At 69.5% G+C, this 55,599-nt stretch carries 56 protein-coding genes (1 of these 56 running past the window's edge); 20 read left to right on the forward strand and 36 right to left on the reverse strand.

Going from position 1 to position 55,599, the window contains the following annotated elements; translation table 11 throughout:
• The 11 genes from ACFOD9_RS02870 to ACFOD9_RS02920 form a co-directional block, all read right to left on the reverse strand.
• On the reverse strand, positions 1–378 hold a 378-nt coding region (locus tag ACFOD9_RS02870), incomplete at its 3' end, for a DUF4440 domain-containing protein (RefSeq protein ID WP_379508579.1).
• Positions 378–1,982: an MBL fold metallo-hydrolase gene (locus tag ACFOD9_RS02875; protein ID WP_379508580.1), complete on the reverse strand. Its 1,605-nt coding sequence runs from the start codon at positions 1,980–1,982 to the stop codon at positions 378–380. The genes ACFOD9_RS02870 and ACFOD9_RS02875, both read right to left, overlap by 1 nt.
• Positions 1,983–2,099: 117 nt before the next feature.
• Positions 2,100–4,253: a transglycosylase domain-containing protein gene (locus tag ACFOD9_RS02880; protein ID WP_379508581.1), complete on the reverse strand. Its 2,154-nt coding sequence runs from the start codon at positions 4,251–4,253 to the stop codon at positions 2,100–2,102.
• A gap of 112 nt (positions 4,254–4,365) precedes the next feature.
• On the reverse strand, positions 4,366–4,764 hold the full coding sequence (msrB, locus tag ACFOD9_RS02885) for a peptide-methionine (R)-S-oxide reductase MsrB (protein WP_379508582.1): 399 nt from the start codon (positions 4,762–4,764) through the stop codon (positions 4,366–4,368).
• A gap of 29 nt (positions 4,765–4,793) precedes the next feature.
• Positions 4,794–5,669 carry a dienelactone hydrolase family protein gene (locus ACFOD9_RS02890; RefSeq protein ID WP_379508583.1) on the reverse strand — a complete coding sequence of 292 codons (876 nt, stop codon included), beginning with the start codon at positions 5,667–5,669 and terminating at the stop codon, positions 4,794–4,796.
• 45 nt (positions 5,670–5,714) lie between these two features.
• A complete protein-coding gene (locus ACFOD9_RS02895) occupies positions 5,715–6,107 on the reverse strand; it encodes a VOC family protein (protein ID WP_379508584.1) in 393 nt (130 codons plus the stop codon).
• A 102-nt stretch (positions 6,108–6,209) separates the two neighbouring features.
• Complete coding sequence (locus ACFOD9_RS02900; protein ID WP_379508688.1) at positions 6,210–7,202, reverse strand: NAD(P)H-dependent flavin oxidoreductase; 993 nt, start codon at positions 7,200–7,202, stop codon at positions 6,210–6,212.
• Between the two features lie 327 nt (positions 7,203–7,529).
• Positions 7,530–7,694 (reverse strand): hypothetical protein, encoded by a 165-nt coding sequence (locus ACFOD9_RS02905; RefSeq protein WP_379508585.1) that lies wholly within the window; start codon positions 7,692–7,694, stop codon positions 7,530–7,532.
• Positions 7,695–7,854: 160 nt separating this feature from the next.
• Positions 7,855–8,868, reverse strand: coding sequence for an inorganic phosphate transporter (locus ACFOD9_RS02910; RefSeq protein WP_379508586.1), 1,014 nt, complete (start codon positions 8,866–8,868; stop codon positions 7,855–7,857).
• A gap of 10 nt (positions 8,869–8,878) precedes the next feature.
• Positions 8,879–9,985 carry a DUF47 family protein gene (locus ACFOD9_RS02915; protein ID WP_379508689.1) on the reverse strand — a complete coding sequence of 369 codons (1,107 nt, stop codon included), beginning with the start codon at positions 9,983–9,985 and terminating at the stop codon, positions 8,879–8,881.
• A 158-nt stretch (positions 9,986–10,143) separates the two neighbouring features.
• Complete coding sequence (locus ACFOD9_RS02920) at positions 10,144–11,400, reverse strand: aspartate kinase (RefSeq protein ID WP_449290020.1); 1,257 nt, start codon at positions 11,398–11,400, stop codon at positions 10,144–10,146.
• Positions 11,401–11,497: 97 nt separating this feature from the next.
• Here ACFOD9_RS02920 and ubiG point away from each other — a divergent pair, with 97 nt between their 5' ends.
• Entirely contained in the window at positions 11,498–12,238 is a 741-nt protein-coding gene (ubiG, locus tag ACFOD9_RS02925) for a bifunctional 2-polyprenyl-6-hydroxyphenol methylase/3-demethylubiquinol 3-O-methyltransferase UbiG (protein ID WP_379508587.1), read from the forward strand.
• Between the two features lie 47 nt (positions 12,239–12,285).
• Here ubiG and ACFOD9_RS02930 read toward each other — a convergent pair whose 3' ends face one another.
• Positions 12,286–12,621, reverse strand: coding sequence for an arsenate reductase (locus tag ACFOD9_RS02930; RefSeq protein WP_379508588.1), 336 nt, complete (start codon positions 12,619–12,621; stop codon positions 12,286–12,288).
• A 408-nt stretch (positions 12,622–13,029) separates the two neighbouring features.
• Here ACFOD9_RS02930 and ACFOD9_RS02935 point away from each other — a divergent pair, with 408 nt between their 5' ends.
• The 4 genes from ACFOD9_RS02935 to ahpF all read left to right on the forward strand — a co-directional run bounded on the left by ACFOD9_RS02935 (position 13,030) and on the right by ahpF (position 17,016).
• Positions 13,030–13,194, forward strand: coding sequence for a hypothetical protein (locus ACFOD9_RS02935; RefSeq protein ID WP_379508589.1), 165 nt, complete (start codon positions 13,030–13,032; stop codon positions 13,192–13,194).
• Between the two features lie 46 nt (positions 13,195–13,240).
• Positions 13,241–14,332 carry a chorismate synthase gene (aroC, locus tag ACFOD9_RS02940; protein ID WP_379508590.1) on the forward strand — a complete coding sequence of 364 codons (1,092 nt, stop codon included), beginning with the start codon at positions 13,241–13,243 and terminating at the stop codon, positions 14,330–14,332.
• A gap of 368 nt (positions 14,333–14,700) precedes the next feature.
• Complete coding sequence (gene ahpC / locus ACFOD9_RS02945; RefSeq protein WP_379508591.1) at positions 14,701–15,264, forward strand: alkyl hydroperoxide reductase subunit C; 564 nt, start codon at positions 14,701–14,703, stop codon at positions 15,262–15,264.
• Positions 15,265–15,429: 165 nt separating this feature from the next.
• On the forward strand, positions 15,430–17,016 hold the full coding sequence (ahpF, locus tag ACFOD9_RS02950) for an alkyl hydroperoxide reductase subunit F (RefSeq protein ID WP_379508592.1): 1,587 nt from the start codon (positions 15,430–15,432) through the stop codon (positions 17,014–17,016).
• Between the two features lie 54 nt (positions 17,017–17,070).
• On the opposite strand, the gene ACFOD9_RS02955 is transcribed toward ahpF, so the two are convergent.
• The 4 genes from ACFOD9_RS02955 to ACFOD9_RS02970 form a co-directional block, all read right to left on the reverse strand.
• Entirely contained in the window at positions 17,071–19,155 is a 2,085-nt protein-coding gene (locus ACFOD9_RS02955) for a TonB-dependent receptor (RefSeq protein ID WP_379508593.1), read from the reverse strand.
• Positions 19,156–19,379: 224 nt separating this feature from the next.
• Positions 19,380–19,964: a Smr/MutS family protein gene (locus ACFOD9_RS02960; protein ID WP_379508594.1), complete on the reverse strand. Its 585-nt coding sequence runs from the start codon at positions 19,962–19,964 to the stop codon at positions 19,380–19,382.
• Positions 19,961–21,196 carry a murein transglycosylase A gene (gene mltA / locus ACFOD9_RS02965; protein ID WP_379508595.1) on the reverse strand — a complete coding sequence of 412 codons (1,236 nt, stop codon included), beginning with the start codon at positions 21,194–21,196 and terminating at the stop codon, positions 19,961–19,963. Before mltA ends, ACFOD9_RS02960 begins: the two co-directional genes overlap by 4 nt.
• A gap of 67 nt (positions 21,197–21,263) precedes the next feature.
• Entirely contained in the window at positions 21,264–21,947 is a 684-nt protein-coding gene (locus ACFOD9_RS02970) for a Tim44/TimA family putative adaptor protein (protein ID WP_379508596.1), read from the reverse strand.
• Positions 21,948–22,235: 288 nt separating this feature from the next.
• Here ACFOD9_RS02970 and secB point away from each other — a divergent pair, with 288 nt between their 5' ends.
• The 6 genes from secB to ACFOD9_RS03000 all read left to right on the forward strand — a co-directional run bounded on the left by secB (position 22,236) and on the right by ACFOD9_RS03000 (position 28,433).
• Entirely contained in the window at positions 22,236–22,751 is a 516-nt protein-coding gene (gene secB, locus ACFOD9_RS02975; RefSeq protein WP_379508597.1) for a protein-export chaperone SecB, read from the forward strand.
• Positions 22,752–22,853: 102 nt separating this feature from the next.
• The gene (murJ, locus tag ACFOD9_RS02980) at positions 22,854–24,434 is read left to right on the forward strand and encodes a murein biosynthesis integral membrane protein MurJ (RefSeq protein WP_379508598.1); all 1,581 of its coding nucleotides are present in this window, start codon (positions 22,854–22,856) and stop codon (positions 24,432–24,434) included.
• A gap of 5 nt (positions 24,435–24,439) precedes the next feature.
• Positions 24,440–25,453, forward strand: coding sequence for a tryptophan--tRNA ligase (trpS, locus tag ACFOD9_RS02985; RefSeq protein WP_379508599.1), 1,014 nt, complete (start codon positions 24,440–24,442; stop codon positions 25,451–25,453).
• 81 nt (positions 25,454–25,534) lie between these two features.
• Complete coding sequence (locus ACFOD9_RS02990; protein WP_379508600.1) at positions 25,535–26,308, forward strand: hypothetical protein; 774 nt, start codon at positions 25,535–25,537, stop codon at positions 26,306–26,308.
• A gap of 142 nt (positions 26,309–26,450) precedes the next feature.
• Entirely contained in the window at positions 26,451–27,152 is a 702-nt protein-coding gene (locus tag ACFOD9_RS02995; RefSeq protein ID WP_379508601.1) for a DUF4136 domain-containing protein, read from the forward strand.
• Between the two features lie 111 nt (positions 27,153–27,263).
• On the forward strand, positions 27,264–28,433 hold the full coding sequence (locus tag ACFOD9_RS03000; RefSeq protein ID WP_379508602.1) for a L,D-transpeptidase family protein: 1,170 nt from the start codon (positions 27,264–27,266) through the stop codon (positions 28,431–28,433).
• Between the two features lie 42 nt (positions 28,434–28,475).
• Here the strand turns inward: ACFOD9_RS03000 and dut are convergent, their stop codons facing one another.
• From dut to ACFOD9_RS03030, 6 genes are all read right to left on the reverse strand, one after another.
• Entirely contained in the window at positions 28,476–28,961 is a 486-nt protein-coding gene (gene dut / locus ACFOD9_RS03005; protein WP_379508603.1) for a dUTP diphosphatase, read from the reverse strand.
• Complete coding sequence (locus ACFOD9_RS03010) at positions 28,948–30,600, reverse strand: bifunctional phosphopantothenoylcysteine decarboxylase/phosphopantothenate synthase (RefSeq protein WP_379508604.1); 1,653 nt, start codon at positions 30,598–30,600, stop codon at positions 28,948–28,950. Before ACFOD9_RS03010 ends, dut begins: the two co-directional genes overlap by 14 nt.
• A 4-nt stretch (positions 30,601–30,604) precedes the next feature.
• Positions 30,605–31,744 (reverse strand): hypothetical protein, encoded by a 1,140-nt coding sequence (locus ACFOD9_RS03015; protein ID WP_379508605.1) that lies wholly within the window; start codon positions 31,742–31,744, stop codon positions 30,605–30,607.
• Positions 31,737–32,906, reverse strand: coding sequence for a hypothetical protein (locus ACFOD9_RS03020; RefSeq protein WP_379508606.1), 1,170 nt, complete (start codon positions 32,904–32,906; stop codon positions 31,737–31,739). The genes ACFOD9_RS03015 and ACFOD9_RS03020 overlap by 8 nt, the downstream gene beginning before the upstream one ends.
• Entirely contained in the window at positions 32,873–34,453 is a 1,581-nt protein-coding gene (gene ubiB, locus ACFOD9_RS03025; protein WP_379508607.1) for a 2-polyprenylphenol 6-hydroxylase, read from the reverse strand. The genes ACFOD9_RS03020 and ubiB overlap by 34 nt, the downstream gene beginning before the upstream one ends.
• 175 nt (positions 34,454–34,628) lie before the next feature.
• Positions 34,629–35,375, reverse strand: a complete 747-nt coding sequence (locus tag ACFOD9_RS03030; protein ID WP_379508608.1) for a class I SAM-dependent methyltransferase — start codon at positions 35,373–35,375, stop codon at positions 34,629–34,631.
• 55 nt (positions 35,376–35,430) lie between these two features.
• On the opposite strand from ACFOD9_RS03030, the gene mutM reads away from it, so the two are divergent.
• Entirely contained in the window at positions 35,431–36,246 is an 816-nt protein-coding gene (gene mutM, locus ACFOD9_RS03035; protein WP_379508609.1) for a bifunctional DNA-formamidopyrimidine glycosylase/DNA-(apurinic or apyrimidinic site) lyase, read from the forward strand.
• 13 nt (positions 36,247–36,259) lie between these two features.
• Here the strand turns inward: mutM and ACFOD9_RS03040 are convergent, their stop codons facing one another.
• Positions 36,260–36,841 (reverse strand): hypothetical protein, encoded by a 582-nt coding sequence (locus ACFOD9_RS03040; RefSeq protein WP_379508610.1) that lies wholly within the window; start codon positions 36,839–36,841, stop codon positions 36,260–36,262.
• Between the two features lie 212 nt (positions 36,842–37,053).
• Between ACFOD9_RS03040 and rpsT the strand changes: the two genes are divergently transcribed.
• On the forward strand, positions 37,054–37,317 hold the full coding sequence (gene rpsT / locus ACFOD9_RS03045) for a 30S ribosomal protein S20 (protein WP_379508611.1): 264 nt from the start codon (positions 37,054–37,056) through the stop codon (positions 37,315–37,317).
• Between the two features lie 583 nt (positions 37,318–37,900).
• Positions 37,901–39,352 (forward strand): chromosomal replication initiator protein DnaA, encoded by a 1,452-nt coding sequence (gene dnaA / locus ACFOD9_RS03050; RefSeq protein WP_379508691.1) that lies wholly within the window; start codon positions 37,901–37,903, stop codon positions 39,350–39,352.
• An 87-nt stretch (positions 39,353–39,439) separates the two neighbouring features.
• On the opposite strand, the gene ACFOD9_RS03055 is transcribed toward dnaA, so the two are convergent.
• A complete protein-coding gene (locus ACFOD9_RS03055) occupies positions 39,440–40,942 on the reverse strand; it encodes a hypothetical protein (protein ID WP_379508612.1) in 1,503 nt (500 codons plus the stop codon).
• 85 nt (positions 40,943–41,027) lie between these two features.
• Between ACFOD9_RS03055 and ACFOD9_RS03060 the strand changes: the two genes are divergently transcribed.
• Entirely contained in the window at positions 41,028–41,798 is a 771-nt protein-coding gene (locus ACFOD9_RS03060; RefSeq protein WP_379508613.1) for a HesA/MoeB/ThiF family protein, read from the forward strand.
• 139 nt (positions 41,799–41,937) lie between these two features.
• Here the strand turns inward: ACFOD9_RS03060 and ACFOD9_RS03065 are convergent, their stop codons facing one another.
• Positions 41,938–42,636, reverse strand: a complete 699-nt coding sequence (locus ACFOD9_RS03065; protein WP_379508614.1) for an NAD-dependent deacylase — start codon at positions 42,634–42,636, stop codon at positions 41,938–41,940.
• 38 nt (positions 42,637–42,674) lie between these two features.
• Between ACFOD9_RS03065 and dapB the strand changes: the two genes are divergently transcribed.
• From dapB to ACFOD9_RS03080, 3 genes are read left to right on the forward strand one after another with little or no spacing between them, the layout of a single operon-like run.
• Complete coding sequence (gene dapB / locus ACFOD9_RS03070; RefSeq protein ID WP_379508615.1) at positions 42,675–43,412, forward strand: 4-hydroxy-tetrahydrodipicolinate reductase; 738 nt, start codon at positions 42,675–42,677, stop codon at positions 43,410–43,412.
• Positions 43,413–43,419: 7 nt separating this feature from the next.
• Complete coding sequence (gene nth / locus ACFOD9_RS03075) at positions 43,420–44,115, forward strand: endonuclease III (RefSeq protein ID WP_379508616.1); 696 nt, start codon at positions 43,420–43,422, stop codon at positions 44,113–44,115.
• A gap of 17 nt (positions 44,116–44,132) precedes the next feature.
• Positions 44,133–44,543 carry a hypothetical protein gene (locus ACFOD9_RS03080; protein WP_379508617.1) on the forward strand — a complete coding sequence of 137 codons (411 nt, stop codon included), beginning with the start codon at positions 44,133–44,135 and terminating at the stop codon, positions 44,541–44,543.
• Between the two features lie 7 nt (positions 44,544–44,550).
• On the opposite strand, the gene ACFOD9_RS03085 is transcribed toward ACFOD9_RS03080, so the two are convergent.
• Both ACFOD9_RS03085 and dapE read right to left on the reverse strand, forming a co-directional pair.
• Positions 44,551–45,861: a dicarboxylate/amino acid:cation symporter gene (locus ACFOD9_RS03085; protein ID WP_379508618.1), complete on the reverse strand. Its 1,311-nt coding sequence runs from the start codon at positions 45,859–45,861 to the stop codon at positions 44,551–44,553.
• Between the two features lie 119 nt (positions 45,862–45,980).
• Positions 45,981–47,153: a succinyl-diaminopimelate desuccinylase gene (gene dapE / locus ACFOD9_RS03090; RefSeq protein WP_379508619.1), complete on the reverse strand. Its 1,173-nt coding sequence runs from the start codon at positions 47,151–47,153 to the stop codon at positions 45,981–45,983.
• Positions 47,154–47,223: 70 nt separating this feature from the next.
• On the opposite strand from dapE, the gene ACFOD9_RS03095 reads away from it, so the two are divergent.
• Positions 47,224–47,688, forward strand: a complete 465-nt coding sequence (locus ACFOD9_RS03095; protein WP_379508620.1) for a cupin domain-containing protein — start codon at positions 47,224–47,226, stop codon at positions 47,686–47,688.
• Positions 47,689–47,691: 3 nt separating this feature from the next.
• On the opposite strand, the gene ACFOD9_RS03100 is transcribed toward ACFOD9_RS03095, so the two are convergent.
• The 8 genes from ACFOD9_RS03100 to ACFOD9_RS03135 all read right to left on the reverse strand — a co-directional run bounded on the left by ACFOD9_RS03100 (position 47,692) and on the right by ACFOD9_RS03135 (position 53,713).
• Positions 47,692–48,360, reverse strand: a complete 669-nt coding sequence (locus ACFOD9_RS03100; protein ID WP_379508621.1) for a glutathione S-transferase family protein — start codon at positions 48,358–48,360, stop codon at positions 47,692–47,694.
• Positions 48,361–48,395: 35 nt separating this feature from the next.
• The gene (locus tag ACFOD9_RS03105) at positions 48,396–49,544 is read right to left on the reverse strand and encodes an acyltransferase family protein (RefSeq protein WP_379508622.1); all 1,149 of its coding nucleotides are present in this window, start codon (positions 49,542–49,544) and stop codon (positions 48,396–48,398) included.
• Between the two features lie 84 nt (positions 49,545–49,628).
• Positions 49,629–50,282: a ribosome biogenesis GTP-binding protein YihA/YsxC gene (gene yihA / locus ACFOD9_RS03110; RefSeq protein WP_379508623.1), complete on the reverse strand. Its 654-nt coding sequence runs from the start codon at positions 50,280–50,282 to the stop codon at positions 49,629–49,631.
• Positions 50,279–52,042 (reverse strand): membrane protein insertase YidC, encoded by a 1,764-nt coding sequence (gene yidC, locus ACFOD9_RS03115; protein WP_379508624.1) that lies wholly within the window; start codon positions 52,040–52,042, stop codon positions 50,279–50,281. Before yidC ends, yihA begins: the two co-directional genes overlap by 4 nt.
• A gap of 41 nt (positions 52,043–52,083) precedes the next feature.
• Positions 52,084–52,293, reverse strand: a complete 210-nt coding sequence (gene yidD, locus ACFOD9_RS03120; protein ID WP_225008305.1) for a membrane protein insertion efficiency factor YidD — start codon at positions 52,291–52,293, stop codon at positions 52,084–52,086.
• A complete protein-coding gene (rnpA, locus tag ACFOD9_RS03125; RefSeq protein ID WP_379508692.1) occupies positions 52,290–52,724 on the reverse strand; it encodes a ribonuclease P protein component in 435 nt (144 codons plus the stop codon). The genes yidD and rnpA overlap by 4 nt, the downstream gene beginning before the upstream one ends.
• A complete protein-coding gene (gene rpmH / locus ACFOD9_RS03130) occupies positions 52,717–52,851 on the reverse strand; it encodes a 50S ribosomal protein L34 (protein ID WP_379508625.1) in 135 nt (44 codons plus the stop codon). The genes rnpA and rpmH overlap by 8 nt, the downstream gene beginning before the upstream one ends.
• Before the next feature lie 112 nt (positions 52,852–52,963).
• The gene (locus tag ACFOD9_RS03135; RefSeq protein ID WP_379508626.1) at positions 52,964–53,713 is read right to left on the reverse strand and encodes an alpha/beta hydrolase; all 750 of its coding nucleotides are present in this window, start codon (positions 53,711–53,713) and stop codon (positions 52,964–52,966) included.
• Positions 53,714–53,907: 194 nt separating this feature from the next.
• On the opposite strand from ACFOD9_RS03135, the gene ACFOD9_RS03140 reads away from it, so the two are divergent.
• On the forward strand, positions 53,908–55,416 hold the full coding sequence (locus ACFOD9_RS03140; RefSeq protein WP_379508627.1) for a YifB family Mg chelatase-like AAA ATPase: 1,509 nt from the start codon (positions 53,908–53,910) through the stop codon (positions 55,414–55,416).
• Positions 55,417–55,540: 124 nt separating this feature from the next.
• Here ACFOD9_RS03140 and ACFOD9_RS03145 read toward each other — a convergent pair whose 3' ends face one another.
• Positions 55,541–55,599 carry the final stretch of a hypothetical protein gene (locus ACFOD9_RS03145; protein ID WP_379508628.1) on the reverse strand. 232 nt of this gene lie beyond the right edge of the window, so only the last 59 of its 291 coding nucleotides appear in the window; its start codon lies off the right edge, out of view; the stop codon is at positions 55,541–55,543.

The raw sequence follows: 55,599 nt of genomic DNA on the forward strand, positions 1-55,599 counted from the left end.
CAGCGTCACGAAGATCTCAGCCTCGATCACCCAGTCCGCGCCTGCCTTGCGCCACTTGGCGGCATAGGTGCCGCTGGCCAGCAGCCTTCCCGACTGCGTCTCGCCTCGCCACTCGCCCTGTTCCATGGCAATCGGTTCGACCGGCGAGAGTTCGATGCGGCCGGGCCGGCGGGTGTAGACCGTCCGGTCGGCCGCCGCGAATTCCCGCTTCCACGCCAGAACCTGCGCCTTGCGGCCCGCGATCACCGCGCTGTCACTGCCCGTCACCAGCACGGCGGCGGGCGCCAGCAGCGGCCCGATCGCGGCAAGATCGGCCTCGGCCAGCGCCCGGTTGAACGCCGCCCGGCGCGCGCGGATCGCCAGTTCGGGCGAATCCATCAGGGGTGGCTCCCGTCCCGTTTCTTGCCCGCGCGAAACGCCGCATAGGAATCCAGCACCTTACGCATCTCGGCGATCGCCTTCTCGCGCGCCTCGTCGTCGCGGATCGCCTCCAGCCGGTGCTTGAGGCTGGAGGCCAGGTCGGCATAGGCGTTCTGCCAATCACGCGGGGCGGCCGCGCGCGCCAGTTCCGGCGGGCCGGTTCGCAGCCGCCGGGCCGGCGCGCCCGGCGCCAGTTCCCACAGCTCGCCCATTTCCGGGATCCGCACCACGGGCGCGCCCGGCCCCTTGCCGGCCAGCGCAGCCAGGGTGTCCATCGCCCCGCTCTCGCCATGATCCAGCAGCAGGCTGCCCCGGATCGGCGCGCGCGCCGCGATCCAGGCCAGCAGTTCCGACTGGTCGGCATGGGCCGAATAGGAATCGATCCGCGCGATCGCCGCGCGCACCAGCACGTCGCGCCCGGAAATCCGCACCCGCTCGGCCCCGTCCAGGATCACCCGGCCCAGCGACCCTTGCGCCTGGAAGCCCACGAACAGCACGGTCGAATCGCGCCGGGCGAGGTTGTGGAACAGGTGATGGCGGATGCGCCCGGCCTCGCACATTCCCGAGGCCGCGATGATGATCGCGCCCGAGATCGTGTTGAGCCGCATCGATTCGGCCACATCGTTGACATAGTGGATCGCCGGGCTGGAAAACGGGTCGATCCCGCCGGTGTCTTCAAGGTCATGCAGGTGCCGCGCGAAGACATCGGTGGCATGGTTGGCCAGCGGACTGTCGACGAAGACCATCGCATTGCCGATCGCCCCCCCGCGCGAAAGCATGGCGATATCCAGCAGCAGTTCCTGGGTGCGCTCCAGCGCAAAGGCCGGGATCACCAGGTTGCCGCCTTTGGCCCGCGCCTCGGTGATGATCGCGGCCAGCGCTTCGCGGCGCTGGGCAATGGTCTGCCGCTCGCGCACGCGGTCGCCATAGGTGCTCTCGCAGATCACGTGGTCGAACCCGGCCGGTCCTTCGGGGTCGGCATGGAACGCCTTGTTCTCCGGCCCGATATCGCCCGAACACATGATCCGCACGCCGCCCGCCTCAAGTTCCACCGAGGCCGCGCCCAGGATGTGCCCGGCGTTCCACAGCCGGGCGCGAAAGCCCGGCGCCGGCTCGAACCATTCGCCCAGCCCCGTGCGGCGCGTGGCCCGCCAGGCCTCCAGCGCCTCGTCCTCGGTATAGAGCGGCTCCCACCGGTCCTCGTGCCGCCGGTCGCGCCGGCGGGCCTGCCGCTCCGCGTCGGCCTCCTGGATGCGGCCGGAATCGGCCAGCATGAATTCGAGGAGATCGGCGGTTTCGGGCGTGCAGAAGATGTCGCCGCCGTAGCCATCCTTGACCAGCCGGGGCAGCAGGCCGGAATGATCGATATGGGCATGGGTCAGGACCACCCCGGCGATCTGGTCGGGCCGCTCGATCCCGTTGTTCCGGTTCAGCGCCTCCAGCGTGCGCGAACCCTGGAACATCCCGCAGTCCACCAGCAACCGGGTGCCATCGAGGTTGAACTCCAGGCACGATCCGGTGACCGTCCGTCCAGCCCCATGCAGTGTCAGCGTCAGCGCCATGCCATCCCCCTCCTGTCCTCCTTAGCGGGCGGAGGATCCAGAGCCTTGATCTAGCGCACTTTGCCCGGCCGCGTCAGCCAAAAGCGGGCGGGCGGATGGGCCGGCGGGCGGGCCGGCTCAGTTGCCCCTGCCAGCGCCCCCGCGCGGCGGCACCTGCTTGCCGGTGGCCTGGTCGAGGAAGCCATCGTCGGCCGCCGGGGGCTGGCCATCGCCGGCCGGCGGCTGGCCGTTGTCTTCCGGCCGGCCCGGCGGCGCGTCGGGCGGCGGAGCGCCCTGGCGGTTGGGATCGATCAGGTTGCCCTTCTCGTCCACATAGTAATAGTCCTCGGGATTGGTGCCCAGGTTGGCCTCGTCGTCCGGCTCCAGGGTATATTCGGGCAGCTTGAGCTGGGTGTCGAACTGCTCGACCGGGCGCCGCGCGGTCGCCACCCGCATATATTGGGCAAAGGCCCGCGCGGGCGCGGTGCCGCCCATCAGGCCGGGCACCGGCCTGGCATCGTCGCGGCCCATCCACACGCCGGTCGTGATCCCGCTGGAGAAGCCGATGAACCAGCCATCCTTGTTGGAACTGGTGGTCCCGGTCTTGCCCGCCACCGGCCGGCCGATCTGCGCCGCGCGCCCCGTGCCGATGTTGACCGCGGTCTGGAGCAGATCGGTGATCCCGGCCGCCACATAGTCGGCCACCAGCTGCTGGGCGGGCGCGGGCTTGTGCTCGTAGAGCAGCTGGCCGTCGGTCGTGGTCACCTTGGCGATGCCATAGGGATCGACCGCGCTGCCCTTGGCCGAAACCGCGGCGAAGGCCCGCGCCATGTCGATCAGGCGCACGTCGGAGGTGCCCAGCACCATCGAGGGCATGGTGTTGATCGGCGTGGTCACCCCGAAGCGCCGGGCCATGCCGGCCACGGTGCCGAAGCCCACCTCGTTGCCGAGCTGAGCGGCCACGGTGTTCTTGGAATAGGCAAAGGCGGTGCGAACGTCGATCTTGCCGGCGAAGTTGCGGGCATCGTTGTGCGGCGACCAGCCCTGGATCGTCACCGGCTCGTCGACCACGGTATCGTCGGGCTTGTAGCCGGCTTCCAGCGCGGCCAGATAGACGAACAGCTTCCAGGCCGAACCCGGCTGGCGCACGGCATTGGTGGCGCGGTTGTAGTTGGAGGTCACGTAGTCCGTGCCGCCGACCATGGCCAGGATCGCCCCGTCCCGGTCCATCGAGACCAGCGCGCCCTGGGCGCCGTTCGGCGCGTTCTTCGCCACCGCATCGGTCGCCGCGCGCTGCATGGCCGGGTCGAGCGTGGTCCACACCTCGATCGGCTGGTTGTTCTCGGGCACCAGCAGGTCAAGCTGGGGCAAGGCCCAGTCGGTGAAGTAGCGGACCGAGTTCTGCCCGGCCTCCTGGGCAAAGGTCACCTTGGTGAAATCGGCGCCCGCCGCCTCGTCGGCGGTGATCGCGCCGGCATCCTGCATCGTGGCGACCACCACCTTGGCGCGCGAAACCGCCGCCTCCTTGTCGGCCGTGGGCGAATAGCGCGAGGGCGCCTTGACCAGGCCGGCGATGATCGCGGCCTCGGGCAGGGTCAGCCGGTCGCCGGGATGACCGAAGAACTTGCGGCTCGCGCTGTCGATCCCATAGGCGCCACCGCCGAAATAGACCTTGTTGAGATAGAGCTCGAGGATCTGCGCCTTGGAGAACTTGCTCTCCAGCGCGATCGAAAGGATCGCCTCGCGGATCTTGCGGGTGAAGGTGCGGTTGTTGTTGAGGAAGATGTTGCGGGCCAGCTGCTGGGTGATCGTCGATCCGCCCTGGCGCCACTTGCCGCTCTCCACCCGCACGAACAGCGAGCGCGCGATGCCGACCGGATCGACCCCGAAGTGATCATAATAGCGCCGATCCTCGACCGAGATCATCGCGTCCTTCATGGTCGCGGGGATCTGGGCCACCGGGATCCACTTGCCGTAGCTCGGCCCGAGCGAAACCAGCTCCGACCCGTCGCGCGCGCGCACCACGATCATCTGCCCCTGGGCCTGGCTCTTGAGCGCCTCGAACCCGGGCAACGACGAGGCCGCCACCGCCACCGCCGCGCCGATCGCCAGGATCACGGCCACGGCCAAGGCCAGCCCCCAGACCAGCAGCTTGCGGAAGAAACGGGCTATGCGGCCCGGCCTACGGCCTTTCCCGCCACCATTGGCACCGCCGCCGCCCGGCTTGCGCGGGGGCGGTGGGGGCACCGGGGGCTGTTCGGACAGGCTGCGCCGGATGGCGGAACGGGCCATGTATCTAGTCTGATCCCTCCGCGGGCGCCCAGGTGGCCCGCATCTCTCGGCGCCCATGCATAGGCGAACCGGAACCCAGCGTTAACAGCGAAATGGCCCGCCGTCCAAGCGCTCAATCCTTCGGCTTGAAATCCAGCGCCGCGCTGTTGATGCAATAGCGCAGGCCCGTCGGCCCCGGACCATCGGGGAACACGTGGCCCAGGTGCCCCGCGCAGGCCGCGCAGCGCACCTCGGTGCGGACCATGCCGTGCGAACGGTCCACCAGCTCGTCCACCGCCTCGGGCCGGGCCGGGCTGGTGTAGCTCGGCCAGCCGCAGCCGGAATCGAACTTGGCGTCCGAAGCGAACAGCTGCGCGCCGCAGCCCGCGCAGAAATAGGTGCCGGGCGCCGTGTTGTATTCATACTTGCCGGTAAAGGCCCGCTCGGTCCCCGCCTCGCGCAGGATGTGATACTGCTCGGGCGTCAGCCGCTCGCGCCATTCCTCGTCGGTCAATTCGCGCTTGTCGGTCATCGGCAATTCTCCCTGGCCCGCGCCGGCCGTCACAGCCTGGCGAACAGCGCGACCATCCGCGCCCAGGCGCGCTCGGCCTCGGCCGGGTTGTAGACCGGCGAATCCGGCACGGTCCAGCCGTGATCGGCCGCATAGACCTCCACCTCGGCCGGACGGTGCGCCGCTGCCGCCGCCGCCTTGAGCGCGTCCTTGTCGCCGGGCGAACGGGCATCGTCGTTGCGGCCGATGGCAAAGAGGAAGCTGGCGCGAGTCTGCCCGAGCAGCCGGTGCGGGCTGTCCGTCGCGTCCAAGACCAGCCCGCCGCCGTGCAGCGAAGCCACGGCGCCCACCCGCCCGGGCGCCGCCAGCGCGGTCCGCACCGCGAACGGACCGCCCATGCAATAGCCGTTGCTGCCGATCCCGCGCGCCTTGTCCACCTCCGGCCGGGAATCGAGCCAGGCCACGAAGGCGCCGCCATCGCGCGTGGTCCCTTCCGGCGTGATCGCCGCGATCAGTGGCTTTAGCCGGGCCTGGCCTTCGGGCGTGCGCCACTCGGCAAGGCTGGCCAGCACCGGCGCCCTGGCGCCGCGGTAATACGGATTGACCAGCAGCACGGCATAGCCCTCGGCGGCAAGGCGCCGGGCCATCGCGCGGCTGGCCTCGCGGATACCGGCGATATCGGGCCACATGACCACGCCAGGATGGCGGCCCGAGGGCGGATGGAAGAACAGCGCATCGGCCCGGCCATCGGGCGTGGGCACCATTACCGCCGCTTCGCGCACCGCCTTGCCCGCCGGTCCGCCCGCGCCCGAAACATCGGTGCCCTGGCAGGCGGCCAGCACGGCGGCGGTTCCGATCAGGGCGAACTGGCGCCGCGAAACGGCTGGTGCGGCGGCCAGTTCGGCAGGCGTGGGCTCATCGCACATCGGCTCTCTCCCATTCGATCGGCGCGATCCGGTTGGCAGGGCAATTCAGGTGCGGAAGTTCAGTTCCAGCTTCACGCCGTTGGGATCGGTCAGGAACAGCTGGCGAAAGCCCGCGCCGCCCAGGTCAACCGCCCGGAAGTCCAGCCCCAGCGCCGCGCACCGGGCCTGCATCGCCTCGAAATCCTCGCAATCGAAGGCGACGTGGTCGATCGCGCCGGTCGGCCCGCCCGCCCGGTCCGCGCCGTGGCGCGCCGGATCGTGGCGCTGGAGGTGCACGATCGGCCGGCCCGCCGGATCGGCCAGCCAGGTCGCCTTGATCCCGGCGGGCAGGAACGAGGTATCCGCCTCGGCCAAGCCCAGCAGGTCGATATAGAACCGCCTGGTCGCCTCAAGATCGGCGGTGACGATGTTCACATGGTTGAGGCCGCTGACCGGCATGGGTTTCCTCCGGCGCTGATCCCGCCGCGCGCAAGGGTGCCACGCCGGCGCGGCCCGGTCCAGCCTTGGCCGGCCGGGACAGCCAGCCGGCCCCAGGCCGCCTCAGCGGCGGCTGAGCTCCGCCTCGCACTGGTCCAGCAGTTCGGCCATGATCTCGACCACCGGCTCTTCCTTGGTCACCATGCCGACCGACTGGCCGGCCATCAGCGAGCCGTTCTCGACATCGCCGTCGATCACCGCGCGGCGCAGGGCGCCGGCCCAGAAATGCTCGATCTGGAGCTGGGCCTCGCCCATCTCGATCGTGCCCTGGTCCAGCAGTAGCGCCACTTCGCGCTGCTTGGCGGTGAATTCCTCGGTGCCGTTGTTCTTGAGCGCGCGCACCGGGATCACCGGCAGGCGCGGATCGACCTGCACGCTGGCCACCGCGTCGCGGGCATTGGCGCGGAAGAAGGCCTTCTTGAAGGCGGGGTGAGCGATGGATTCGGTGGCGCAGGCAAAGCGCGTCCCCAGCTGGACACCCGAGGCGCCCATTTCCAGATAGGCGGCCATCATCTCGCCCCGGCCGATCCCGCCGGCCACGAACACGATATGCTCCTCGGCCAGGGCCGGCAGGAATTCCTGGGCCAGCACGCTGGTGGCCACCGGGCCGATATGGCCGCCAGCCTCGGAGCCTTCGATCACCAGGGCATCGGCGCCGGCGCCATCGCGCTGGCGCAGCAGCTTCTTCGCCAGAGCCAGGGTGGGCGCGAAGACCAGCACCTTGGCGCCGAAGGCCTTGATCGCCTCCACGCTGCCCTTGGGCGGGATGCCACCGGCCAGCACCACGTGGCTCACGCCGTGCGCCGCGCAGACCGCGATCAGGTCGAACAGGCCCGGATGCATGGTGATCAGGTTCACGCCGAAGGGTTTCTGCGTTAGCCCCTTGGTCGCGGCAATTTCCTTGTCGAGCAGTTCAGGCGTCATCGCCCCGCAGGCGATCACGCCGAACCCGCCGGCATTGCTGATCGCCGCCACCAGGTTGCGCTCGGACACCCAGCTCATCGCGCCGCACAGGATTGCGTGCTCGGTGCCGAGGAAAGCGGCCCCTCGCGCCATGCGCGCCTTGGTCTTGTCGTACACGGTACCCCCGATCGTTCCCGCCCTCCGGCCGGGCCGCGGGCGGGCCGGCTATAGAAGCTGCGGCGCGGGCGATAAACCCCCGCGATTGAAATCGTTTCAGGCGATCACTGTGGGTGGATCAGCGCGCTTATCCGATGATTGATCCGGCGCTATCAGGTGGACCAGCGGCAGGACGGCAAGGATCGACCGACCGCCGCAGCCCGCCCCCGGCCCGGTGAGCCATCCCGCTCCCGGCCGCTCGGGTCGCCCGAGCCCCGTCTTCGCCTGCCCCCCGCGAAGGCGGGGCTCACCCCGCCCGCAGGCTCAGGCCATCGGCCCGAACAGACGGGCCATGAAGAACACGAGGCCCACGGCAAAGACCAGCCCGGCGGTCCCTTGCGTGGCGGTGCGAACGGCGCGTTCGCGCGAAATGGGGGCAAGGACCAGCACGGCGATGCCCGCCAGCATGACGAGGATATAGGCCATCATTGCACGATACTCTTTCCGGTGGGACCGACAGAGTGCGCCCGCGCTGCTTACCGTCACGACAAGACACGTCGATAACGCGAAATTTACCACCTGCCCCGTCGAAGCGCGTGGGGGAGCGGGGGCTGGACGGTAGGGCGGTCGGACCTCGGGGCCGGCCGGATCAGAACAGGCGGGTGAGCGAATAGAACAGCGCGCCCACCGCGGCCGAGGCCGGAATCGTGATCACCCAGGCCACCACCACGCTCTGCGCCACGCCCCAGCGCACCGCCGAGGCCCGCCGCGCCGTGCCCGCGCCGATTACCGCGCCGGTGATCGTGTGGGTGGTCGAAACCGGAATGCCCAGGCTCGAGGCGGTGAACACCACGATCGATCCGGCCAATGATGCGCCGAACCCCTGGTGCTGCGAGAGCTTGGTGATCCGGGTACCCATGGTCTCGATGATCTTCCACCCGCCCGACAGCGTGCCCAGCCCCATGGCCAGATAGCACGAGATCGCCACCCAGTGCGGCACGGTGAAATCGCCGTGCAGGTAGCCGGTGGAATAGAGCAGCACGGTTATGAGGCCCATGGTCTTCTGGGCATCGTTGAGCCCGTGGCTGAGCGAATAGGCCGCGCTGGAAATCAGATGGAGCGTCCGGGTCGTGCTTTCGGCGCGGCGCGCGGTGAAGCGGTGCAGCGCCCAGGAACTGAGCATCATCACCAGCAGGGCCAGCCAGAACCCGATCATCGGCGAGGCGACGATGGCGATCAGCGTCTTCGACAGGCCGCCCCACTTCACCCCTGAAAAGCCGGCATGGGCCACGCCCGAACCCACGATCCCGCCGATCAGCGCATGGCTGGAACTGGACGGAATGCCCTTGAGCCAGGTGACGACATTCCAGAACATCGCTCCCACCAGCGCGCCGAACACCACACCCGGGGTAACCAGGTCCTTGTCGATCAAGCCCTTGCCGATGGTATCGGCCACGGCATGGAGGCTGGGGAAGGCCAGGGTCAGGAAATAGGCCGAAAAGTTGAAGAAGGCGGCAAAGGCCACCGCCTTCACCGGCGAGAGCAGCCGGGTCGCCACCACGGTGGCGATCGCATTGGCCGCGTCGTGCAGGCCGTTGAGGAAATCGAAGGCCAGCGCGATGAGGATCAGCGCCACCAGCAGCGGGAAGGCCAGCTCGTGCACGGGCCGGCGCTCAGGCGTGGTCGATCACGAGGCCGTCGATCTGGTCGGCGACGTCCTCGAAGGCATCCACGATCCGCTCGAGATGCTTGTAGATCTCGCGCTCGGTAACGAAGCGCAGGGTATCGCTGGCGCCATGGTCCTTGAGCGCCTGCTTCAGTCCCTCGGCGTGGACCGTATCGGCATGGCCTTCCATCCGCACCAGCCGCTCGGTCAGCTCGTGCAGGCGCTTGGCATTGCGCGGCACGTCGCGCAGCAGCGGCATGGCCTCGGCGGTCAGCCGCGCGGCATCGAGCGCGATCGCGGCCATGTCGCGCATCTGCGGGGCGAACTCGGTCACCTCGTAGAGCTTGATCGCCTCCACCGTGGCCTGCATCTCGTCCACCGTATCGTCGAGCGAGCCGATCAGCGCGGTGATCGCGCCGCGATCGAAGGGGGTGAGGAAGGTGCGGCGCACCTCGTGGAGCATCTCGCGGGTGATCTCGTCGGCATCGTGCTCACGCTCGATCACCTCGCGGATATGCTCGTGCGCGGCCGGCCCGCCTTCCAGCGCGCGGACCGTGGCCTCGGCGGCGGCCAGCACGGTGGCGGCATGGGCTTCGAACAGGCCGAAGAAATCGCCGCTGCGCGGCAGCAGGCGCTGGAACCAGGCAAACATCCAAAATACCCCTGAAGTCTTGGCGACAACGTCGAGAAACCCGGTGCGCCGGGCGGCATCACGAAATTCGGCGGGCGCGAAGGAGCGGATCAGCTCGCTGAGGTCCGGCTCGTCGACCGCGCGGGCGGCCTCGTCCAGCGTGAACCAGCGGCGCTCGCGCTCGTGCTGCTCCTCCCACTCGTCCAGCTCGCGGGTCAGCGCCAGCGGGAACACGTCCACGTCGGCCATCAGCGAGGCGCCCGAGCGCACGCGCTTGCGGAAGCGGTAGGAGCCGAGCGGCACCGGACAGACCGCGCCCAGCACCCCGGCCTCTTCCTCGGCCTCGAGCGCGGCGGCCACGTGCGGCGCGGTGCGCGCGCCCACATTGCCCTTGGGCAGGACCCAGCGCCCCGTCCCGCGCGAGGTGACGAGCATGACCTTGAGCGCGGCCTCAACCCCGGTCCCGTCGGTGCGGTATGGCAAGGCGGCGACCTGGCGAATGGCGCGTGCTCCCGTGTCGGAAAACCCGGCGCGGCCCCCCGCCACGCGTGTCACATCCGTGTCACAAACCGTGCGCGGGGTGCAACTGTCCGGCAGCCGCTTTTACCCGGCTTTCGTCCCCGTTGCATCCGCCTTGCGGCTTATTCGGCGTCGAGCCCGTAGGCGGTGTGCAGCACGCGCACGGCCAGTTCCACCTCGTCGGCGTCGATCAGCACCGAAACCTTGATTTCGCTGGTGGAAATCGCCTGGATGTTGATCCCGCGCTCGGCCAGCGCCTTGAACATGGTGGCGGCAACGCCGGCATGGCTCCGCATCCCCACGCCCACCACCGAGATCTTGGCCACCTTGTCGTCGCTGATCAGCCGGTAGTAGCCGATGGCTTCCTTGCGTTCTTCCAGAAGGGCCTGGGTCCGCAAGAGGTCGGCCGCCGGGACCGTGAAGGTCACGTCGGTCTCGCCCTTGTCCTTGGCGATGTTCTGGATGATCATGTCGACGTTGATGTTGGCCTCGGCCAGCGGGCCGAAGATCGTCGCCACCGCGCCGGGCCGGTCGGCCACGCGGGTCAGGGTAACCTTGGCTTCGTTCTTGTCGGCGGCGATGCCGGTGATCACCTGGCGTTCCATATCCAGTCCTTCAAGTTCTTCGTCAGAGACGATCATCGTTCCGGGAATCGTGTCGGCGGCCGGCGCGGTCTCGTCGATGAACGAGGAGAGCACCTGCACCCGCACCTTTTCCTTCATCGCGAGGGAAACCGAGCGGGTCTGCAACACCTTCGAGCCGACCGAGGCCAGCTCGAGCATTTCCTCGTAGGTGACGTTCTTGAGCTTGCGGGCCTTGGCGACGATGCGCGGATCGGTGGTGTAGACCCCGTCGACGTCGGTGTAGATGTCGCAGCGGTCAGCCCCGATCGCAGCCGCAACGGCCACGGCCGAGGTGTCCGAGCCGCCCCGGCCCAGCGTGGTCACCCGGCCATCGGGCGAAAGCCCCTGGAAGCCCGGGATCACCGCGATCTCGCCCGCCGCCATCGAAGCCAGCAGGGCGCCGCTGTCGATATCCTCGATTCGCGCCTTGGCATAGGCATCGTCGGTCCGCACCGGAAGCTGCCAGCCCAGCCACGAACGCGCCTTGCAGCCCATCGCCTGGAGCGTGAGCGCCAGCAGCCCCGAAGTGATCTGCTCGCCGGCGGCGACGACCACGTCGTATTCCGCCGGATCATAGAGCGCATTGGCCTCGCGGCAGAAGGTCACCAGCCGGTCGGTCTCGCCGGCCATGGCCGAAACGACCACGGCCACCTCGTGCCCGGCTTCCTGCTGGCGTTTGACGATCCCCGCCACGCGCCGGATCCGCTCGGTCCCGGCCATCGACGTGCCGCCGAATTTCATCACGATGCGCCCCACGGGCCTGTGCTCCTGCTAGCCAACGCACTGAAACCTGCCCGCCGATCCGCATGGACGGGCCATGGACCGATGGGCGGGGGCGCTTTAGGAAGGGTGCATGGCTAATGCAACCTCCAACACGGCCCCCACGATCCGCCCCGATGAAGCCGCGCATTTCGGGCGCATGGCGGCAGACTGGTGGAACCCCAAGGGCTCCTCCGCCATGCTCCACAAGCTTGGCCCGGTGCGCCTCGCCTTCCTGCGCGAGGCGATGGACCGGCACTGGCACGGCGATTCGCGCACCCTGAAGCCGCTCGCGGGGAAGCGCGCGCTCGATGTCGGCTGCGGCGCGGGCCTGCTGGCCGAACCGCTGGCCCGGCTTGGCGCGGCGGTGACCGGCGTCGATGCGGCGGCCGAAAACATCGCGGTCGCCTCGGCCCATGCGACAGGCGGCGGCCTTCCCATCGACTACCGCCACGGCGACCTTGCTGCGCTGGATCTCGGCCAGTTCGATCTCGTCACCGCGATGGAAGTGATCGAACACGTGGCCGACAAGGGCGCCTTCGTCCGCGCCCTGGCCCAAAGCCTCGCGCCGGGCGGCCTGATGGTCCTCTCCACCCCCAACCGCACCGCGGCCTCGCGCCTCCTGCTGGTGGAAGCGGCTGAGCGGTTCGGCGGCATCCCGCGCGGCACCCACCACTGGGCCGATTTCGCAACGCCTGAGGAACTGCGCGACCTCCTCGCCGCCGCCGGCCTCGCCATGGGCCAGCCGCAGGGCATTGCCTGGAACCCGCTGGCAGGGCTGCATCTTTCGGCCGACCTGTCATTGAACTACATCGTGACCGCCACGAGAATCTGACCCGCCCCCCCCGTTCGTGTCGAGCGGAAAGGGGGATGTGGCGCAAGTTACCCCAGCGCGGCTTCCCATTCCGCTTCCTTGAAGCCCACCAGCAGCCCGCCGGGATGCTCCGCGATCGGCCGCTTGATGCAACTGGGATTGGCCACCATCAGCCCCACGGCGCGGGCGGCGTCCAGCCCGTCCTTGTCGGCATCGGGCAGCTTGCGGAAGGTCGGCCCGGCGCGGTTGATGACCTTCTCCCAGCCCGCCTGCGCCTGCCATGCGGCCAGCTTCGCCGGATCGGCGCCGAGCTTCTTGTAGTCATGGAAGGCATAGGCGATCCCCCGCGCATCCAGCCAGGCGCGGGCCTTTTTAACCGTGTCGCAGTTGGGGATTCCAAACATGGTTAACGTCACTTCCGCCTCCTCCGAAACCAAAACCTGACTGAGCGAGGCAGGAAATAGCCGCATCCCAGCATACTGGCACCAGCGAGGGCAAGAAACGCGTTTGTAGCCAATTCGCTTTTGGAAACCGTCGCGCTCCAGTTGCTGGCGACCAGCAGCACGACAACGAACGCGAAAAGCGAGACTGCCGCTCCCCTGTGTATGTTACGCCCAGTCAAGCCGAACCTACCAAGCCGGAATTTGCTTCTACAACCCTTGCAACCTGCTCGCAGTTGGGAATGCCATGGAGCGTGATCGTCATGGCCCCGTCCTAGCGCAGCCACGACGCGGAGCAAGAGGCTGGCGCATTGCGGGACAGGTGCGCCCTTGCCCCTTGCCGGACGGCCACTTCATCCCAAGATGGGCACCATGGCCGATGCACCCAAGCGTTTCCGCGTGACCGCGCGTGACAACAGCGGCGATATCTTCGCCTTCGAGAGCGACAACCGCGAACGCGCGGAGAAGAAGCAGCGCCAGCTCGCCCGGCGGCCCGAACTGCATGACGTCCAACTGATCCGCCAGCGCTGGCTGTAAGCGCCCCGGTGGACTTTTGCGCCCACTTTGCCCAAAAGCGCGGCCCATGTCGTTCAACACCTTCGGTCGCCTGCTGCGTTTCACCACCTGGGGCGAAAGCCACGGGCCTGCCCTCGGCGCGGTCGTCGACGGGTGCCCGCCGGGCCTCGCCATCGACGAAAGCCTGATCCAGCCCTTCCTCGACAAGCGCCGGCCGGGGCAATCGAAGTTCACCACCCAGCGCCAGGAGCCGGACCAGGTCCGCATCCTGTCCGGCACCTTCGCCGATGAATCCGGGGTGTGCCGCACCACCGGCACCCCGATCAGCCTGATGATCGAGAACACCGACCAGCGTTCGAAGGACTATGGCGAGATCGCCCAGGCCTATCGCCCCGGCCATGCCGACTATGCCTACGACGCCAAATATGGCCTGCGCGACTATCGCGGCGGCGGGCGTTCCAGCGCGCGCGAAACGGCGGCGCGGGTGGCGGCGGGCGCGGTGGCGCGGCTGGTGATCCCGGAAGTGACGATCACCGCCTGGGTCAGCGAGATCGGCGGCGACGCCATCGATCCCGACAATTTCGACGCCGCCGAGATCGGCAACAACCCGTTCTTCTGCCCCGACGCGCAAGCCGCCGCGCGCTGGGAAAAGATCGTCGACGAGGCGCGCCTTGCCGGCTCCTCCATCGGCGCGGTGGTGGAATGCGAAGCCTCTGGCGTCCCCGCCGGCTGGGGCGCGCCGCTCTATGCCAAGCTCGACAGCGAACTGGCCGCCGCGATGATGAGCATCAATGCGGTCAAGGGCGTGGAGATCGGCGACGGCTTCCACGCCGCGCGGCTGACCGGCGAACAGAACGCCGATGCCATGCGGCCTGCGGGCGACGACCACGACGGCCCGCTGTTCCTCGCCAACCACGCCGGCGGCATCGCGGGCGGCATCTCCACCGGCCAGCCGGTCCGCTTGCGGGTGGCCTTCAAGCCAACCAGCTCGATCCTCACGCCCGTGGAATCGATCAACCGCTCGGGCGAGGCCACCCAGGTCCGCACCAAGGGTCGCCACGATCCGTGCGTCGGCATTCGCGGGGTGCCGGTGGTGGAAGCGATGATGGCGCTGGTCCTGGCCGACCAGAAGCTGCTCCAGCGCGGGCAGTGCGGGTAAGGCGTTTCACGAGGAGACGCGACAAAGGACCAGATTCGCGCAAAGGCGCAAAGACGCAAAGGCGGAGCGCGATCTTTCCGCGTAGCGGCTATTCCCAAATGATCGCTCAAACGGCGGAATGAACGGCGGCTTCGCCGCATCGCGCAACACCTTTGCGCCTTTGCGCGATCTCCCTTTTCTTCCCTCCGCGCCTCCGCGTGAACCAATCCCCGCTTGCGAGCCATTCGCAACTGATCGCCAAAACCGATCACAAATCGCTGATCGCCACAGCAAATCGAATTAATCGGGAATCCGCATTTCCCGACTCGGCCCTGCCCGCCTATCCCCCTCCCTGTCGCTGAAATTTCATCGCAACGGAGTCTACACCCATGGGTATCATTGGCAGCCAGCTCGGCTCGTTCTCGGCCACCTCGTTCAAGGACGGCAAGTTCGTCGACATCACCGAGAAGGACGTGCTCGGCAAGTGGGCGGTGTTCTTCTTCTACCCGGCCGACTTCACCTTCGTCTGCCCGACGGAGCTGGAAGACCTCGCCGACAAGTATGCCGAACTCCAGGCAATGGGCGTGGAAGTGTTCGCGGTCTCGACCGACACCCACTTCAGCCACAAGGCCTGGCATGACACCTCCGCCGCCGTCGGCAAGATCGCATATCACATGGTCGGCGACCAGAACCACGTGCTGACCACCATGTTCAACAACCTGCGCGAAGGCGTGGGCCTGGCTGATCGCGGCACTTTCGTGACCGATCCGGCCGGCGTGCTCCAGCTCGTCGAAGTGACCCCGGAAGGCGTGGGCCGCAACGCCGCCGAACTGGTCCGCAAGATCAAGGCCGCCAAGTACTGGCAGGAGCACCCCGGCCAGGTCTGCCCGGCCAAGTGGGAAGAAGGCAGCCAGACCCTGGCGCCCTCGATCGACCTCGTCGGCAAGATCTGATCCCCCACGGACTCCTCCCCGCTTGCGGGGAGGGGGACCATCCGCAGGATGGTGGAGGGGGCTTTCCGGTCAAGCCCTGTGCCAACCCGACAACCCCCTCCGTCAGCCGTCTGCGACGTCTGACACCCCCCCGCGTGCGGGGAGGAAACAGAAGGAGCCCCTCCCATGCTCGACGCCGCCACCACCGAACAGCTCACGCAATACCTGGCCCTGCTGCGCGAACCGATCGCGCTGGTCGCCACGCTGGGCACCGATCCGCGCTCGGCCGAAACGCGCGAGCTGCTGGAACGGATCGCCAGCCTTTCGGACAAGGTTTCCGTCCGCTTCGACGGCACGGATGCCCGCGTCCCTTCCTTCTCCATCGCCCGCGTATCGAACCCCGAAGCATCTGTGCGCTTCGCCGGCGTTCCGCTGGGCCACGAATTCACCTCGCTGGTCCTCGCCCTGCTCTGGGCCGGTGGACACCCGCCCAAGGTGGAGGACGCCGTCCTCCAGCAGATCCGCGACCTGCCGGGCGACTACAGCTTCGAGATGTATTTCTCGCTCTCGTGCCACAATTGCCCCGACGTTGTGCAGGCGCTCACCCTGATGGCGCTGACCAATCCGCGCGTCCGCGCCGTGCTGATCGAGGGCGGCGCCTTCAAGGGCGAGGTGGAAGATCGCGGCGTCATGGCCGTGCCGGCCGTGTTCCTCGATGGCGCGATGTGGGCCTCGGGCAAGATCACGATCGAGGAAGTGCTCGCCAAGCTCGATACCGGCGCGGCCAGCCGCGCGGCGGAAGAGATCGCCACGAAGGATCCGTTCGAGGTGCTGGTCATCGGCGGCGGCCCGGCCGGCGCGGCGGCTGCCATCTACACCGCGCGCAAGGGCATCCGCACCGGCGTCGTGGCCGAACGCTTCGGCGGCCAGGTGATGGACACCATGGGGATCGAGAACTTCATCTCGGTGCCCTATACCGAAGGCCCAAAGCTGGCCGCCGCGCTGGAGAACCACGTCCAGGAATACGCGGTCGACGTGATGAACCTCCAGCGCGCCGAGCGGCTGATCCCGGCCGAGCGGCCGGGCGGCTGGCACGAGGTGGTCCTGGCCAACGGCGCCAGCCTCAAGGCGCGCACCGTGATCCTTTCCACCGGCGCGCGCTGGCGCAACATGAACGTGCCGGGCGAAGCGGAATACAAGGCCAAGGGCGTGGCCTATTGCCCGCACTGCGATGGCCCGCTGTTCAAGGGCAAGCGGGTGGCGGTGATCGGCGGCGGCAATTCCGGCGTGGAAGCGGCGATCGACCTGGCCGGCATCGTCGCCCATGTCACCCTGATCGAGTTCGACGCCAGCCTGCGCGCCGATGCCGTGCTCCAGGCCAAGCTCAGGTCCCTGCCCAATGTGACCGTGATCGTCTCGGCGCTGACCACCGAGGTGCTGGGCGACGGCGCCAGGGTCACCGGCCTCACCTGGGAGGACCGCGCCAGCGGCAAGATCCACAAGGTCGAGCTTGAAGGCATTTTCGTCCAGATCGGGCTGGTGCCCAATACCGAATGGCTGAAGGGCGCGGTTGCGCTCTCCCCGCGCGGCGAGATCGAGATCGACCAGCGCGGCGAAACCTCGATCCCGGGCGTCTTCGCCGCCGGCGATGCGACCACCGTGCCCTACAAGCAGATCGTCATCGCGCTGGGCGCCGGGGCCACCGCCGCGCTCTCCGCCTTCGACACCCTGATCCGCCTGCCGGCAGAGGAAAAGGTCAGCGAGCCGGCCTGACCTGGCGGCCGGGAACCGGGAGCCGGGGGCCGCGCTCTGGCCCCCGGCCCGCCGTCAGAACTTCACCCGAGCCGAAAGCCGGGCGTTGCGCGGCGCGCCGGGGGTGATGTTGTTGGCGTTGTGGGCATCGGAGAAGTAGGTCGCATCGAGCAGGTTCTCGATGTTGAGCTGCAGGTTCAGACGCGGGGTCACCGTCCAGAACACGCCGCCATCCACGCGGGTGAAGGCCGGCAGCCGGGTGGTGGTGGCCACGGTGCGGATCGCGGCGAACGCGCTCGACTGGTGCACCACGCCAAGGCCAAGGCCGAACGCGGGGCTGACGTCATAGCGGTTCCACAGGGCAAACTGGTGGTGCGGCACCTGCGCCAGCTTGACCGCGCCATTCCCGCGCAGCGTGCCATCCTGCCAGGTATAGCCCCCGCTCACCTGCCAGCGCCGGGCGAGCCGGCCCGACAGGCCCAGCTCCAGGCCGCGCGTGCGGGTTTCGCCGATATTGATGGTCACGGTCGGGTTGGCCGGATCGGGGGTGGTGGCATTGGTGCGATCCAGCCGGAACAGCGCCACGGTCAGGGCGAGATCGCGGGTCACGTCCCACTTGAAGCCGATCTCGCGGTTGGTGAAGCGCTCGGGCGCCAGGTTGGCCTGGGCAGCGGTGAGCTGCACGAACTGATCGCCCGAGCGCGGCAGGAACGAACGGCTGTAGCTGGCATAGAACGCCATGTCGGCACGCGGCTTGAGGATCAGGCCAAGGCGCGGGGTCACCATCTCGTCGGTGCGCGCGAAGGGGCGCGGGGTGCCGGCCCGGTCGGTGCCGCGGATCGCGAACCGGTCGTAGCGCAGGCCCAGCACGAGGTCGACATGGTCGCCGATCCCGACCTGGTCCTGGGCATAGGCCGACCAGGTCTTCACCGTGGAAACCACGTCGCGCGCAAGCGCACCGAAGCTGACCGTCGGCCGCACGATGGCGGCCAGGTTCAGGGTGGAACTGGATAGCGTCCCGTCTCGGCGCTGGCTGGCCGTGTCCTGGTTGGCGAATTCAACCCCCAGCAGCAGCTTGTGGGCCAGCGGCCCTGTGGCCAGGTCCCACACCAGGTTGCTCTGGGCGATGACGTTCTGGCGCTGGACGGCTTCCTTGTAGCTGGAAAGCGCCACCGTCCCGGTCTGGCTGGTGGCCGCGCCATTGGCAAAGACGTTGGTGTAATACTTGTCGTAGTCGCCATAGGCCACCGTGGTCGACCAAGTGAGGTTGTCCGCCAGCGCGCCGTCAAGCCGCGCCCGGGCGATGTGAGCGTCCAGCCCGGTGCGGTTGATCCCCGGCACCCCGAAGAACAGGGCTTGATAGCCGGTCAGCGGCTGGTTCGGCTGCCCCGCACTGGTGGCGATCGACGGCACGCCGCGATCCACCACCCGGTCGTCGTGGACATATTCGTACGACAGCCCCAGCTTCCACGCGCCCAGGTCCAGCGCGAGCGAGGGGTTGGCCGCATAGCGCTTGCCGCCGAAATAGTCGCGGGCATTGGCCAGGCTTTCGTAGGTGGCGTTGAGCCGAAGGGCCGCCTTGCCCGAGATCGGCGCATTCACATCGGTCGCCACATCCCAGCCGCCGAAGGTGTTGACGCTGGTCGCGGCAGTGATCGCCAGCCGATCGAACGCGGGCGCCTTCTGCACGCGATTGATCACCCCGCCGCTGCCGCCGCGCCCGAAGACCAGCGCCGATGCGCCTTTCAGCACCTCCACCCGCTCGATGTTGTAGAGGCTGCGGTAATACTGGACGTCATCGCGCAGGCCATCGAGGAAAAAGTCGGCGGTGGTGGCCTGGCCGCGCAGGACGATCTGGTCGCGGTTGCCCTCGCCCTGGCCAACCGTGGTGCCCGGAACATAGCGCAGCACCTCACCCATCGAGCGCTGGGCCTGGTCGTCCATCCGCTCACGGGTCACCACGGCGATCGATTGGGGCAGGTCGAGCAGCGGAGTGTCGGTCCGCGTAGCGCTGGCCGATTGCTCGGCGCGGTATCCGTCGCGCTGGCCGATCACCACGATGCCGGCATCGCCCGCATCGGCGCCGGCCTCGGCCTCGGCGGCAAGGGCGGCGTTCGGCAGGCAAGCAGCGGCAAGCGCGGTGACCACAATTCTCTTCACGGTGTCCTCCAGTCCAGGTCTGATGGACGGCGGTTACTGTTATTGAGAATGATTTGCAATTGCGATGGATCAAAATTCGCAAATTTCCCCTCGCCGGGCGCGTACAAGGGCCGGCGCAAGGCGCGTGTCTGGCGCAATTCGGGCCGCCAGAAACGGCCAGCGCAAAGCGGCAGGCGGGATAAAGGGCGGCCGTGAGGAAGCCGGTCAGAGCGCGGCTGGCCCGCTCAGCGCGGCCGCTTCAGCACGATGTAGACCGCTCCGGCCCCGCCATGCCGGGGATGGGCGGGACGCACCGCCGCGATGCGGCCGGCGTGGCGACCGGCGGCCAGCCAGTCGAGCAGCTTGGCGCGAATCGCCCCGCGCCGGTCGCCGCGAGACGCATGGTCATCCGACGGGCGCGGTCGGCCGGTGACCAGCAGCACCAGCCGCGCGCCCAGGGCCACGGCCTGGGCCAGCCCGTGATCCAGCCGGGCATGGGCGGAATCGAGCGTGTGGCCATGCAGGTCGAGCGTGAAGTCCGGATCGATCGCCGCGCGGGCCAGCCGGCGGTCCCAGCCGGCATCAAGTCCATGCCGATCGAGCGGGCGCGGCGCCGCCGCGCGGACCGGTTCCGGTGGAAGCGGCGCGGGAACGCGGCCTCGCACCTTGGGGCGCGGGACGGGGTGTGGGGCGACGGGGGCGGCCGGGCCAGGCGCGGGATGGCCCGCGCCCGGTTCGGCCCGGCGCGGGTGGATCGGCCGCACGGTCGCGGCGACCCGCGCCCACAGCTCGGCTTCCTCGGGGGTCAGCCCGCGCGGGGGCCGGCTCATTTTCGCGCGGCAGAGGCGGCGCCGGTGCCCACCAGCCGCGCCAGGGTTCCCGCCGGGACCAGCACCAGGGCATTGCCCCTGGCGCTCATCCCGCCGGCGATCAGCCGCGCGGTGGGGCCGGCGCCCCAGAACGAATCAAACCGGTTGGCGCCCTTGATCGCCCCGCCGGTGTCCTGGGCGATCCACAGCCCGGTGGTCTCGGTGCGGTCGGTCGCCAGCCATACGGGCGCGCCCAGCGGCACCATCAGCGGATCGGCGGCCAGGCTCGCCTGGGCGCGGACCGGCACGCCCAGCGCGCCGACCGGGCCATCGCCGCTCACCTCGCGGAAAAACACCACCGAACGGTTGGCCCGCATCATCGCGCGCCCTTCATCGGGATGGGCGCGCAGCCAGGCCATGATCCCCTGCATCGAGCCGGAGTTCTGGCCCGGCCCCGCGCCGATCAGCCCGGCATCGCGCATGAGCTGGCCGATCGCGGTATAGGGCTGCCCGTTCTGCCCGGCATAGCCGATCCGGATGACCGTGCCATCGGGCGCGATCAGCCGCCCGGAGCCCTGGATTTCCAGGAAGAACAGCTCGATCGGATCGGCCGCCCAGGCCAGTTCCAGCCCCTTGCCGGCCAGGGCGCCATCCTGGATCTGGGCGCGGTCGAAATAGGGCACGAACCGCCCATCGGCATCGAAGCGGCCCACCGGCCGCTGGCCGGTGCGCTGGTCGAACGGGGTCTCGAAGGGCCAGGCCCGCACCAGGTCCGGCGGCAGGCGATAGACCGGCACCTCGAAGCCCGGCTGGCGGGTACGGGCGCCAGCGATCTCGGGCTCGTAGTAGCCGGTCACGAAGGCCTGGCCATCGCCCACCCTGACCGTTTCGAAATAGCGGGTGAAGAAACCGGCTGCATCGCCGGCTGGCCAGCCGGGCGCGGCGGCGCAGGGCGCCTGCCAGTCCACCGGACGGGTCAGCCCGCTGCCGTCACCGCGCGCCAGCAGGGCGCGGCAGCTTTCCGCGAACGAACGCAGCGCCGCCGGCGCGCGCGCGCCGGCCAGCGGCAGGCTGGCCACGGCCGGCCCGGGCATGATCCCGGTGGATAGCGCGGTTGGCGGAGGCGCGGATGTGGGCGCCGGCGTGGGCGCGGCGACCGGTCCCGGCACCAGGGCCGAACCGCCGGGCCGGGCGGGGGGAATGATCGTGCAGGCGGCGAGGATCAGCGGCGCGAGCAGTAGCGCCGGCCGCAAAGCCCACCGCACCGCACCCGATCGGAGGAGCCTCCGCTGCCGCCCTGCCCCCCGCACGCAGCGCGCCTCAGGCTTCGTCGGTCTCGTCGAGCAGCCAGTCGGGGCCGGCGGCGGACAGGTCGCGGCTGAAGGTCCACAGGTCGCGCGCCTCGATCGCATCGTTGAGCGAGCCGGCGATGACCGTGCCTGCCGCATCGCGGGTGACCGCGGCGATATCGGCGGTGAAGCGGACCGTGATCCGCGCAAGGGTGCCATCGAGCACGGCATCGACGATGCTCGCGTCCTCGATCCGCACCAGCCGGTTGTCGAGCGTTTCGCCAGCGGCAAGGCGGGCATCGATCGCCGAGGCGAAGCCCTGGTAAACGTCGCGGTCGCACAGGTGGGCCAGCTGGTCGCGGTCGCCCTTCCAGAAGGCGTCGAGAATCAGGCGATAGGCGCCGCGCGCGCCCTGGAGGAACACCAGCGCATCGAAGCGGCGATCGGCGGCGGCAATGTCGCGCAGGCCGCGCTCGGCGGCGGGCAGCACGCCCGGCAGTTCGCGGCGGACAGGCTGGGCGGCGCGCGGCAGGGCGCGCTCGGGCAATTGCGGCGCCACGGCGCGCGGAGCGCCGGTGCTGCCGGCCTCGCCACGCGGATCGATCCGGCCCTGGATGGTCTCTTCCTCATGCTCCGCCCGGCGGCCGAGCACCGAATAGAGCCGCAGCCCGAGGAAGGCTGCAATCATGGCCAAGATGACGACTTCAACGGTCACGTCGATCTGCTTTCGTTGGGCTGGCGGGCGATTTCGCCGCAGACTCACTGTGCCTCAGATAGGTAAGCTTGACAAATGAACAACGGATGATCGCCACCTCCGTGCATTTTTCGCGTCCGGAGGAGGGAAATGGCACAAGGGGCCGGTGCGCCGGGCGCCGGCCCGGCATCGTGCCGGCAGCAAGATCGCAGTCGGCCAGAGTCCCGGCGGGCCTTTGCGCGAGAGCCAAACACTGCTAGGCGCGCGGCCAGTTCCCATTCGTTTCCAGCAGTCGAGAAAGCACTTCCCATGGCCGATGAAGGCAACGTCATTTCCGATCTCAACCTCGGCGGCTCCGCTCCCAACGGGCAGGACACCGGCCCGGCCGCGGGGATCATTTCGCAATACGTCAAGGACTTCTCGGTCGAGAACCCCAATGCGCCGGCAAGCTACCAGTGGCAGGACGCGCCGCAGCTCGATGTCCAGTTCAACATCCAGTCGCAGCAGGTCGACGGCGAGATCCACGAGGTCGAGCTGAAGATCTCGATGAACGCCAAGGCGGAAGGCGGCGTCGCCTACATGATCGAACTGGCCTATTGCGGCCTGGTCGGGATGCGCGGCCTTGCTCCCGAACAGGAACACGCCTTCATCTATGGCGAAGCCCCGCGCATCCTGTTCCCCTTCGCCCGCCGCATCCTGGCCGATGCCGTGCGCGATGCCGGCTACCCGCCGGTCATGCTGGAACCCATCGATTTCAACGGCCTCTATCTCCAGCAACTCGCCCAGGCCGCGCAGACCTCGGGCGAACCGGCCGGCAACGCCTGAACGCCATGCACCTCCGTCCGCTCGTGCTGAGCCTGTCGAAGCACCGCGCGCAGTGTTTGGGCCTTCGACAGGCTCAGGCCGAGCGGACGTAGGCTTGTTTTCATGAACCTTCTCAGGGCCACCGGCACAATTGGCGGGCTGACCCTGGCCAGCCGCGTGCTCGGCCTGGTGCGTGACAGCCTGTTCGCGCGCTACATCGGCGCCAGCTTCGCCTCCGACGCCTTCCTGGTGGCCTTCCGCCTGCCCAATATGTTCCGGGCGCTGTTTGCCGAAGGCGCCTTCGCCAGCGCCTTCATCCCGATGTTCAACCAGAAGGTGGCCAACCCCGAAGGCGCGGGCCTGAAGGACGGCCTGGCCTTCGCCGAAGCGGCCCTCGCCGTGCTGCTGCCGGTCCTGCTGGTGATGACCGTGGTGCTGGAAGTCTTCGCCTGGCCGGTGACCTTCGCGCTCTCGGGCAAGTTCAACGGGGTCAGCCACGAACAATTCGCCTTCGCGGTCGAACTGTCGCGCTACACGATCCCCTACCTGATGCTGATCAGCCTGGTTTCGCTGTTTGGCGGCATATTGAATTCGCTGCACAAGTTCTGGGTCAACGCGGCCGCGCCGATCCTCCTCAACCTCACCCTGATCGCCGCCCTGCTCTTGTTCCACACCAGTGACCCGCTGGCCACCGCGCGCAACCAGGCGATCGCGGTCTCCGTCTCGGGCCTGCTGCAACTGCTGTGGCTGGCTTTCGCCTGCTGGCGCAACGGGGTCAGCCTGAAACTGCGCCGGCCGCGCCTCAGCCCCGAGGTCAGGCGCCTGCTCAAGCTGATCTGGCCGGCGGCGGCGGGCGCGGGCGCGGTGCAGATCAACCTGGTCATCTCCACCGCGCTGGCCGCCTCGCTGCTCGCCCACGGCTCGGTCACCTACATCTACATGGCCGACCGGCTGAACCAGTTGCCGCTGGGCCTGATCGGGATTGGCCTTGGCACGGTGCTCCTGCCCACGATCTCGCGCCAGCTCGGCGGGGGCGAACACGCCGCCGCCATGGAAACCCAGAACCGCGGCCTCGAACTGGCCCTGCTGCTCACCCTGCCGGCCACCGTGGCGCTGGTCGTGGCCGGCGAACCGATCGCCGCCGCGCTGTTCGGCTATGGCCGCTTCACGGCCCAGGATACCCATTTCACCGCCCAGGCGCTCGCCGCCTTCTCGGTCGGCCTGCCCAGCTACATCCTCGTGAAAGTGCTCACCCCCGGCTTCTATGCCCGGCAGGATACCCGCACCCCGGTACGCTATGCCACGGTGTCGATGGTGGTGAACCTGGTGGGCAATCTCGCGCTGATCCTGCCGCTCCAGCACATGGGGCCGCCGCTGGCCACCGCGATCGCCTCCACGGTCAATGTCGCCATGCTCTATCGCACCCTGGTGGCGCGCGGCCATTTCGTCATGGATGCGCGGCTGCGGCGGCGCGCGCCGCGCCTGGTGCTGGCGGCGCTGGCCATGGGCGTGGCCTTGTGGTTCGGCCAGGGGCTGCTGACGCCCTATGTCCACGGCACCTGGCTGGTGCGCTTCGCCGCGCTGGCGGCGCTGGTCTCGGCCGGCACGGTCGTCTATGGGCTCGCCACCGTGGTGATGGGCGCCTTCTCGAAGGACGACATCGCCCTGCTCCTGCGGCGGCGCCGCTCCACATCTGCAAAGTGAGTTCCATGCGTATCGTTTCCGGCATCCAGCCCACCGGCAATCTCCACCTCGGCAATTACCTGGGGGCGATCCGCAATTGGGTGCGGATGCAGGATGAACACGCATCGGGGGAATGCCTCTATTTCCTCGCCGATCTCCACGCGATCTCGATGCCGCACGTGCCGGCCGACCTGGCCGCCAACACCCGCGAGATGGTCGCCGCGCTGGTCGCCTGCGGGATCGATCCGGAGCGCTCGATCCTGTTCAACCAGGCCCAGGTGCCCCAGCACGCCGAACTGCAATGGCTGCTCAATGGCACCGCGCGGATGGGCTGGCTCCAGCGGATGACCCAGTGGAAGGACAAGGCCGGCAAGAACCGCGAAGGCGCCAGCGTCGCCCTGTTCACCTACCCGGTGCTCCAGGCCGCCGACGTCCTGCTCTACCAGGCCACCCACGTGCCGGTGGGCGAGGACCAGAAGCAGCACCTCGAACTCGCGCGCGACGTGGCCCAGAAGTTCAACTTCGATTTCGCCAGCGAAGACGCGCCGGTCTTCACCCTGCCCGATCCGATCATCCCGCCCGAAGCCGCGCGGATCATGAGCCTGCGCGACGGCAGCTCCAAGATGAGCAAGTCCGACCCTTCCGAGATGAGCCGGATCAACCTCACCGACGATGCCGACACCCTGATGACCAAGGTGAAGAAGGCCAAGACCGATCCCGAACCCCTGCCCAGCGAGGCGGCGGGGCTGGAGGGCCGGCCCGAAGCGGCGAACCTGGTGGGCATCTACGCCGCCATGTCGGGGCGCACGGTCGCGGATATCCTCGGCGAATTCGGCGGCAAGGGCTTCGGCGCGTTCAAGCCGGCGCTGGGCGAGCTGCTGGTCGAAAGCCTGGCGCCGATCAACGCCCGGTTCGTGGAGCTGCGCCACGATCGCGCCGCGCTCGATGCGATCCTGGCCAAGGGCGCGGCCCGCGCGCGGGCGCTGGCCGTGCCGACGCTGGAAAAGGCCTATGTCGCGCTGGGGCTGGTGCGGGGCTAGCACGAGTCAGCTTTCCGAAAGGTTGGGCCGGGCAAGGGGCGCCCGGGGCTGCGTTTCACCGCCGCATGGGAGCGCCGCCGCTTGATCCTGCCCAGCTCCCTCACCGCCCCCGCGGCCCATGGCCCGTCGCGGCGCGAACGGGCGATCTCGGCCCTGCTCTCGCTGGCGATCTGCGCCGCGCTGGGGTTCATGCTGGCACGGATGGGGGCTTTCGCGCCCGCCGCGCCGGGCAATGGCTCGCGCCTCGTCGCGGTCGACCTAAGCCAGCATGAAGCGGACAAGCCCCGCCAGGCCCAGCGCACCCAGGCTCACCAGGTCGCCGCGCCCAGCGCGACCGCGCCGGTGATCGTGCCGCCCCAGCCCACCCCCAGCGCAACGCCGCTGCCGCCGCTCGCCCTGATCCCCCTCACTCGCGCCGAGATGGCCTCGGCCGACATCGGCCGGATGGCCCGGCGCGGCCCGGCGGCGGGGCCGCCAGCCCCGAACGCCGGCGGCGCCAGCGATGCGGGCGGCGGCGACGGGCCAGGCGGCGCCCATCTCTATGCCGCGCAATGGGTGCGCGAACCGACCCGCGCCGAAATGGCGACCTATATCCCCAAGGGCGCCAACGCACCCGGAAGCTGGGCAGTGATCGCCTGCCGCACGATCGAAGGGTTCCACGTCGAGGATTGCCGAGAGATGGCGGAGAACCCGCCCGGATCGGGCCTGGCGCGCGGGTTGCGGCAGGCCGCCTGGCAGTTCCTCGTCCGCCCGCCGCGCGTGGGCGGCCAGCCGCTGATCGGCTCGTGGGTCCGCATCCGCTTCGATTTCACCCGCGATCCCGACCACGCCGAGGCCGGCGCCGGGGCGGACTGAGCTCGCCACCCCTTCGCCGCCCTTGCGGCACGGGCTGCCGCAGGGCATTCAAGCTGAGTTCAGTGCCGGAGCGTTAGATTGACGCTCAGGCGCGCTGACCCGTGGGGCGGGAGGGCAGCGCGAGAATCGAAAGGGAAACAGGATGTCGCGCAAGGCTCTCGAATTTTCCGCCCTGGGCAAGCGGCTGAAGCTTGCCGCCGTGCCGCTGGTGCTGGCCAGCCTTTCGGCCTGCGCCACCGGGTTCGATACCAGCGTCAGCCGCTTCCAGTCGCAGATGCCGGCCCCGGCCGGGCAGACCTTCGCGGTCGTACCGGAAAACCCCGCGCTCGAGGGCGGGCTGGAGTTCGCCCAGTATGCCCGGCTGGTCGAAGGCCAGATGGTGCGGCTGGGCTATGCCCCGTCCGATCCGGCCCATGCCACGATGATCGTGCGGTTCGATTATGGCGTTGATCGCGGACGCGAACGCCTGCGCTCCACCGCCTTCCACGATCCGTTCTGGGGGCCGTGGTATGGCTACCACGGATTTGGCGGCGGCTACTATGGCCGGCCCTACCGCTTCGGCCCTTCTGGCGGCTGGGCCGGTGGCTGGAACTGGGGCTGGTATGATCCGTGGTTCGACAACGAGGTGGAAAGCTACACCATCTACACCAGCGGGGTCTCGCTCAAGATCGACCGCAAGGCCGATGGCACCCGCCTGTTCGAGGGCAAGGCCGAGGCGGTCTCCACCTCCAACCGCCTGCAATACCTCGTCCCCAACCTGGTCGAGGCGATGTTCACCGGCTTCCCCGGCCACTCGGGCGAAACGGTGCGGATCACCGTGGCGCCGGAACACACGCGGCGCTGAGCCGGGGCTGATCTCCAATCTTCTCCCGTCGCCCCGGGCTTGACCCGGGGCGACTCAGGTTTTGTCCGAGGTGCTTGCGCGGCGCTCTCCGCGCGCGCAAAAGCTGGCACGATGAAGCGTTTCCTGCCCGCGTTCGCTGCCCTGCTGGCCGTGCCCTTGAGCGCGCAGGCGCCTGTGCCCGCCGCCCCCTCCTCGCCCGCGCCGCGTTGGTCGGCCCCCGTGCTCGCCAGCCTGCACAAGTGGCTGGCCGCCGCGCCGGAGGATGCCCTGCCGCCCCCCGATGCGAGCGCACTCGAAGCGGCCGAGCGCCTGGGCGATACCGCGGCGGTCGACAACACCGCCGATGCCCTCGCTCTGAAGCTGGCGCGGATGCATCTCGCCGGCTGCTGCGATGCCGCCGCCCACGCCGGCTGGCATATCACCGACACCGACCGCACCGACGACCTGCCCGCCCGGATCGCGGCGGCCGTGGCCGGCGGCACGCTCGATGCCTTCTTCGCCGGCCTCGCCCCGGACAATCCCGAATATGCCGCCCTGCGCGCCGCCCTCGCAACCGAGAAGGACCCGGCGCGCAAGGCCACCCTGGCGCGCAACATGGAGCGCTGGCGCTGGCTCCCGCGCGATCCCGGCGCCGGCTCGGGCGGGCGCTACCTGCTGGTCAACACCGCCGCCTTCGAGGTGAGCACCTGGGCCGGGGTCAAGCGGCTCGATCGGCGGGCGGTGATCAATGGCAAGGTGTCCTCGCCCACCCCGATCTTCTCGGCGCGGGTCACCGGGATCATCTTCAACCCCTGGTGGGACCTGCCGCCCAACATCGTGCGCGAAGGGATCGGCGCGCTGGCCGCGCGCAACCCGGCGGCGGCGCGGGCCAAGGGCTATGTCTGGAGCGGCGGGCACTTCCGCCAGCGGCCCGGCCCCACCAATTCGCTGGGCGCGATGAAGCTGGTCATGCCCAACCCCTACAACATCTACCTCCACGACACGCCGGCCAAGCAGCTGTTCGCCCGCCCGGTGCGCGCCTTCAGCCACGGCTGCGTGCGGGTGAGCGATGCCCTGGGCTTCGCCGCCACCCTCGTGGACGAAAGCCGCCCCGCGGTGGATGCGCGCGTGGCCGCCGGCGCAACGGTAACCGTCCCCCTGCCAGCGCCGCTGCCGGTCTATATCGCCTATTTCACCGCCGGCCTCGGGCCAGACGGACAGGTGGCCTTCTACCCCGACATCTACCGCCGCGACGGCGCGATGGGCGACAAGAAGGACCGCCGGAAATTCTGCCCGGCGTAACCAGGTTCCTCCCCGCTCGCGGGGAGGAACAGGCCTGGCGGCTCAGGGCTTGAGCGAAACCACGCCGCCGGTTGAACCGAAGCCGCCTTCGCCGCGCGCGGTGTGTTCCAGTTCGGCCACCTCCACCCAGCCCGCGCGCACCACCGGCGCGAGGACCAGCTGGGCCACGCGATCCCCCCGACGGATGGCGAAGGGCTCGGTCCCGTGGTTGATCAGGATCGCCTTCACCTCGCCGCGATAGTCGGAATCGATCGTGCCCGGCGCATTGGCCACGGTGATCCCGTGCTTGAGCGCCAGGCCCGAGCGCGGGCGGACCTGGATCTCGAAATGCGGCGGGATCGCCACGGCCAAGCCCGTGGCCACGGCATGGCGCGCGCCGGGCGCCAGGGTCACGTCCTCGGCGGCCACCACGTCCATCCCCGCCGCGCCGTCGGTGGCATAGGCCGGCAAGTCCAGCCCCTCGCCATGCGGCAGGCGCTTGACCAGAACGGGAACGGGTTCCGGGGCCGATCCGTCAGACGAGTGCATGGGCAATCCTTTCAACCAGGGCCATGGCCACCATGTCCTTGGGCATTTCGGGCAGGTGTTCCACGCCTTGCGCGGTCACGATGTGGACCGTGTTGGACTTGCCGCCCATCACGCTGCGGCCCCTGGCATCGAACGAGACGTCGTTCGCCACGATCCAGTCCGCGCCCTTGCGCTTGCGCTTCTCCTGGGCGTGCTCGATCACCTTGTCGGTCTCGGCGGCGAAGCCCACCAGCAGCTTGGGCTTGAGCGCGGGCGTCGCGCCCACCGTGGCGAGAATATCGGGGTTCTCGGTCAGCATCAGCACCGGCGGGGCCGAGCCGCGCTTCTTGAGCTTGCTGGTGGCCACGTCCTTGGTCCGCCAGTCGGCCACGGCGGCGACCATGATCGCCACGTCGGCGGGCAGCGCCCGCTTGACCGCCTCCTGCATCTCGCGCGCGCTTTCCACGTCCACCCGGTCCACCCCCGGCGGGGTCGGCAGGTTGACCGGGCCGGCGACCAGGGTGACCTGCGCGCCCAGTTGGGCGGCGGCGGCGGCAATGGCGAAGCCCTGCTGGCCGGAGGAACGGTTGGCGATATAGCGCACCGGATCGATCGGCTCGTGGGTCGGCCCGGCGGTGACCAGCACGTGCCGGCCGGAGAGCGGGCCATCCTCGGGCTTGACGAAAGGCGTGGCCGGCGCGTCCGGCAGGGCCGCGCCCACGCTGATCCCGTGGTTGTCGCCGGCGATCGGCTCGGGCGCGGACTGGCGCTCGTTCACCAGGTGGTTGAGCGCTTCGGGATCGGTTGGCGGCGCGGCGCGGGCCTTGCCCTTCCTGACCAGCAGCGCCCCGGCGCCCGGCACAGGGGCGGCCGGCACTTCCGGCTGCGGCGCGGGGGCGCTCAGCGCCTCGCCCTCGGCCGGACTTTCCAGCGCAATGGCCTTTTTCGCGCCCTTGCCCTCAGCCCGACCGATCAGCGAAGCGGACAGGCCGCCAAGGCCCGTGCCGGCCCCGGCCTCATCGGCGTCGTTGGCAAAGGAAGGCAGCGGATCGACCGGGACGAACGGCCCGTCCTCCGGCGCATTCCACCCGGCTCCATCGCGCATCGGCAGGGCGTCAGGCCCGGTGAACCAGGCGGCGACCTGCCGCCAGACCACATCGGGTTCTGGCAGGCGGCCGGGGCCGAATTCGCCGCAGGCCATGGCCCCCTCGTCCGGGTCCATCACGAAGACCCCGGCCTCGCGCAGGGTGGCGACATTGCGCTGGGTGGCGGCGTGCTGCCACATCCGCACGTTCATCGCCGGAACCACCATGACCGGCTTGTCGGTGGCCAGCAGCAAGGTGGTGGCCAGATCGTCGGCGATGCCGGCAGCCATCCTGGCCATGAGATCGGCCGTGGCCGGGCAGACCACCACCAGATCGGCCTCGCGGCTGAGCTGGATATGGCCCATCTCGACCTCGTTCCTCAGGTCCCACAAGGTGGTGTGAACGGGGTTTTCCGAAAGCGCGGCCAGCGCCATGGGGGTGACGAACTTCGCGCCCCCCTCGGTCAGCACGCAGGTCACCTTGCCGCCGCCCTTGCGGATCATCCGCACGAGCTCGCACGACTTGTAGGCGGCGATCCCGCCGCCAATGATCAGGAGAATGCGCGGTCCGGCCATGGTGTCACGTTCTCTGCACAGGTCCGAGCGCAAGGGCAATCGCGTTTCGTCCCATTCCGGCGGAGCGCCGCAGATCGCGCAGGGCCGCGGGCAGGAAGGCCAGGCCGATCAGCAGCGTGGGCGCCACCACCATGCCCCAGTAGTAATTGTCGCCGCGCCCTGCGATGGCGAAGGCCAGGCCGTAGCCCGCCTGGAGCAGGGTTCCGAACAGGCCGGCGGCGCCTTTCCAGCCCGACCAGCCCAGCAGGCTGGCCACCACCAGCGGCCCGGCCAGCCAGTGCGGCAGCAGGCGCAGGTTGCCTGAAAGCACCACCATCGAAAGCCAGCCCGATAGCCCGCGCAGGGTGATCCACGAGGCCGAAGGCTGGTCCGCCGGCACGACCATCCGCGCCACCAGATGGAGGTGGACGGCCATGGCCGCCAGGAACAGCGCCACCAGCGCCAGCCAGGCCGCGCCCTCGCGCCAGCGCCGCTGCCACAAGGCGAAGGCGGCCATCAGCAGGACGAAGGGCAGCGCGTGTTCGCGGATCGCCAGGGCCAGGGCGGCGGCCAGCCAGGCGCCCAGCCAGCGCCCGCGCTCCGGGCGATGGAGGCCCAAGGCCAGCGCCAGAAACTGGCCTGCCCACAGCTCGTGCAGCACGAAGAAATAGCGGGTCGTCCCGATGGTCGCGCCGATCAAGAGCGCGGCCATGGCCATCGCGCGGACCGGACTGGCCTGGGCATCGCCCCCCAGCTTGCGCCACCAGGCCAGCAGCACCGCCAGGGTCAGCAGCACCGCCAGCGGGGCCAGCGCGGCGGCGGGCACGGCCGCCTCGATCACCGCCAGGGTCGGCAGGCGCACGGCAAAGCCCGGGTGCAGCGGGAAGCGGTGCCTGCGATGTTCCTCGGCGATCACCGCATAGTAGCCCTCGCCCGCCTTCAGCCGCGCGATGACATCGTCGTAGAGCTGGAGATCGGCGTCGCGGGTGCGGACCTGGCCGGGCGCGGCCGGCGCGGCGGCGCGGGGCGCTTCGTCCTCGCCCGCGCGGATCGGGGTGAAAGCCGCGGCCACCAGCAGGGCCAGCCACAGCGCCAGGATGGCGCGCGCCGCCCGGCGCGGCCAGACGGCAAAGCGGCTGGACGGAAGGGCAAGGGGATCAGGCAAGCGCCCGGTCCCCGCCCCGCCCCAGCCCGGCCGAGCGCCACAGCGAAGGCAGCGCATAGGGCAGGAAGCCCCCGCCCATGAACAACAGCGGGGTGATCACGATGCCCCAGTAGAAATTGTTGTCGCGGCCCGCGATCATGAAGGCCAGGGCATAGCCGAAGGTGAGCAGGGCGCCGAACTCGCCCATCGGGCTGCGCCAGCCGGTCCAGCCGAACAGGGCCAGCACCACCAGCGGGCCGGACAGCCACACCGGGAACAGCGAAAGCAGGGTGGAATTGTTCACCTTGTACATCAGCCCGGCAATGCCCTTGAGCACGAACCACGAAGGGCTGACCGGATCGCCCGGGCGGATCTGCGCCTCGGCGAAATGGAGGTGGACCATCAACGCGGCCCCGAACAGAGCGATCAGCGCCGCCCAGGCCGCGCCTTCGCGCCAGCGCCGGTGCCACAGCGCCCAGGCCGCCATCAGCAGGACGAACGGCAACGCCAGCTCGCGCACCGCCAAGGCAGCGGCGGCGGCGAACCAGGCCGCGCCCCAGCGCCCCTCCTGCGGGCGGTGGAGGCCGAACGACAGGGCGATCAACTGGCCCGCCCAGATCTCGTGAAGCATATTGTAGCGCGCGCTCAGCCCGCTGGCGATGCCCGCCATCAGCAGGGCCAGGGCCATCGGCCGGCGGCTTTCCCCGCCTGGCTCAAGCCCCAGCCGGCGGGCATTGGCCAGCATCATCGCGGCAAACAGCACGACCTGGAGCGCGATCAGCCCGGTCGGCCCCAGCGCCACCGTCACCATGGCCAGCGTCGGCAGACGCACGGTCAGGCCCGGAGCCACCGGATAGCTGTTGGCGCGCTGCTCCTGGGTGGCGGCAACGTAATAGTCGTCGCCCCGGGCCAGGCGCTGGTTGATCAGGCGATAGAGCCGGAGGTCGTTGTCATCGTCCCTGGTGACCTTGTGGCCGGCGGCATCGGTCAGGGTGACCTTGGGCGGCGGCGGCGGCGGCGGCGCATAGCCCGGCGCGATCGCGGCCAGCACGAGGAAGGCGGCCAGCAGCGCCAGCACGATGCGCGCGCCGGCGCGCGGCATGGCGGCATAGCGGTCGAAGCGGCGGCGCGCGTCCGTCGCTGGCGACCCTAGCCCAACCAGCCCTGCGTCATGAGTGTCCACGTAACCAGTCCCCCCAGAACCCCCGCGAGAAGGTATCGCGGCCAGCTAGCCCCACCATGGTTACCATCGGGTTGACGGCCGGCCTGCCAGCGCGCCCAGACCAGCTCGATCTCGCGCAGCGGCGGGGCTTCGGGCGCGCCGCCCCGGGCGGGAAAGCGCTCCTCCACCCGGCGCACCAGGTCGGGCAGGCGCAGCAGGGTCTTCACGTCGTCGCGCAGGCGGGCGGCGATCGCGGCCTCGGGGCCAAGCTCGTCGCGGATCCACGCGCCCACGAAAGGCGCGGCCACGTCCCACATATTGATCTCGGGGTCGAGCGCCTGGGCCAGCCCCTCGACCATGACCATGGTCTTCTGCAACAGCAGGAGATGGGGCTGCACCGCCATGTCGAAATCGCGGGTGATGGCGAACAGCCCGTCGAGCATCCGGCCGACCGAAAGCTCGCTCACCGGCCGCCCGCGCATCGGCTCGCCCACGGCGCGCAGCGCGGTCGCGAACTCGTCGACCGAATGGTAGCTGGGCACATATTGCGCCTCGAAGTGGATCTCGGCCACGCGGGCATAGTTGCCCGTGGTCAGGCCATAGAGGATCTCGGCCAGCCACTGGCGGGCGCGGCGGTCGATCCGGCCCATGATCCCGAAGTCGATCGCCACGATCGTGCCGTCGGGGCGCACGAACAGGTTCCCCTGGTGCATATCGGCATGGAAGAAGCCCACGCTGATCGCCTGGGTGAGGAAAGCCAGCACCAGCCGGCGCGCCAGCGCGGGCAGGTCGTGCCCGCCGCCGCGCAGGGCGCCAAGGTCGCTCATCTTGGTCCCGTCGACCCATTCGATGGTCATCACCCGGCCATTGGTCCGGTCCCAGTCGATCCCGGGCACGTGATAGCCGGCAAAGCCCTTCATCGCCTCGGCCAGTTCGGAGGCCGAAGCGGCCTCGCGGCGCAGGTCCAGCTCGCGCGCGGTCCAGCGCCTGAGGTTGTCGATCACCATGCGCGGGCGCAGCCGCTCGGCCTCGCCGCCCAGCGCCTCAAGGTGGGCGGCGGCCCATTCATAGGTTTCCAGGTCGCGGGCGAACTTCTCGCGGATGCCCGGGCGCAGCACCTTGACCGCGACCGTGTGCCCCTCGGTCGTCACCGCGCGGTGGACCTGGGCGATCGAGGCGGCGCCGACCGCCTCGGGTTCCACGCTGGCGAACAGCCGGTCCAGCGGCTGCTGGAAGCTCGCTTCGATCTCGGCGCGCACGGCGGCGAAGCCCACCGGGGGCAGGCTGTCCTGCAGGGTCAGGAGATTATGGGCCGCTTCCTCGCCCACCAGGTCGGGACGGGTGGCCAGGGTCTGGCCCAGCTTGATTGCCGCCGGGCCGATCGCCTGGAAGGCGCCGGCATAGTCGGGCACGCGCGGCTGGATCGTGCCCAGCCGGGCCACCCGGCACAGGCGGCGCACCGGGGCCGGGGTGTTCATCCCCTCCTCGATGATCCTGAGCGCGCCATGACGGGCCAGGATGCGGCCCCAGCGCAGCAGGCGCCAGATATGGGTGACGGCAGACGTCATCGGGCCATGGCCGTTTTCTTGTCGGGTGCGCCCCTGACATCCGTCAGGGGCTTGCGGCACCGGCCCGCTCCCCCGGCCCGACCTCCCACACGGTACACTTGATGGGTGGTCGGGCCGGGGGAGCGGGCCGGTGCCGGCGAGGTCGCGCCGAAGGCATGACCGGGCAACGCCCGCATCACGCCTTCCACCCGGAATGGATCGCCACCAGCCCGCCCAGGATCGGCTCCACCTTCGTGCGGGTGAAGCCGGCCTCGCGGATCATCTGCTCGAAGCGGGGCATGGGCGGAAAGCGGCGGATCGATTCGATCAGGTAGCGATAGCTTTCCGCGTCGCCTGCGATCATCTGGCCCAGGCGCGGCACCAGGTGGTGCGAATAGGCATCGTAGGCTTCCTTGAAGCCGGGCCACTGGGTGGTCGAGAACTCAAGGCAGAAGAACCGCCCGCCGAACCTCAGCACGCGGAAGGCCTCGGCCAGGGCCGCATCGATCCGGGTCACGTTGCGGATGCCGAAGGCGATCGTATAGGCATCGAACGAACGGTCGGCGAAGGTCAGCTCTTCTGCGTTCTGACAGCTCCACCCCAACCCTTCGATCCCGCGCCTGGCCGCGCGTTCCATGCCGACGTCCAGCATATCCTGGTTGATGTCTGAAACGGTCACCTGCGCGCCGTGGCGGGCCATGCGGAAGGCGATGTCGCCGGTGCCGCCGGCCATGTCGAGGATCGCCTCGCCCGGCCGCGGCTTCACCCGGCGCACGAACCTGTCCTTCCACACGCGGTGAAGGCCGGCACTCATCGCGTCGTTCATCACGTCGTACTTCTTGGCCACGCTGGAGAAGACCGCGCCCACGCGCCGGGTCTTCTCCTCGGGGGAGACCTCCTGGTAGCCGAAGGACACCTGGTCTGGGGAAGGCTGTTCGCTCATGCCACGCGCCTTAGGAGCATTTGCGCGGGCCGAAAAGGTTGATACCCGCATTGCCATGCCGGAATTGCCCGAAGTCGAAACCACCGTGCGCGGCCTCGCCCGCTTCCTCGAGGGCGAGACGCTGGCCCGCGTCGCCACCCGCCGGGCAGACCTGCGCCGCCCCTTCCCGCCCGATCTGGTCCAGGTGCTGACCGGGGCGCGGGTCACCGGCATGGGCCGGCGAGCCAAGTACGGGCTGATCCATGTGGACCGCGGACAGACCATGGTGTTCCACCTGGGAATGTCCGGGCGCTGGCGGATCGATCCGGAAGACCTGGAAAAGCACGATCATCTCGTGCTGGAAACCGGCTCGGGCCACCGCCTCGCCCTGTGCGACCCGCGCCGCTTCGGCTCGGTCGACCTGGTCGAAACCGCCGCGCTGGATCAATGGCCCGCCTTTGCCGCGCTCGGGCCGGAACCGCTGTCGCCCGCCCTCACCCCGGCGCACCTTGCCGCCAGCTTCGCCGGCCGCCTCGCCGCGATCAAGCTGCTCCTGCTCGATCAGCGCGTGGTCGCCGGGCTGGGCAACATCTACGTGTGCGAGGCGCTCTTCCGGGCACGGATCGATCCGGAAAAGCCGGGCGGAAAGGTCAGCCCCGCCGCGCTTCGCAAGCTCGTCCCGCAGATCAAGGCCGTGCTGGAGGAAGCCATCGCGGCGGGCGGCAGCACGCTGCGCGACTATGCCCAGCCCGATGGCCAGCTCGGCTATTTCGCCAAGGCCTTCGATGTCTATGGCCGCGAGGGCGAGGCCTGCCGCTCGTGCGGCGGGCCGGTGCGGCGGATCGTCCAGGGCGGGCGCAGCACCTGGTCCTGCCCCCGGTGCCAGAAATGAGCCGCCTGCGGCCTCAGCGAATCACCGAGGCCGCCGCCAGGCCGGCAAAGCCCAGCAGCACGGCGGCAAGGCCGCGCCACAGAACCCGCTGCGACAGGCCCAGCCTGACCAGCCCGGCGCCCAGCAGCAGGTAGAACCCGCTCGACAGGGCAATCAGCGGCGCCAGCAGCGCGAGGCGCCCCGGCAGCGGCGCGGGCGGAATCAGCAGGCAGGCGAATACCACCACCTTGGGGTTGGTCAGCGTGGTCACGAACAGCGCGCCGGCCCCGCCACCCGCGCCAGCGCGGGCCAGTTCGGGCGCGCGCCAGATCCGCAGGGCCAGCCAGACCAGCCAGGCCAGGGCCGCCAGCTTGAACCCCAGGGCCAGCGGCAGGCCGGGAAACAGGCCGATCATCCCTGCAACCAGCGCGATGCCGATGGCATAGGCCAGGATCACCACCGGGATCAGCCGCAGCCCCCGCGCCCAGCCTACGCGCTCGGCGCCGGCGGCCAGCAGCAGGTTGGTCGGTCCGGGCATCACCAGCAGGGCCAGGGCCGCGATCACGAACGAGAGGGCGGCATGGGATACGGGCAACAGGAACGGCACGGGCGACATGGACTCCCTCTTGCCCGAGGCGCGCTCCGGGCACATTGCGCCAGGGCAAATCGCCCTGCGCCACTCGGGCGTTGACGATTCGCCCCTGCGCGGTTAAGGGCCGCCCTTCCCGTGGGATGGCTCCGGCCAAGCCCGCGATGATTGCGTTGGTCACGGCGCAATCCAGAACGCAATTCAAATCACGGGCCCGCCGGGCCGAACGAAGGACAGACATGGCCAATACGCCGCAAGCCCGCAAGCGCATCCGCCGCAACGAGAAGCGCGCCGAGATCAACGGTGCCCGCATCGGTCGCATCCGCACCTTCGTGAAGAAGGTCGAAGCGGCTCTCGCCGGTGGCGACAAGTCGGCCGCCGCCGACGCGCTCAAGGCTGCCCAGCCGGAACTGGCGCGTGGCGTCGCCCGCGGCGTGCTCCACAAGAACACTGCCTCGCGCAAGCTGTCGCGTCTGTCGAAGGCGGTCGCCAAGCTCGCCTGAAGGCGAATCGATTCGCCGTCGCGGCGCCCGTCAGGGGCGCCATGACGGGACGAAAACGGAACACGGCCGGGGGGCTTCCCCCGGCCTTTTTCGTTCCGGCAGACCCGGCTCCGATGCGCCCTGGCAAAGCCTCATTAGAAAAGCGCGGAAATTCTGCGATTCGGCTGGGGCTATACTGAAAAACCGCAGAAATCAGGCCTTTGACAGCCAACCGACGGGATTCTCCCGGGGGGTGAAGTGTCAAGGAGCTTTATTTCAGTTTTTTTGCAGCGGGCCGCTTGCGTGGAATCAAATCCGCTTCATAAATCGCCCTGCCCCGAGCGGCAGCGCAACGGGTATCACGGACATGGAATGGCGAATTGGGCGGAAACATCGCGTTTCCGACAAGCGGCGTTCGTGTCTGCCGCAAGCGGGGGTTAGCGGCTGCGTGATGGGGGTTCTGACCGGATGGGACATCTGACAGGACGATACGCGGCTCGGACGAGGCATGGCGCATGGGCGTCCGGGCCGTCGATCCGTTGTCACAAGATTACGGGCGCAGGGGTGTGGCATGACGCATAAGGGCAAGATGAACGAAGCGCGGATGATGGAAGACCAGGAAGCCCTCGATCTGGCCGCCGACTGGGCGGACATCAGCCAGGGCCTTCGCAAGGATCTGGGCCAGCAGCTGCACAGCCAGTGGATCAAGCCGATCCAGCTTGGCTCGTTCTGCAAGGAAACCGGCACGCTCGACCTGTTCCTGCCGACCGAATTCTCCGCCAACTGGGTGGCCGATCGCTTCGCCGACCGGCTCAGCCTGGCCTGGAAGATCGCCCGTTCCGAAGTGCGCCACGTGCGGATCTCGGTCCACCCCGCGCGCCGCCAGATGCCCGATATGCGCCTTGCCGGCGCGCCCGCCGGCCGCCGCCCGGCCAATGATGGCGCGCCCGCGATGCCCGTTCCCGAACCCGGCCCACTAACCCTGCCCTCGGCCGACCTGTCGGGCAGCGAATTCGTCACGCTGGGCCAGCCCTCGATCGGGCTGGATCCCTCGCTCACCTTCGCCAGCTTCGTGACCGGCGCTGGCAACGTGCTGGGCTGCAATGCCGCCCAGCGCATGGCGGCGGCGGAAAAGCCGCAGTTCTCGCCGCTCTACCTCAAGGCCGCCACCGGCCAGGGCAAGACCCACCTGCTCCACGCGATCGGCCACGCCTTCCTCGCCGCGCACCCACGCAGCCGCATCTTCTACTGCTCGGCCGAGCGCTTCATGGTCGAATTCGTCCAGGCGCTGCGCCAGAATCAGATGCTGGAATTCAAGGCCCGCCTGCGCGGCTTCGACCTGCTGATGGTCGATGACATCCAGTTCATCATCGGCAAGGCCAGCGCCCAGGAAGAGCTGCTCTACACGATCGATGCCCTGCTCAACGAAGGCAAGCGGCTGGTCTTTGCCGCCGATCGCGCGCCCCAGGCGCTCGATGGCGTCGAACAGCGCCTGCTCTCGCGCCTGTCGATGGGTCTCGTCGCCGATATCCAGCCGGCCGACATCGAGCTGCGCCGCTCGATCCTCGAACACCGCCTCGCCCGCTTCGCCCCCACCGACGTTCCGGCCGACGTGGTCGAATTCCTCGCCCGCACCATCAACCGCAACGTGCGCGAGCTGGTCGGCGGCCTCAACAAGCTGATCGCCTATGCCCAGCTGACTGGCCAGAAGGTTTCGCTCCAGCTGGCCGAGGAACAGCTGACCGACATCCTCTCGGCCAATCGCCGCCGCATCACGATCGACGAGATCCAGCGCACCGTCTGCCAGTTCTACCGGGTCGACCGCACGGAAATGGCCTCCAAGCGCCGCGCCCGCGCGGTGGTGCGCCCCCGCCAGGTGGCGATGTACCTCGCCAAGGTGCTGACCCCGCGCTCCTATCCCGAGATCGGCCGCAAGTTCGGCGGGCGCGACCATTCCACCGTGATCCACGCGGTGCGCCTGATCGAGGACCTGCGGACCCGCGATGCCGACATGGACGGCGACGTGCGGACCCTGCTGCGCCAGCTGGAAGACTGACGCAGGCCTCCGGCAAACCCATTGCACAGCGCGTGCACCGGCAGGACACAGCTTCTGCCGGGGTTTTGCGCCGTGCTGTCCACAGGCTCAGGGTCGGGCCACGCCCACCCAGCCATCGCCCACCCGGCGGATCGCCACAGCGCCCAGCGGATAGCCGGTGGCCTTGAGCCGCGCCAGCAGGGCCGCCTCGCCCGGCGCCTGGCCATGTTCGGTCCAGAACAGGGTCGGGCAGCCCTTGGCCACCCGACGCGACGCGGCCGGTTCCAGCATGAAGCCGTGGCGAGCCGCCATCAGGGCATAGGCAAAGGGCAGGACCTGGCGGTTCTCCGCCGGCGCCAGCGCGGCGACCGGCTCGTTCCACATGGCATCGTGGTGAACCACGGTGGCCGGGCAGCGGCGGATCTCGGCGGCGATCAGCGCCGCGGTCCCGTTCCACGATGGCCGCGCCGCGGTCTCGCGGGCATTGGCCCACAGCGCCAGCAGGCTCGCTGCCGTGGCCGCCAGCAGCAGTGCCAGGCCGAGGCGCGGCCAGCGCCCGGCCAGCGCCGCCACGCCCAGCGCCAGCACCATGGCCAGGGCCGGAACCAGCCCCACCAGATAGCGATCGACCACGAAGGGGCGCAGGACCAGGTGGATCGCCACGATCATGGCCAGGGCGAAGCCCGTGCCCAGCACGAGGGCCAGGACGCAGTCGGCCCGGGGCGAGATCTCGCGGCGCAGCGCCCGCCAGCCCAGCAGGCCCAGCCCCAGAGCGCCCCCGGCCAGCACGATCAGGTTGGCCCGCAGCGCGGCCAGCACGAAGACCTCGATCCCCCAGCGCGCCGCGAACAGCCCGGGCGCGATCCAGAAAGCGCGGGTATTGGCTTCCCAGTGCGGCCATTGCACCGCGGTGACCGCCACGAACAGCGCGCCCCCCACCAGCGCCGGGGGCAGCACGGCGCGCACGAAGTCCCCCCGCCGCCGCGCCAGGGCCACGGCCAGGAATGCCGCAACCAGGGCGCCGGCGATCAGGCTGGTGGCGATATGGGTGTTGAAGGCCACCACCATGGCCAGCCACAGGGCGAGGCGGCTGGCGCCCGGCCTCGGCTCCGCGTAGAATCGCACCAGCGCCAGCACCAGCACCGCGCAGGCGGCCAGCGACAGGAAATAGGAGCGCAGCTCCGCCCCGTGGACCAGCACCGTCGGCTGGGCGACCAGCGCGGCAAGGTAGAAGGCGGCCAGCAAGCGGAATTCGGTGCGCGCGCCCCGCGTCACGGCCCAGCCTCCACCCAGCGCGGCAAGGCCGATCAGGGCGTTGACCAGCCGCCGCTGCTCGACCGCCGGCCCCAGCCAGCCGGCCAGATCGGCCAGATCGGCCAGGGCATAGAACAGCGGCGGGTGGTTGTCGGCCAGCCAGTGGCGGCCCAGCGCTTCGGTGAAGGTTTCGGGGCGGCTGGTGACGTAGAGCGTGAAGAACTCGTCATACCACGGCCCGCGCGCCGCCATGGCCCAGGCCAGCGCCCCAGCCAAGGCCAGGACCAGCACGGCCACGGCCGCGCGGATGATCCGGGTCGCCGAGGGGGCGGATGTGCTGGTCGTGCTCGCTGCCATGGGGCGGCAGGCCTGGCAGGCAGAGGTTGAAATGCGGTTGAAATGCGGTTGTAGCCACCCCGCCGCTTGCCTAAGCCTGCCCCCCATGAGCCTGCCGCCCGACCGCCTCGACCGTTTCGCCCGCCACATCGTCCTGCCCGAGGTCGGCGGCGCGGGGCAGGTTGCCCTGGCGCGCGGCCACGTGGTGCTGGTCGGCTGCGGCGGGATCGGCTCGCCCGCCCTGCAATACCTGGCGGCGGCGGGCGTGGGCCGGCTGACCCTGATCGACGACGACGTGGTGGAGGCCTCCAACCTCCAGCGCCAGACCATCTTCTCGATGGCCAACCTCGGCCAGTCCAAGGCCCAGGCCGCGGCCGACTGGGTGCGCCACTTCGACCTTGCGCTCGAAGTCCACGCCCGCACCGTCAGGATCGATGCCGGCAATGCCGCCGAGCTCATCGCCGGGGCCGACGTGGTGCTGGATGGCTGCGACAATTTCGCCACCCGCCTCGCCGTCTCCGATGCCTGCGTGAAGGCTGGGGTGCCGCTGGCCAGTGCGGCGCTGGGCCGGTTCCAGGGCCAGATCGGCAATTTCGCCGGCCATCTGCCGGGTGAACCGTGCTACCGCTGCTGGGTTGGCGATGCCTTCGATGCGGAGGATTGCGACACCTGCGCCGCCGATGGCGTCTTGGGCGCGATGGCCGGCATGGTCGGCAGCTTCGGCGCGATGCAGGCGATCCGCGTGCTGCTCCAAGGCCATGCCGCGCTGGGCGATCCGCAATGGGGCAAGCTGCAGCTGTTCGACGGCCTCGCCCCCTCGCTCCGCACGATCCGGGTGCCCAAGGACGCGGACTGCAAGGGGTGTGCGGGCAGGTAGTTCCTCCCCACCGCGTGGGGAGGTGGCGCGCGCGCAGCGCGTGACGGAGGGGGGGCATCCAGACGCCGTGCCTCTCGATAGCCCCCTCCACCGCCCTGTGGGCGGTCCCCCTCCCCGCAAGCGGGGAGGATTCAACCGCTCAGCCCAGCACCTCCGCCACCCACGCCGGCACCAGTTCGGTTGCCGGGCCAAGGCGGGTTTGTTCGAACCAGGCGGAGCCCTTGCTGCGTTCCAGGTTGAGCTCCAGCGTCTCGGCCCCCAGATCACGGGCCAGCCGCACGAAGCCCGCCGCCGGATAGACCGCGCCCGAGGTGCCGATCGAAACGAACAGGTCCGCCTCGCGCAGGGCGGCGTGGATATCGTCCATCCGGTAGGGCATCTCGCCGAACCAGACCACGTCGGGCCGCAGGGCCGGCTCGCCGCATTCGGGGCAGGCGGGCCGGTGCGCCAGCGGCTCGGTCCAGCGTGGGCGGGCATCGCAGGCCAGGCACCAGGCGTTGAGGTGCTCGCCATGCATATGCAGCACGCGGCCGGCCCCGGCACGTTCGTGGAGATCATCGACGTTCTGGGTGACGATCAGCAGCCCGCCCGACCATTCGCGGTCCAGCCGGGCCAGCGCGTGGTGGGCGGCATTGGGCGCCTTTTCCTGGATCGCGGCGCGGCGCATATCGTAGAAGCGCAGGACCAGGTCGGGATCGCGGGCAAAGGCCTGCGGCGTGGCGACATCCTCCACCCGGTGCCGTTCCCACAGCCCGCCGGCCGAACGGAAGGTATCGATCCCGCTCTCGGCCGAAATGCCGGCGCCGGTGAGGATCACGATGTTGCGGTCTTTCGCCATCACCGCCATGAAGCACGCCGACAGCGAGGTGAGCAATCATGAATTCTGGGACGAGAATCGGGATCATCGGCAGCGAGGGACGGATGGGCCATGCCCTGGCCGAGGCCGTGGCGGCCGCCGGCGAAGTGCTGGCCGGCGGGATCGACAAGGGCGGCGATCCGGTGGCCCTGGCCTCGGCCTGCGACGTGCTGATCGATTTCTCCAGCCCCCATGCGCTGGAGGCCAATCTCGATGCGGCGATGGGCGCGGGCGTGCCGATCCTGGTCGGCACCACGGGGCTTGAGGAACGCCACCACTGGCTGATCGATTCCGCTGCCGAACGCACCGCCGTCCTCCAGACCGGCAATACCTCGCTCGGCGTCAATATGCTCGCCCACCTCGTGCGCGAGGCCGCCGCGCGGCTGGGCGAGGACTGGGACATCGAGATCGTGGAAACCCACCATCGGATGAAGGTCGATGCCCCATCCGGCACGGCCCTGCTGCTGGGCGAGGCCGCCGCGCAAGGCCGCGCGATCCGGCTGGCGGACCATTCGGTGCGCGGGCGCGACGGGATCACCGGTGCGCGCGAGGCCGGCACCATCGGCTTTGCATCTTTGCGTGGCGGCAGCGTGGCCGGCGATCACACGGTCCATTTCCTCGCTGACAACGAACGCATCGCGCTCTCCCACCTTGCGGAAAACCGCATGATCTTCGCGCGCGGCGCGGTGCGCGGCGCGCAGTGGCTGATCGGCAAGGCGCCCGGCCGCTACCGGATGCCCGAGGTGCTCGGACTTTGAAGCAGCCATGAAGCGCGTCGATATTTTCGAATTCTTCCGCCGTCTCGCCGAGGCCAATCCCTCGCCCGAGACCGAGCTGGAATTCGGCAATGTCTACCAGCTGCTCGTCGCCGTGGTGCTCTCGGCCCAGTCGACCGACGTCGGCGTCAACAAGGCAACCCGGGCGCTGTTCCGCGAGGTGAAGACCCCGGCCCAGATGGTCGCCCTGGGCGAGGATGGCCTGAAGGCGCACATCAAGACCATCGGCCTGTTCAACACCAAGGCAAAGAACGTCATCGCGCTCTCCGAAATCCTCGTGCGCGATTTCGGGGGCGAGGTGCCGGCAAACCGCGATGCGCTGACCGCGCTGCCCGGCGTGGGCCGCAAGACCGCCAATGTCGTGCTCAACTGCGCTTTCGGGGCGGAAACCTTCGCGGTCGATACCCATATCTTCCGCGTCGGCAACCGCACCGGGCTGGCCAGGGGCAAGACCCCGCTGGCGGTGGAGAAGCAGCTGGAGAAGAAGGTGCCCCAGCCCTTCCGGGTGGGCGCGCACCACTGGCTGATCCTCCACGGCCGCTACATCTGCAAGGCGCGCTCCCCCGAATGCTGGCGCTGCCCGGTGGTTGACCTGTGCGGTTTCAAGGCCAAGGTGCCGGAACCGGCCGCCCGGCGGGAACGCGGCGCGGCCCGGCCCGTTCGAGCCACGCAAGCCCAGCACTGAGCCTTCAGGAGTTTGCCATGCGCCTGCCCGCGATCCGCGCCGCCCTTCCCGCCCTCGCGCTGTGCGCGGCGCTTGGCGGCTGCTATGCCTATGAACGCGGCCCGCACCGCCCCCCGGTTGACCGCATCCCCGCCGCCCGGGTGACCGGCCCCGACCAGGCCTGCATCCCGCTGCGCCAGTTCAGCGAAACCCGCGTGCGCGACAGCCGGACGATCGATTTCCTGACCAGTTCGCATCGCGGCTGGCGCAATGTCCTGCCCGATGATTGCCCGGGCCTCGCCAGCGAACGCGCCTTCAGCTTCAACACCTCGCTCAGCCAGTTGTGCAGCACCGATATCATCCGCGTGCTCGAACAGGGCGGCGGCGGCCTGCAACCGGGCGCAGCCTGCGGGCTGGGGCGCTTCACCCCGATCGAACTGGCGCGGTAGGACCGGCTCAGGCCTCCGGATCGAGGTTCAGCCCGTGCCGCCCGTGCTCGGGCGTATCGTGCGGCGCCTCCGGCCCTTCGGCCTCGGGATCGCGCAGCGGCTGGAGCATCCCTTCCCACTTGGTGATGACCGCCGTGGCCACGGCATTGCCGACCACGTTGGTGGCGGTGCGGCCCATGTCGAGGAAGGTATCGACCCCCAGGATCAGCGCGATCCCTTCGATCGGCAGGCCGAACTGGGTGAGCGTGGCGGCGATCACCACCAGGCTGGCGCGCGGCACGGCGGCAATGCCCTTGGAGGTGACCATCAGCGTCAGCAGCATGGCGATCTGCTGGAAGGCGGAAAGGTGGATGCCATAGGCCTGGGCGATGAACAGCGTGGCGAAGCTGGTGTACATCATCGAACCATCAAGGTTGAAGCTGTAGCCCAGCGGCAGGACGAAGCCCGAGATGCGCCGCGGCACGCCGAACCGGTCGAGCTGCTCGAACAGGCGCGGCAGGGCGCTTTCGGAACTGGCGGTGGAGAAGGCGAGGATCACCGGCTCGCGGATATAGCGCGCCAGCGCCACCGCGCGCTTCTTCAGGACCAGCGCGGCCATGCCGAACAGGATCGCCCACAGGATCGCCAGCCCCAGGTAGAACTCGCCCATCAAGGTGGCATAGGTGATGACGATCCCGAACCCGCGCACCGCGATCACCGAGGCCATGGCCCCGAACACCGCGAAGGGGGCGAAGCGCATGACATAGTCGGTCACGCGGAACATGACCTGGGCCAGCGCCTCCAGCCCCGCGACGATGATCGCCCCCTTCTCGCGCAGGGCAGAAAGCGCCACTCCGAAGAACAGCGAGAAGACCAGGATCTGGAGCACGCTGTTCCTGGCCATCGCGTCGAGCGCGCTGGTCGGGAACACTTCGAGCACGAAGTGGCGGAAGGTGAAATCCGCGGTCGCCAACTGGCCGATGTCGCCCCCGGCCTTGAACTGGAGCCCCACCCCCGGCTGGAAGAAATTGACCAGCAAGAGGCCCACCGTGATCGAGATCAGGCTGGCGGTGATGAACCAGGCCAGCGCCCGCCCGCCGATCCGGCCCAGCGCGGCGCTGTCGCCCATGCCGGCGATGCCCGTCACCAGCGTGGCGAAGACCAGCGGGGCGATGATCATCTTGATCAGATGCAGGAACACGTCAGGCAGCAGCTTGAGCGTGTCGGCCACCTGCGCCTGCAGCGGATCGGCGGCCGGGATCCACCGGTTGATGCCGACGCCGACCGCGATGCCCAGCACCAGCCCGATCAGGATTCGCGTGGTCAGCTTGCCCGTCATGCCCGTGCCCCCTGGTGTCAGCAGGCGAGCCTAGCGGGCCAAAGGGGGCAGCGCAAATCGGTGCAAGTGATCGCCCCCTGCAGGCGAGGGCACAGCCCGTCAGGGCTGACGCGGCGCCGTCACCCCGCCAGCGCCGCCTGCGCCACGCGGGCGTAGATGCGGGCCAATGCCTCCAGGTCGTCCACGGCCACGGCCTCGTCGCGCTTGTGCATGGTGGCGTTGCACAGGCCGAATTCGACCACCGGGCAAACCGCCTTGAGGAACCGCGCATCCGAAGTGCCGCCCGTGGTCGACAGCTCCGGCTCCACCCCCGTTTCCGCGCGGATCGCCTCGACCAGCAGGGCCGAGAAATCGCCCGGCGGGGTCAGGAAAGCCTCGCCCGAGACCACGTGGCGCGCCGTCCCGCCGTGGGCATGGGCAATCGCGGCCACGCGCCTGGCCAGGGCATTGCCGGTGTGCAGGTCGTTGAAGCGGATCGAGATGCGGGCGCCGGCCCGGGCCGGGATCACGTTGGTTGCCGGGTTGCCCACCTCGATGTCGGTGATCTCCAGGTTGGAGGGCTGGAACCAGTCCGTCCCACCGTCCAGCTCCAGCGCCTGGAGGTCGGCCATGATCGCCACCAGCCGGGGGATCGGATTGTCGGCAAGGTGCGGATAGGCCACGTGGCCCTCCTTGCCCTCCACCTCGATCCAGATGTTGACCGAGCCGCGCCGGCCGATCTTGACCGTGTCGCCCAGCCGATGGACCGAGGTCGGCTCGCCCACCAGGCACTGGTCGGGCTGTTCGCCGGTTTCGCGCATATGGTCGATCAGGGCGAGCGTGCCGAACCGCGCCGCGCCTTCCTCATCCCCCGTGATGATCAGGCTGAGCGTGCCCGCCTCCGCCGGAATTCGCGCGCAGGCCGAAACCATGGCGGCGATCGCCCCCTTCATGTCCACCGCGCCGCGCCCGTGGAGCAGGTCGCCCCCCGGAGCCTTGCGCCGTTCCGGCAGGAATGGCGCGCTGGTCCAGCCCTCGCCCGGCGGCACCACGTCAAGGTGCCCGGCAAAGGCAAAATGGCGCGAACCTTCCGGGCCGCGCCGCACGGCGAACAGGTTCTCCACCGGCCCGTCCGGCGCCTCGCCATTGATCATGCGGCGAACCTCGAAGCCGAGCGGGGCAAGCTGGCCTTCCAGGCAATCGAACACGAGGCCGGTGGCCGGCGTCACGCTGGGGCAAGCGATCAGCGCCTCGGCGAGATCGGCGACGGGCGGCCTGCCGGGGGCGGAGGCGGGGGTTTGGTGCGCGGTCATTATCACGCTATCGCATATGGGCATCGCGCCAGCGACACAACCCGGCCACACATACGACCAGGGGAGTCCCATGCCCAAGATCGACCTTGCGTCCATCCCGCAGACCAACGCCAGCACCTATCCCGAGCCGTTCGACCGCGAGGTCGCGGGCCGCCGCTATCGCCGGCTGGCCCCGGGGGCGGGCCTCACCCGGTTCGGCGCCAGCCACGTGGTGCTCAAGCCCGGCGCCTGGTCGAGCCAGCGCCACTGGCACAACGGCGAGGACGAATTGCTGGTGATGGTGGCGGGCGAGGCCGTGCTGGTGGAAGACGGGGGCCGCAGCGTGATCCGGCCGGGCGACGTGGTGGCCTGGGCCGCCGGCACGCAGAACGGCCACCACCTGATCAACGAGAGCGGGGCCGATTGCACCTTCGTGGTCGTCAGTGGCGGCGACCGCGCGGCCGGCGGCGGCTATTCCGACATCGACCTCACGTTCACCGCCCAAGGCTATGCCCACCGCGACGGAACCCCCTATCCCGCGCGGCGCCGGCCCTGAAGCTCAGGCGGCCGATGGCCCCTCGTATTGCTCAAGCCGCCACTGCTCGGCCTCGGCCGCGGCGATCCAGGCGCCCATCCAGTCGTGCTCCCACACCGCCTGCATATAGGCCTCGGCAAAGCCGGGCACGCGCACGCCATAGGTCAGGAAGCGGCTGACCACGGGCGCATAGAAGATGTCGGCCGCGCAGAAGGTGCCGAACAGGAACGGCCCGCCATGGCCGAACCGCGCCCGCGCCTCGGCCCACAGGGTGAGGATCCGCACCACGTCGGCGCGCGCCTCTTGCGAAAGCGAATGCTCGGCCACCCGGCGGCGAATGTTCATCGGGCATTCGGCGCGCAGCGCCTGGTAGCCGGCGTGCATTTCGGCCACCATCGAGCGAGCCATGGCCCGGGCATCGTCGGGCTTGGGCCAGAACCGGTCGCGTCCGACCCGGTCGGCCAGGTAGTCGAGAATGGCGAGGCTGTCCCAGACCACGGCATCGCCGTCCCACAGCACCGGCACGCGGCCATGCGAGGGCGCGATCTCGCCCGTCTCGCGCTTGGCCTGGTCCCATTTCTCGCCATAGAGCGGGATGGTCAGCTCCTCGAAGTGCAGACCCGATTGCCTGACCGCCAGCCAGCCGCGCAGCGACCAGCTCGAATAGTTCTTGTTGCCGATGATGAGCTTCACGAAGATCCCCGCCGAGCCAGGCCCAAGGCCTAGGATCAGGCGGGGCTGGCCGCAAGAGGCCTTGTGGGGGAAGCCGTGTGGGCGCGGTCGGCCCGAGCCACCAGCCAGCGACGCAGCGCCGGGGTGCGCCGTTCGCCAAGCGCGGCCAGCACCGCGCAGCAGGCCAGCACGCCCGCCAGGCCCGCGACGGCACCCAAGGTCCCGGCCGGCGCCGCCAGCCCCCACGAACGCAGCAGGCAGAGCAGCGGCTGGTGGAACAGGTAGGTCGTGAACGAAAGGCCCGAAAGCCAGCGCAGCATGGGAGCAAGCCGCCCGGCAAGGCCGGCTGCTGCCGGCAGCCACGGGCGAACCCCGGCCAGCCCCAGCGCCACCGCCGCGCCCACCACCAGGTCGCCCGCCAGGTTCTGCGAATTGACCAGCGGCAGCGGCGAATGGGCCGCCAGCCAGACCAGCACCGGCAGGTCGATCGCGCGGCCCAGCGCGAACAGCGCCACGGCCAGGGCCAGCAAGGCCGCCCCGGCCCGGCGATCGAGCCGGACCCAGGCGGGAAACCACGCCAGCGCCACGCCCGCCAGCCAGACCGGCAGCAGCAGCAGGATCGGCAGCCCGGCGATCACCGCGACAGCGCCGAGCCAGATCAGCCGCCGGGTTCCGCGCAGGAACACCGCCGCGCCGAGCAGCGCATAGTACCAGGCCTCGTAGCTGAGCGACCACCACGGCGCGTTCCACACCGGCAATTGCCCCGTGGCGGTCTCGGTCAGGAACAGCAGCGGATGGACCACCGCCTGCCAGGTCAGCACTTCCACGCCGCGCTGCGGCTCGAACACCGGCACCGGCCCCTTGAGCACGAAGGCCAGCGTGGCGAAGGCCAGGGCGAAGGCGGCCACCGGCACGATCCGGGTGCCCCGGGCCAGGGCATAGTCGGCAAGGCCGGTGCCCGGCCGGGCCGCGCCCGTGCCCACCGCCAGCCCGGACACCACGAAGAACACGACCACCGCATAGTGCGCGCCCATCGGCCCGACGAAGGGTTGGCCCGAATGGAAGCCAAGCGCATGGGAATGGGCGATCATCACCGCCGTGGCGCTGACCACGCGGATGCAATCGACCAGCGCCGACATCGGACCGGAGAGGAACTCGGGCGCGCGCGGCGAGGCTTCGGGCGCAACAGGCACGGCAGTTGTCATGCCGGGCACCCTAGCCGGAAAATGGTTACCATCGGCCAAAGGCTGGCCGGGGTTCCCGTCGGCCAACGATGGCCTGGCCGGGCCTCAGGCTCCGGCGTCTTCCAGCACGGCGGCGCGCAGGTCGTCGATGCCCAGCTTCACTTCCGCCGAAGTGACCAGCACCTGCGGGTGCGCGGCCACGTGCCGCCGCGCATCGGCCTCGGTGCGCGCGATCACCTCGGCCAGTTCGGTGGCCTTGAGCTTGTCCGCCTTGGTCAGGACCACGCGGTAGCCCACCGCCGCCTCGTCGAGCATCTTCATGAATTCGGCGTCGACCGGCTTCACCCCGTGGCGGGCATCGACCAGCAGCAGGGTGCGCTTGAGCACCACCCGCCCGCGCAGGTAGTCGCGGATCAGCCGGCGCCATTTCTCGACCACGGCCGGCGGCGCCTTGGCGAAGCCGTAGCCGGGCATATCGACCAGCCGGAACGCGGTCGGCGTGCCCACCTCGAAGTAGTTCAGCTCCTGCGTGCGCCCCGGGGTAACCGAGGCCCGCGCAATCGCCTTGCGTCCCGTGAGCGCATTGAGCAGCGACGACTTGCCCACGTTCGAGCGCCCGCAGAAGGCGATTTCCGGCACCGAGGGATCGGGCAGGAACTTGAGCTGCGGGGCCGAGAGCAGGAACTCGACCCGACCGGAAAACAGCTTTCCGGCCCGCTCGATCCGTTCCGCGCGAAGGGCTTCGTCCTGGTCGGTCACTTGGCGCGCTTGGCCGCGGCGCCCACGTCCACCCGTTCCTTGTCGACCATGGCCTTCAATTGCGGGTGGCGCGCGTAGAGATACTTCTGCTGGGCGATGGTCAGGATGTTGGAGGTGATCCAGTAGATCAGCAGCCCCGCCGCGAACGGCGCCATCACGAACATCATCATCCACGGCATGATCGCGAAGACCTGCTGCTGCACCGGATCGGGCGCGGCCGGGTTGAGCTTGAACTGCAACCACATCGTGAAGCCCAGCAGCAGCGCCAGCACGCCGATGGCCAGGAAGCCGGGCGGGTTGAACGGCAGCAGGCCGAACAGGTTGAGGATATGCAGCGGATCGGGCGCGGACAGGTCGTGGATCCACAGCGCGAAGGGCTGGTGACGCATTTCCACGGCGAGCGTCAGCACCTTGTAGAGCGCGAAGAACACCGGGATCTGGAGGAAGATCGGCAGGCAGCCGGCCAGCGGGTTGACCCCTTCCTCCTTGTAGAGCTTCATCGTCTCTTCCTGGAGACGCTGCTTGTCGTCCTTGTAGCGCTCCTGCAAGGCCTTCATCTTCGGCTGGATCGCCCGCATCTGTGCCATCGAGGCGAACTGGCGCTGGGCGATCGGGAACATGATGCCCCGCACGATCAGGGTCAGCAGGATGATTGCCACGCCGAAGTTGCCCACGGTCTTGAACAGGCTCTTGAGCAGCCAGAAGATCGGCTTCTCGAACCAGAAGAACCAGCCCCAGTCGATCGCATGGCCGAAGTTGGAGAGGCCCGCCTCCTCGTAGCGATCCAGCACGGCGCTTTCCTTGGCGCCGGCGAACAGCCTGGTGGTGTGGGCCAGCGTCTGGCCCGGGGCCACGTCGGCGGGCTGGTAGTAGAGGTTGGCAAGGTAGATGCCATTGCCGGGGGCGCGGAAATCCGAGCCCTGGGCCGCGCCATCGGGGGCCAGCACGCTCATCCAGTAGATGTCGGTGAAGCCCAGCCAGTCGGGCTTGCCGATGTTCTGGACCGTCCCGGTCTCGGCCACGTCCTTGTAGTTCGGCTTGAACTTCACCGAACCGTCAAAGGCGCCGAAGGGGCCGGAATGGAGCGTCCAGGTGGAAACGCTGGCGGTCTTGTCGGTGCGGTTGACCTGGGCGATCGGCTGGAGGCGGACCGGTGCCGGGCCGGCATTGGTCACGGCCTGGGAAATGGTGATCAGGTAATCGTCGTCGATCGCGTAGGTGATCGCGAAGGTCTGGCCCTGGCCATTGGCCCAGGTGAGCCTGACCGGGGTCTTCGGGGTCAGCCTGGCTCCGGCCGGCGCGGTCCACACGGTCTGCGCGCTGGGCACGGCGACGTTGGCTCCGGTCCAGCCGACCTGGGCGAACTGCTGCGCCGGGGTGCCGGCGGGCGAGAAGATGCGGGCCGGGCCGCTGTTCTTCTCGATCGTGGCGGTGTGGCGGGGGGTGACGAGATCGTCGACCAGCGCCCCGGTGAGGTTGATCGAACCCGACAGGCCCGGCGCGGCGATCGCCACGCGGCCCGCGGGGTTGAGCGCGGTGGCCAGGTCCCGGGCTTCCAGCGCCACGTCGGCCGGATTGGCGAGGCCGCCCTCGCGGGTCGGCTTGTCGGCCCGCGCGGGTTCGGCCACCGGCGCGGCTTGCGTGGCGGCAGGCTTCGGGCGGTTCGCCTCGGGGTACATATAGCGCATTGCGCTGTCCCAGCCGAAGATCAGCAGGATGGTCAGCAATACGGCCAGGATCAGGTTGCGCTGGTTCTGCACGAGGGTTCCCGTTCGACTTTCTATTTCAATGCGGGGGCTGTTCAGGGCACCGGATCGTAGCCGTGCCCGCCCCACGGGTGGCAGCGCAATAGACGCTTCGCCGCCAGCCAGCCACCCTTAATCGCACCGTGCTTTTCAAGCGCCTCGATCGCATATTGCGAGCAGCTTGGCGCATAGCGGCACGACGGCGGCAGGACCCGCGACGGGCCAAGCTGCCAGCCCCGCGCGATCAGGATCAGCAGGCGCTTCATGCCGTCTTGCCCCCGCCAGCCTGCTTGCCACTGCGGTCCTTGCCCTTGCGATCTTTCCTGGGCCTTGCCGGATCGCCCTTGCCCGCCGCCGCCCGGCCGAGCGCAGCCACCAGTTCCTCGCGCAGCTTGGCAAAGTCCCGCTCGATCCCGCCTTCACGGCCAATCAGGACATGGTCGCTGGCCGGCAGGCCATGTTCGGGCAGCAGCTCGCGCAGCAGGGCGCGGAACCGGCGCTTCATCCGGTTGCGGACCACGGCATTGCCGATCTTCTTGGTAACCGTGATGCCGAAACGCATTTGCCCGCCCCCATTGGGACGGGCAAGCAGGACGAAGCCGGGCCGGGCAACGCGCAAGCCGCGATTCGCGGCAAGGAAATCGGCCCGCTTCGTGAGGACCGCGAGCCCAGGGCTCGCGGCAGCGCCCTCAGGCAGAGAGCGACTTGCGGCCGCGGGCGCGACGGGCGCGCAGGATCTTGCGACCGCCAACGGTGGCGGTACGGGCGCGGAAGCCGTGGCGGCGGGCGCGGACAAGATTGCTCGGCTGAAAGGTGCGCTTCATTTCACTGACCTTCGATATTCATGCGTGACGGGCCGCCGCGCGGACGACCGGAAAGAAGAGGCCCGTTAGGCGCGGGCGAGATTCGAGTCAAGGCGCTGCGCGGGCACGGCGCTCAATCCTGGCGCACCCATTGGCCCATCTCGGCGGCGGTCAGCCAGCGGGCCTGGGCATTGGGCACCGAATTGGTCATCGCATAGAAGGCAGCGGCCTCGGCCGGGCTCATCCCCATTTCACGATAATAGGCAATATAGGCGCGGTTTTCCGGGGCGCTGGCGGGATAGTCGGTGGCCTCGCGCCCGTCCTCGTCGGCCCAGGCGTGAACCGCAAACTCGGCGCCGGCCTCGGCCCGGTGACGCACACCGGCCAGGAACAGCTCCACCGCGCCCGAGCGCACCGAGCCGCCATCGGGCACGTGGGTCGCCAGCCCGCGCGCGCGGATCAGCCGGCCCAGCCGCAGGTTGGCGCGATCATCCTCGGTGCCCGGGCACTCCACCAGCTCCAGCGTGGCAATGGCCGGATGGGCGGCCAGCATGGCGAGGAACTGGGCGGGCGAACGCTCGTCGGTCGGCCCGACCAGCGCGGCCCGGCCGGCATCGAGCACACGGAACGGCCCGTAGCGCGCCACCCCGCGCGGCAAGGCGGCCAGGCCCGAAACCGGCGAGGAAGCGACGAAACGGCCCGACCCGGCCGCCGCGCCGCCAGCTTCCTCGACAATCTCCTCCTCCACCACCTCGGTCACGGTGGCCACCTGGGTGGACAGCGGCCCCAACCCGGCCGCCTCGCCATAGGCAAGCTGCTGCGCGCCCGCCGGAGCGGAGATCAGGGCGGCAAGGGCCAGGGCAAGGCAACCGAAGCGGCGCATGAGCCCATCGTGCGGCCCCGCAGCTTGCCGGGTTGCCAAGGCAATCGGTTAAGATTTCCCGACGTGCCGTTAAGGGCGAATACGGATTGGTCCGAAACGGAAACGATTGCACCACCCCCTCTCGACAGGCCGGGAGCGCTGCGCCATCACCATCCTAGGGGTAATTACTTGGGCAAGATGGGGGTAGGCGGATCGTGGTCGCACGGGTGGAAACGGTCGCCTATCTCGGGCTGGAGGCGCGCACGGTCGAAGTGCAGTGCCAGGTCGCGCCGGGCCTGCCGGGGTTTCACCTCGTCGGCCTGCCCGACAAGGCGGTGAACGAAAGCCGCCAGCGGGTCCAGGCCGCGCTCAGCGCGCTCGGCCTGGCGCTCCCGCCCAAGCGGATCACGATCAACCTTTCCCCGGCCGACCTGCCCAAGGAAGGCTCGCACTATGATCTGCCCATCGCTCTCGCTCTGCTGGCCGCCATGGGCGTCACCGATGCCGAACAGCTGGGCGATTGGGTGGCCGTGGGCGAACTGGCGCTGGATGGCCGGATCGTCGCCTCACCGGGCGTCCTGCTCGCCGCGCTCCACGCCAGCGGGGCCGACAAGGGCCTGATCTGCCCCGCCGCGCAAGGGGCCGAGGCGCGCTGGGCCAGCGGCATCCCGATCCTGGCCGCCCACGATCTCATTGCCCTGCTCAATCACCTGAAAGGCGTCCAGGTGCTCCCCCCGCCGCAGCCCGGCGAAGTGGCCGAGCCGCCGCGCGGGCCTGACCTGCGCCAGGTGAAAGGCCAGGAAGTCGCCCGCCGCGCGCTGGAAATCGCGGCGGCCGGCGGGCACAACCTGCTGATGTGCGGCCCGCCCGGCGCCGGCAAGAGCCTGCTGGCCGCCTGCCTGCCCGGCATCCTCCCCCCGCTGGCACCGGCCGAGGCGCTGGAAGTCTCGATGGTCGCCTCGGTGGCGGGCACGCTGGAGGGCGGGCGGATCAGCCGCAGCCGCCCGTTTCGCGCGCCCCACCATTCCGCCTCGATCGCCGCGCTCACCGGCGGCGGGCTCAAGGTCCGCCCGGGCGAGGTGAGCCTGGCCCACCTTGGCGTCCTGTTCCTTGATGAACTGCCCGAATTCCAGCGCCCCGCGCTCGATTCGCTGCGCCAGCCGCTGGAAACCGGCACGGTCACCGTCGCACGGGCCAATGCCCATGTCACCTTCCCGGCGCGGGTCCAACTGGTGGCGGCAATGAACCCGTGCCGCTGCGGCCACCTGGGCGATCCGGCGCTGGGCTGCAGCCGCGCGCCGCGCTGCGCCGGGGACTATCAGGCCAAGGTGTCCGGCCCGCTGCTGGACCGCATCGACCTCCACGTGGACGTTGACCCGGTTCGCGCCGCCGACCTCGCCCTCCCCACGCCCGCTGAAGGCAGCGCGGAAGTCGCCGCCAGAGTGGCACAGGCACGCCAAATCCAGACCGCCCGCCTTGAAGGCACTCGACTTCGGACCAACACCGAACTCGACGGCGACCTGCTGGACCAACACGCCACTCCGGATGAGGCAGGTCGAAAACTGCTGTTGCAAGCGGCCGACGCCATGCGATTGTCGGCCCGAGGCTATGTTCGCATCTTGCGAGTGGCGCGGACCATTGCCGACCTGAGCGGCGCGGAGATCGTTAGCCGCATCCACGTGGCTGAGGCGCTTAGCTACCGCAGACAAGCGCCGAGGGCATAAGCTCAAGGCAGTAAACGGGGTATTCCCTGCGTAGGGAAGGTCACTAAATGTCCTCGCTTCTGCTGCGCTCAGAGAGGCCTTCCAATGCCTGAATTTGTTTGAAATGAAGTCATTGGGGACAGATTTACGATTCCCGCCGCTGTCGAAAGATATCCGAGATTGCTACGTAAGCATGAACAGCCA

Source organism: Novosphingobium bradum (genome assembly GCF_042646485.1).
Lineage (GTDB): Bacteria > Pseudomonadota > Alphaproteobacteria > Sphingomonadales > Sphingomonadaceae > Novosphingobium > Novosphingobium bradum.

What these genes read in the sequence shown, in the direction of transcription:
- ACFOD9_RS02875 (WP_379508580.1), bottom strand. Translation starts at nt 1,982, where the DNA reads ATGGCGCTGACGCTGACACTGCATGGGGCTGGACGGACGGTCACCGGA.
- ACFOD9_RS02880 (WP_379508581.1), bottom strand. Translation starts at nt 4,253, where the DNA reads ATGGCCCGTTCCGCCATCCGGCGCAGCCTGTCCGAACAGCCCCCGGTG.
- msrB (WP_379508582.1), bottom strand. Translation starts at nt 4,764, where the DNA reads ATGACCGACAAGCGCGAATTGACCGACGAGGAATGGCGCGAGCGGCTG.
- ACFOD9_RS02890 (WP_379508583.1), bottom strand. Translation starts at nt 5,669, where the DNA reads ATGTGCGATGAGCCCACGCCTGCCGAACTGGCCGCCGCACCAGCCGTT.
- ACFOD9_RS02895 (WP_379508584.1), bottom strand. Translation starts at nt 6,107, where the DNA reads ATGCCGGTCAGCGGCCTCAACCATGTGAACATCGTCACCGCCGATCTT.
- ACFOD9_RS02900 (WP_379508688.1), bottom strand. Translation starts at nt 7,202, where the DNA reads ATGGCGCGAGGGGCCGCTTTCCTCGGCACCGAGCACGCAATCCTGTGC.
- ACFOD9_RS02905 (WP_379508585.1), bottom strand. Translation starts at nt 7,694, where the DNA reads ATGATGGCCTATATCCTCGTCATGCTGGCGGGCATCGCCGTGCTGGTC.
- ubiG (WP_379508587.1), top strand. Translation starts at nt 11,498, where the DNA reads ATGGCTAATGCAACCTCCAACACGGCCCCCACGATCCGCCCCGATGAA.
- ACFOD9_RS02930 (WP_379508588.1), bottom strand. Translation starts at nt 12,621, where the DNA reads ATGTTTGGAATCCCCAACTGCGACACGGTTAAAAAGGCCCGCGCCTGG.
- ACFOD9_RS02935 (WP_379508589.1), top strand. Translation starts at nt 13,030, where the DNA reads ATGGCCGATGCACCCAAGCGTTTCCGCGTGACCGCGCGTGACAACAGC.
- aroC (WP_379508590.1), top strand. Translation starts at nt 13,241, where the DNA reads ATGTCGTTCAACACCTTCGGTCGCCTGCTGCGTTTCACCACCTGGGGC.
- ahpC (WP_379508591.1), top strand. Translation starts at nt 14,701, where the DNA reads ATGGGTATCATTGGCAGCCAGCTCGGCTCGTTCTCGGCCACCTCGTTC.
- ahpF (WP_379508592.1), top strand. Translation starts at nt 15,430, where the DNA reads ATGCTCGACGCCGCCACCACCGAACAGCTCACGCAATACCTGGCCCTG.
- ACFOD9_RS02960 (WP_379508594.1), bottom strand. Translation starts at nt 19,964, where the DNA reads ATGAGCCGGCCCCCGCGCGGGCTGACCCCCGAGGAAGCCGAGCTGTGG.
- secB (WP_379508597.1), top strand. Translation starts at nt 22,236, where the DNA reads ATGGCCGATGAAGGCAACGTCATTTCCGATCTCAACCTCGGCGGCTCC.
- murJ (WP_379508598.1), top strand. Translation starts at nt 22,854, where the DNA reads ATGAACCTTCTCAGGGCCACCGGCACAATTGGCGGGCTGACCCTGGCC.
- trpS (WP_379508599.1), top strand. Translation starts at nt 24,440, where the DNA reads ATGCGTATCGTTTCCGGCATCCAGCCCACCGGCAATCTCCACCTCGGC.
- ACFOD9_RS02995 (WP_379508601.1), top strand. Translation starts at nt 26,451, where the DNA reads ATGTCGCGCAAGGCTCTCGAATTTTCCGCCCTGGGCAAGCGGCTGAAG.
- ACFOD9_RS03000 (WP_379508602.1), top strand. Translation starts at nt 27,264, where the DNA reads ATGAAGCGTTTCCTGCCCGCGTTCGCTGCCCTGCTGGCCGTGCCCTTG.
- dut (WP_379508603.1), bottom strand. Translation starts at nt 28,961, where the DNA reads ATGCACTCGTCTGACGGATCGGCCCCGGAACCCGTTCCCGTTCTGGTC.
- ACFOD9_RS03010 (WP_379508604.1), bottom strand. Translation starts at nt 30,600, where the DNA reads ATGGCCGGACCGCGCATTCTCCTGATCATTGGCGGCGGGATCGCCGCC.
- ubiB (WP_379508607.1), bottom strand. Translation starts at nt 34,453, where the DNA reads ATGACGTCTGCCGTCACCCATATCTGGCGCCTGCTGCGCTGGGGCCGC.
- ACFOD9_RS03030 (WP_379508608.1), bottom strand. Translation starts at nt 35,375, where the DNA reads ATGAGCGAACAGCCTTCCCCAGACCAGGTGTCCTTCGGCTACCAGGAG.
- mutM (WP_379508609.1), top strand. Translation starts at nt 35,431, where the DNA reads ATGCCGGAATTGCCCGAAGTCGAAACCACCGTGCGCGGCCTCGCCCGC.
- ACFOD9_RS03040 (WP_379508610.1), bottom strand. Translation starts at nt 36,841, where the DNA reads ATGTCGCCCGTGCCGTTCCTGTTGCCCGTATCCCATGCCGCCCTCTCG.
- rpsT (WP_379508611.1), top strand. Translation starts at nt 37,054, where the DNA reads ATGGCCAATACGCCGCAAGCCCGCAAGCGCATCCGCCGCAACGAGAAG.
- dnaA (WP_379508691.1), top strand. Translation starts at nt 37,901, where the DNA reads ATGATGGAAGACCAGGAAGCCCTCGATCTGGCCGCCGACTGGGCGGAC.
- ACFOD9_RS03055 (WP_379508612.1), bottom strand. Translation starts at nt 40,942, where the DNA reads ATGGCAGCGAGCACGACCAGCACATCCGCCCCCTCGGCGACCCGGATC.
- ACFOD9_RS03060 (WP_379508613.1), top strand. Translation starts at nt 41,028, where the DNA reads ATGAGCCTGCCGCCCGACCGCCTCGACCGTTTCGCCCGCCACATCGTC.
- ACFOD9_RS03065 (WP_379508614.1), bottom strand. Translation starts at nt 42,636, where the DNA reads ATGGCGAAAGACCGCAACATCGTGATCCTCACCGGCGCCGGCATTTCG.
- dapB (WP_379508615.1), top strand. Translation starts at nt 42,675, where the DNA reads ATGAATTCTGGGACGAGAATCGGGATCATCGGCAGCGAGGGACGGATG.
- nth (WP_379508616.1), top strand. Translation starts at nt 43,420, where the DNA reads ATGAAGCGCGTCGATATTTTCGAATTCTTCCGCCGTCTCGCCGAGGCC.
- ACFOD9_RS03080 (WP_379508617.1), top strand. Translation starts at nt 44,133, where the DNA reads ATGCGCCTGCCCGCGATCCGCGCCGCCCTTCCCGCCCTCGCGCTGTGC.
- ACFOD9_RS03085 (WP_379508618.1), bottom strand. Translation starts at nt 45,861, where the DNA reads ATGACGGGCAAGCTGACCACGCGAATCCTGATCGGGCTGGTGCTGGGC.
- dapE (WP_379508619.1), bottom strand. Translation starts at nt 47,153, where the DNA reads ATGACCGCGCACCAAACCCCCGCCTCCGCCCCCGGCAGGCCGCCCGTC.
- ACFOD9_RS03095 (WP_379508620.1), top strand. Translation starts at nt 47,224, where the DNA reads ATGCCCAAGATCGACCTTGCGTCCATCCCGCAGACCAACGCCAGCACC.
- ACFOD9_RS03105 (WP_379508622.1), bottom strand. Translation starts at nt 49,544, where the DNA reads ATGACAACTGCCGTGCCTGTTGCGCCCGAAGCCTCGCCGCGCGCGCCC.
- yidD (WP_225008305.1), bottom strand. Translation starts at nt 52,293, where the DNA reads ATGAAGCGCCTGCTGATCCTGATCGCGCGGGGCTGGCAGCTTGGCCCG.
- rpmH (WP_379508625.1), bottom strand. Translation starts at nt 52,851, where the DNA reads ATGAAGCGCACCTTTCAGCCGAGCAATCTTGTCCGCGCCCGCCGCCAC.
- ACFOD9_RS03135 (WP_379508626.1), bottom strand. Translation starts at nt 53,713, where the DNA reads ATGCGCCGCTTCGGTTGCCTTGCCCTGGCCCTTGCCGCCCTGATCTCC.